Origin of the sequence: Cryobacterium sp. TMT1-66-1 (assembly GCF_004403435.1) — a bacterium.
Classification (GTDB): domain Bacteria; phylum Actinomycetota; class Actinomycetes; order Actinomycetales; family Microbacteriaceae; genus Cryobacterium; species Cryobacterium flavum.
Window position 1 is genome coordinate 396,514 of record NZ_SOGP01000023.1, and the last position, 57,671, is coordinate 454,184.

General features: G+C 63.9%; 49 protein-coding genes, 1 tRNA gene, 1 other RNA gene and 1 pseudogene (2 of these 52 only partly in view). 27 read left to right on the plus strand and 25 right to left on the minus strand.

Translation table 11 applies throughout. From position 1 onward, the window contains the following. The 3 genes from E3T29_RS18250 to aceE all read right to left on the minus strand — a co-directional run. Positions 1–564, minus strand: partial view of an ACP S-malonyltransferase gene (locus tag E3T29_RS18250; RefSeq protein WP_134346892.1) — the 5' portion only. It extends 357 nt beyond the left edge of the window; the window shows 564 of its 921 coding nt (coding positions 1–564); the start codon lies at positions 562–564; its stop codon lies beyond the left edge, outside the window. 106 nt (positions 565–670) lie between these two features. Continuing rightward, a complete protein-coding gene (locus E3T29_RS18255) occupies positions 671–1,873 on the minus strand; it encodes a CdaR family transcriptional regulator (protein WP_134346893.1) in 1,203 nt (400 codons plus the stop codon). Positions 1,874–1,879: 6 nt separating this feature from the next. Continuing rightward, positions 1,880–4,606 carry a pyruvate dehydrogenase (acetyl-transferring), homodimeric type gene (gene aceE / locus E3T29_RS18260; protein WP_134346894.1) on the minus strand — a complete coding sequence of 909 codons (2,727 nt, stop codon included), beginning with the start codon at positions 4,604–4,606 and terminating at the stop codon, positions 1,880–1,882. Between the two features lie 273 nt (positions 4,607–4,879). Between aceE and E3T29_RS18265 the strand changes: the two genes are divergently transcribed. The 8 genes from E3T29_RS18265 (at position 4,880) to rnpB (ending at position 9,618) form a co-directional block, all read left to right on the plus strand. Next, on the plus strand, positions 4,880–5,350 hold the full coding sequence (locus tag E3T29_RS18265) for a peroxiredoxin (protein ID WP_092342228.1): 471 nt from the start codon (positions 4,880–4,882) through the stop codon (positions 5,348–5,350). 71 nt (positions 5,351–5,421) lie between these two features. Next, positions 5,422–5,494: transfer RNA gene (locus tag E3T29_RS18270), tRNA-Val, on the plus strand. 81 nt (positions 5,495–5,575) lie between these two features. Then, on the plus strand, positions 5,576–6,277 hold the full coding sequence (locus E3T29_RS18275; RefSeq protein WP_134346895.1) for a GAF and ANTAR domain-containing protein: 702 nt from the start codon (positions 5,576–5,578) through the stop codon (positions 6,275–6,277). Between the two features lie 9 nt (positions 6,278–6,286). Then, positions 6,287–7,000, plus strand: coding sequence for a GAF and ANTAR domain-containing protein (locus E3T29_RS18280; protein ID WP_174774985.1), 714 nt, complete (start codon positions 6,287–6,289; stop codon positions 6,998–7,000). 132 nt (positions 7,001–7,132) lie between these two features. Further along, entirely contained in the window at positions 7,133–7,468 is a 336-nt protein-coding gene (locus tag E3T29_RS18285) for a hypothetical protein (RefSeq protein WP_092342224.1), read from the plus strand. A gap of 81 nt (positions 7,469–7,549) precedes the next feature. Then, entirely contained in the window at positions 7,550–8,368 is an 819-nt protein-coding gene (locus tag E3T29_RS18290; protein ID WP_134346896.1) for a Nif3-like dinuclear metal center hexameric protein, read from the plus strand. Positions 8,369–8,441: 73 nt separating this feature from the next. Next, on the plus strand, positions 8,442–9,179 hold the full coding sequence (locus tag E3T29_RS18295; RefSeq protein WP_134346897.1) for a zinc ribbon domain-containing protein: 738 nt from the start codon (positions 8,442–8,444) through the stop codon (positions 9,177–9,179). Between the two features lie 59 nt (positions 9,180–9,238). Further along, positions 9,239–9,618: RNase P RNA component class A (gene rnpB / locus E3T29_RS18300), an RNA gene on the plus strand. 24 nt (positions 9,619–9,642) lie between these two features. Here rnpB and E3T29_RS20410 read toward each other — a convergent pair. The 4 genes and pseudogenes from E3T29_RS20410 to map all read right to left on the minus strand — a co-directional run bounded on the left by E3T29_RS20410 (position 9,643) and on the right by map (position 12,323). After that, a complete protein-coding gene (locus E3T29_RS20410) occupies positions 9,643–10,230 on the minus strand; it encodes a response regulator (RefSeq protein WP_241987906.1) in 588 nt (195 codons plus the stop codon). Between the two features lie 140 nt (positions 10,231–10,370). Then, a pseudogene (locus tag E3T29_RS20415) lies at positions 10,371–10,442 on the minus strand (hypothetical protein); the annotation flags it as partial. A gap of 226 nt (positions 10,443–10,668) precedes the next feature. Continuing rightward, entirely contained in the window at positions 10,669–11,427 is a 759-nt protein-coding gene (gene ppgK / locus E3T29_RS18315; protein ID WP_134346900.1) for a polyphosphate--glucose phosphotransferase, read from the minus strand. A gap of 32 nt (positions 11,428–11,459) precedes the next feature. Beyond that, a complete protein-coding gene (gene map / locus E3T29_RS18320) occupies positions 11,460–12,323 on the minus strand; it encodes a type I methionyl aminopeptidase (protein WP_134346901.1) in 864 nt (287 codons plus the stop codon). 12 nt (positions 12,324–12,335) lie between these two features. Between map and E3T29_RS18325 the strand changes: the two genes are divergently transcribed. Further along, positions 12,336–12,524, plus strand: a complete 189-nt coding sequence (locus E3T29_RS18325) for an SPOR domain-containing protein (RefSeq protein WP_105036849.1) — start codon at positions 12,336–12,338, stop codon at positions 12,522–12,524. Positions 12,525–12,529: 5 nt separating this feature from the next. Here E3T29_RS18325 and panB read toward each other — a convergent pair whose 3' ends face one another. Further along, complete coding sequence (panB, locus tag E3T29_RS18330) at positions 12,530–13,414, minus strand: 3-methyl-2-oxobutanoate hydroxymethyltransferase (protein WP_134346902.1); 885 nt, start codon at positions 13,412–13,414, stop codon at positions 12,530–12,532. A gap of 115 nt (positions 13,415–13,529) precedes the next feature. Here panB and E3T29_RS18335 point away from each other — a divergent pair, with 115 nt between their 5' ends. Beyond that, positions 13,530–14,867: a glutamine synthetase family protein gene (locus tag E3T29_RS18335; protein WP_134346903.1), complete on the plus strand. Its 1,338-nt coding sequence runs from the start codon at positions 13,530–13,532 to the stop codon at positions 14,865–14,867. 36 nt (positions 14,868–14,903) lie between these two features. Then, complete coding sequence (locus tag E3T29_RS18340) at positions 14,904–17,987, plus strand: bifunctional [glutamine synthetase] adenylyltransferase/[glutamine synthetase]-adenylyl-L-tyrosine phosphorylase (protein WP_134346904.1); 3,084 nt, start codon at positions 14,904–14,906, stop codon at positions 17,985–17,987. Between the two features lie 146 nt (positions 17,988–18,133). Here the strand turns inward: E3T29_RS18340 and glnA are convergent, their stop codons facing one another. Then, positions 18,134–19,558, minus strand: coding sequence for a type I glutamate--ammonia ligase (gene glnA / locus E3T29_RS18345; protein WP_092342201.1), 1,425 nt, complete (start codon positions 19,556–19,558; stop codon positions 18,134–18,136). Between the two features lie 144 nt (positions 19,559–19,702). On the opposite strand from glnA, the gene E3T29_RS18350 reads away from it, so the two are divergent. Then, complete coding sequence (locus E3T29_RS18350) at positions 19,703–20,131, plus strand: RDD family protein (RefSeq protein WP_233197526.1); 429 nt, start codon at positions 19,703–19,705, stop codon at positions 20,129–20,131. Positions 20,132–20,195: 64 nt separating this feature from the next. Here the strand turns inward: E3T29_RS18350 and E3T29_RS18355 are convergent, their stop codons facing one another. From E3T29_RS18355 to lipB, 3 genes are read right to left on the minus strand one after another with little or no spacing between them, the layout of a single operon-like run. Beyond that, complete coding sequence (locus E3T29_RS18355; protein ID WP_092342197.1) at positions 20,196–20,903, minus strand: DUF4191 domain-containing protein; 708 nt, start codon at positions 20,901–20,903, stop codon at positions 20,196–20,198. A 60-nt stretch (positions 20,904–20,963) separates the two neighbouring features. Further along, positions 20,964–21,953 (minus strand): lipoyl synthase, encoded by a 990-nt coding sequence (lipA, locus tag E3T29_RS18360; protein WP_092342195.1) that lies wholly within the window; start codon positions 21,951–21,953, stop codon positions 20,964–20,966. Further along, positions 21,950–22,645 carry a lipoyl(octanoyl) transferase LipB gene (gene lipB / locus E3T29_RS18365; protein ID WP_134346905.1) on the minus strand — a complete coding sequence of 232 codons (696 nt, stop codon included), beginning with the start codon at positions 22,643–22,645 and terminating at the stop codon, positions 21,950–21,952. The genes lipA and lipB overlap by 4 nt, the downstream gene beginning before the upstream one ends. A gap of 185 nt (positions 22,646–22,830) precedes the next feature. On the opposite strand from lipB, the gene E3T29_RS18370 reads away from it, so the two are divergent. Further along, the gene (locus tag E3T29_RS18370; RefSeq protein ID WP_166792463.1) at positions 22,831–24,618 is read left to right on the plus strand and encodes a protein kinase; all 1,788 of its coding nucleotides are present in this window, start codon (positions 22,831–22,833) and stop codon (positions 24,616–24,618) included. 36 nt (positions 24,619–24,654) lie between these two features. Here the strand turns inward: E3T29_RS18370 and E3T29_RS18375 are convergent, their stop codons facing one another. The 3 genes from E3T29_RS18375 to E3T29_RS18385 form a co-directional block, all read right to left on the minus strand. After that, a complete protein-coding gene (locus E3T29_RS18375) occupies positions 24,655–26,187 on the minus strand; it encodes a 2-oxo acid dehydrogenase subunit E2 (RefSeq protein ID WP_134346907.1) in 1,533 nt (510 codons plus the stop codon). Positions 26,188–26,249: 62 nt separating this feature from the next. Beyond that, positions 26,250–27,623, minus strand: coding sequence for a dihydrolipoyl dehydrogenase (gene lpdA / locus E3T29_RS18380; protein ID WP_134346908.1), 1,374 nt, complete (start codon positions 27,621–27,623; stop codon positions 26,250–26,252). 100 nt (positions 27,624–27,723) lie between these two features. Then, complete coding sequence (locus tag E3T29_RS18385) at positions 27,724–29,217, minus strand: leucyl aminopeptidase (protein WP_134346909.1); 1,494 nt, start codon at positions 29,215–29,217, stop codon at positions 27,724–27,726. 103 nt (positions 29,218–29,320) lie between these two features. Here E3T29_RS18385 and E3T29_RS18390 point away from each other — a divergent pair, with 103 nt between their 5' ends. The 5 genes from E3T29_RS18390 (at position 29,321) to E3T29_RS18410 (ending at position 35,209) form a co-directional block, all read left to right on the plus strand. Beyond that, on the plus strand, positions 29,321–30,244 hold the full coding sequence (locus E3T29_RS18390) for a proteasome assembly chaperone family protein (RefSeq protein WP_134346910.1): 924 nt from the start codon (positions 29,321–29,323) through the stop codon (positions 30,242–30,244). 65 nt (positions 30,245–30,309) lie between these two features. Continuing rightward, the gene (locus E3T29_RS18395) at positions 30,310–31,644 is read left to right on the plus strand and encodes a nitrate/nitrite transporter (protein ID WP_134346911.1); all 1,335 of its coding nucleotides are present in this window, start codon (positions 30,310–30,312) and stop codon (positions 31,642–31,644) included. A 181-nt stretch (positions 31,645–31,825) separates the two neighbouring features. Continuing rightward, positions 31,826–33,130 (plus strand): RNA polymerase sigma factor, encoded by a 1,305-nt coding sequence (locus E3T29_RS18400; RefSeq protein WP_370449197.1) that lies wholly within the window; start codon positions 31,826–31,828, stop codon positions 33,128–33,130. A gap of 43 nt (positions 33,131–33,173) precedes the next feature. Continuing rightward, positions 33,174–34,451 carry a MurT ligase domain-containing protein gene (locus E3T29_RS18405; RefSeq protein ID WP_134346913.1) on the plus strand — a complete coding sequence of 426 codons (1,278 nt, stop codon included), beginning with the start codon at positions 33,174–33,176 and terminating at the stop codon, positions 34,449–34,451. After that, positions 34,448–35,209 carry a type 1 glutamine amidotransferase gene (locus E3T29_RS18410; RefSeq protein WP_134346914.1) on the plus strand — a complete coding sequence of 254 codons (762 nt, stop codon included), beginning with the start codon at positions 34,448–34,450 and terminating at the stop codon, positions 35,207–35,209. The genes E3T29_RS18405 and E3T29_RS18410 overlap by 4 nt, the downstream gene beginning before the upstream one ends. Positions 35,210–35,328: 119 nt before the next feature. On the opposite strand, the gene E3T29_RS18415 is transcribed toward E3T29_RS18410, so the two are convergent. Then, positions 35,329–35,565, minus strand: a complete 237-nt coding sequence (locus tag E3T29_RS18415) for a hypothetical protein (RefSeq protein ID WP_134346915.1) — start codon at positions 35,563–35,565, stop codon at positions 35,329–35,331. A gap of 184 nt (positions 35,566–35,749) precedes the next feature. Here E3T29_RS18415 and E3T29_RS18420 point away from each other — a divergent pair, with 184 nt between their 5' ends. Continuing rightward, a complete protein-coding gene (locus E3T29_RS18420) occupies positions 35,750–37,828 on the plus strand; it encodes a type IIA DNA topoisomerase subunit B (RefSeq protein ID WP_174776442.1) in 2,079 nt (692 codons plus the stop codon). 94 nt (positions 37,829–37,922) lie between these two features. Here E3T29_RS18420 and E3T29_RS18425 read toward each other — a convergent pair whose 3' ends face one another. Continuing rightward, a complete protein-coding gene (locus tag E3T29_RS18425) occupies positions 37,923–40,421 on the minus strand; it encodes a DNA topoisomerase (ATP-hydrolyzing) subunit A (RefSeq protein ID WP_134346916.1) in 2,499 nt (832 codons plus the stop codon). Positions 40,422–40,543: 122 nt separating this feature from the next. On the opposite strand from E3T29_RS18425, the gene E3T29_RS18430 reads away from it, so the two are divergent. Next, positions 40,544–41,704 (plus strand): alkaline phosphatase family protein, encoded by a 1,161-nt coding sequence (locus E3T29_RS18430; protein WP_134346917.1) that lies wholly within the window; start codon positions 40,544–40,546, stop codon positions 41,702–41,704. 31 nt (positions 41,705–41,735) lie between these two features. Here E3T29_RS18430 and E3T29_RS18435 read toward each other — a convergent pair whose 3' ends face one another. Then, the gene (locus tag E3T29_RS18435; RefSeq protein ID WP_092340179.1) at positions 41,736–42,329 is read right to left on the minus strand and encodes a DUF3043 domain-containing protein; all 594 of its coding nucleotides are present in this window, start codon (positions 42,327–42,329) and stop codon (positions 41,736–41,738) included. A 38-nt stretch (positions 42,330–42,367) separates the two neighbouring features. Here E3T29_RS18435 and E3T29_RS18440 point away from each other — a divergent pair, with 38 nt between their 5' ends. The 5 genes from E3T29_RS18440 to E3T29_RS18460 all read left to right on the plus strand — a co-directional run bounded on the left by E3T29_RS18440 (position 42,368) and on the right by E3T29_RS18460 (position 47,670). Further along, a complete protein-coding gene (locus E3T29_RS18440; RefSeq protein WP_134346918.1) occupies positions 42,368–43,855 on the plus strand; it encodes a dipeptidase in 1,488 nt (495 codons plus the stop codon). A 158-nt stretch (positions 43,856–44,013) separates the two neighbouring features. Beyond that, positions 44,014–44,394 carry an iron-sulfur cluster assembly accessory protein gene (locus E3T29_RS18445; RefSeq protein ID WP_134346964.1) on the plus strand — a complete coding sequence of 127 codons (381 nt, stop codon included), beginning with the start codon at positions 44,014–44,016 and terminating at the stop codon, positions 44,392–44,394. A 228-nt stretch (positions 44,395–44,622) separates the two neighbouring features. Then, positions 44,623–45,513: a cytochrome c oxidase subunit II gene (gene coxB, locus E3T29_RS18450; protein WP_134346919.1), complete on the plus strand. Its 891-nt coding sequence runs from the start codon at positions 44,623–44,625 to the stop codon at positions 45,511–45,513. A gap of 3 nt (positions 45,514–45,516) precedes the next feature. Continuing rightward, the gene (gene ctaD / locus E3T29_RS18455; protein ID WP_134346920.1) at positions 45,517–47,247 is read left to right on the plus strand and encodes a cytochrome c oxidase subunit I; all 1,731 of its coding nucleotides are present in this window, start codon (positions 45,517–45,519) and stop codon (positions 47,245–47,247) included. Then, complete coding sequence (locus E3T29_RS18460; protein WP_134346921.1) at positions 47,248–47,670, plus strand: cytochrome c oxidase subunit 4; 423 nt, start codon at positions 47,248–47,250, stop codon at positions 47,668–47,670. It abuts the gene before it with no gap. A gap of 89 nt (positions 47,671–47,759) precedes the next feature. On the opposite strand, the gene E3T29_RS18465 is transcribed toward E3T29_RS18460, so the two are convergent. The 5 genes from E3T29_RS18465 to E3T29_RS18485 form a co-directional block, all read right to left on the minus strand. Further along, positions 47,760–48,584 carry a putative RNA methyltransferase gene (locus tag E3T29_RS18465; RefSeq protein WP_134346922.1) on the minus strand — a complete coding sequence of 275 codons (825 nt, stop codon included), beginning with the start codon at positions 48,582–48,584 and terminating at the stop codon, positions 47,760–47,762. A gap of 26 nt (positions 48,585–48,610) precedes the next feature. Further along, positions 48,611–50,260, minus strand: a complete 1,650-nt coding sequence (locus E3T29_RS18470) for a ubiquinol-cytochrome c reductase cytochrome b subunit (protein WP_134346923.1) — start codon at positions 50,258–50,260, stop codon at positions 48,611–48,613. Next, a complete protein-coding gene (locus tag E3T29_RS18475; RefSeq protein WP_134346924.1) occupies positions 50,257–51,330 on the minus strand; it encodes a ubiquinol-cytochrome c reductase iron-sulfur subunit in 1,074 nt (357 codons plus the stop codon). The genes E3T29_RS18470 and E3T29_RS18475 overlap by 4 nt, the downstream gene beginning before the upstream one ends. Positions 51,331–51,422: 92 nt before the next feature. Continuing rightward, a complete protein-coding gene (locus E3T29_RS18480; protein WP_092340171.1) occupies positions 51,423–52,235 on the minus strand; it encodes a cytochrome c in 813 nt (270 codons plus the stop codon). Positions 52,236–52,272: 37 nt separating this feature from the next. Then, positions 52,273–52,902 (minus strand): heme-copper oxidase subunit III, encoded by a 630-nt coding sequence (locus tag E3T29_RS18485; protein ID WP_233197528.1) that lies wholly within the window; start codon positions 52,900–52,902, stop codon positions 52,273–52,275. A gap of 143 nt (positions 52,903–53,045) precedes the next feature. On the opposite strand from E3T29_RS18485, the gene trpD reads away from it, so the two are divergent. Then, positions 53,046–54,098: an anthranilate phosphoribosyltransferase gene (trpD, locus tag E3T29_RS18490; protein WP_092340222.1), complete on the plus strand. Its 1,053-nt coding sequence runs from the start codon at positions 53,046–53,048 to the stop codon at positions 54,096–54,098. 30 nt (positions 54,099–54,128) lie between these two features. Here trpD and glpK read toward each other — a convergent pair whose 3' ends face one another. Then, a complete protein-coding gene (glpK, locus tag E3T29_RS18495) occupies positions 54,129–55,643 on the minus strand; it encodes a glycerol kinase GlpK (RefSeq protein WP_134346925.1) in 1,515 nt (504 codons plus the stop codon). 101 nt (positions 55,644–55,744) lie between these two features. Continuing rightward, on the minus strand, positions 55,745–56,509 hold the full coding sequence (locus tag E3T29_RS18500) for an MIP/aquaporin family protein (RefSeq protein ID WP_092340169.1): 765 nt from the start codon (positions 56,507–56,509) through the stop codon (positions 55,745–55,747). Between the two features lie 243 nt (positions 56,510–56,752). Here E3T29_RS18500 and dhaK point away from each other — a divergent pair, with 243 nt between their 5' ends. Then, on the plus strand, positions 56,753–57,671 hold the 5' portion of the coding sequence (gene dhaK / locus E3T29_RS18505; RefSeq protein WP_134346926.1) for a dihydroxyacetone kinase subunit DhaK. It continues 83 nt past the right edge of the window; the window shows 919 of its 1,002 coding nt (coding positions 1–919); the start codon lies at positions 56,753–56,755; its stop codon lies off the right edge, out of view.

A 57,671-nucleotide genomic window follows, 5' to 3' on the forward strand; every position in this document is an offset into this window, starting at 1 on the left:
GACCTGCAGCGGGATGACTCGGGCCCGGTGTGGGGGAGTCGCGGCGAGGGCGGCGAGGGCGTTGAGGGCCCCGGCGACGACGATCTGCCCGCTCCCGTTGAAGTTGGCCGGTTCGAGACCCAGTTCGGCGACCCGCGCGAGCAGTTCGCTCTCATCGGCGCCGATCACGGCACTCATTCCGGTAGGTTCCAGCGCGGAAGCGGCCTGCATGGCGAGGCCCCGTTCTCGCACAAAGCGCACGGCTTCAGCGTTCGTCAGGATGCCGGCGCCAGCGGCCGCGGTCAGCTCGCCGACCGAGTGCCCAGCGATACCGGCGATGCGGTCGCGGCGTCCATCGGTCAGCAGGGCTTCGAGGGTGAGGATGCCGGCAGCGACGATCAGAGGCTGGGCGATCGCCGTGTCGCGAATGGTGTCGGCGTCACTGACCGTGCCGTGGGCGACGAGGTCGAGCCCGACCTCGTCGGAAATTTGGCGGAGGCCCGCGTCGAAGGCGGGCAGAGCCAGCCAGGGTTCAAGGAATCCGGGAGTTTGGGAGCCCTGACCCGGGCAGACGACAACGATCACTTAGTTAGTCTTCCAATCTGGTGACGTAAATGAATGTGCAGATCGCACTAAGTATCCAGGAAAGCTTTGTCGACAGTAGTACATTCGCCGGTTTCCCCGGGCTGGATCAGCGGCGGCGGGTGGATCCGTCGTGGTCGCTGATCGAGCCGATGATCAGCGCGGACTGCAGAATGAGTGCCTCGCGGGCTCCCGTGGCGTCGTAGCCGATGACCTCGGACACGCGTTTCAGGCGATACCGAACGGTGTTCGGGTGCACGAAGAGTTCGCGAGCGGTCGCCTCCAGCGAGCGGCCATTGTCGAGATAGCACCAGAGCGTGGTGAGCAGCTCGGTGGAGTGGGCTTGCAGTGGCCGATAGATGCGATGGATGAGCGTGGCCCGGGCGAGCGGATCGCCAGCGAGGGCACGTTCGGGGAGCAGATCGTCGGCCTGCACCGGGCGAGGCGCATTGCGCCAAGAGCGAGCGACCGCGAAACCGGCCAGCGCGGCCTTCGCGCTTTTCGACGCGTCCACGAGGTTGGGTACCTCGTGGCCGAGCACCAGGTGGCCGGGGCCGAAGATCGGCTCGAGCTGCATGGCGATTTCCATGAAGGTGAGGGCAGCGGCCGTACCGACGTCCTCGCTGTCGACCGGCGCCGGACGGGCCCGACCGATCACGAGCACGAGGCGGTTGCCCTGAACTCCGATCAAAACGTCAGCAGCCATGTGCCGGGCGGCCCGTCGCAGCTGGTCGACGTCGAGCATTTGCGGCGTCGTGCCGACCAAAACGCAGACCTCGCCGTGGCCGTGCCAGCCGAGGGCCGCGATGCGACTGGGGAGTTCGTCGTCATATTCCCCGCTGAGAATAGAGTCGACGACGAGCGCTTCGAGTCGTGCGTCCCAGAGCCCGCGCGCCTCGGCGGCGCGAGCGTAGACATCCGCCGCCCCAAAAGCGATCTCCCGGGAGTAGAGCAGAATGGCCTCGCGCAGGGCCTCCCCGCCGTCCTTGACCCGTTCCTCGACGACTTCAACCGTCACGCGAATGAGCTGCAGCGTCTGCTGCAGGCTCACCGAGCGCAGCAGTTCGCGGGGGGCGGCGCCGAAGACGTCAGCGGCGATCCACGGCGTTGACCGGGGGTCGTCGAACCACGAGATGAAACTCGTGATTCCGGCCTGGGCCACCAGTCCAACGGCGGATCGCCGTCCTGGTGGCATATCGCCATACCAGGACAGCGTGTCCTCGAGCCGCTTGAGCGTCTGGGTCGACAGCTCACCGGAGATGGTGCGCAGCCAGTTGAGGGTCTGCTCTTTCGTCTTGGGCGCCGGTGCCACGGTTTTTTAGCTCTCGCCCCCGGCGGAGCCGGTGGTGCCCGCGCTCACATCGTGCAGGCGATACTTGGCAATCGCCTGGCCGGCGAGGCTCCGGTCAACTTCACCGCGACGGGCGAGCAGCTCCAAGGTGCGCACGACCATGGACGGACCGTCGATCTTGAAGAATCGACGTGCCGCCGGACGGGTGTCCGAGAAGCCGAAGCTGTCGGCGCCGAGCGTTGCAAAGTCGCTCGGAACGAACTGCCGAATCTGATCCGGAACGGCGTGCATGAAGTCGGACACGGCCACGAACGGACCGGCTGCTCCCTCGAGCTTCGCCGTGACATACGGAACGCGGGGCTCGTCGTCGGGGTTGAGGAAGTTGTGTTCCTCGGCGGCAAGACCATCGCGGCGAAGCTCGGTCCAGGACGTGACCGACCAAACATCGGCCGACACACCCCAGTCGTCGGCGAGCAGCTTTTGCGCCTCAAGCGCCCACGGCACGGCGACGCCGGAGGCCAGCAGCTGAGCCTTCGGACCACTCACAGCGGATGCGCTCACCCGGTGGATACCGTGCAGGATTCCGTCCACGTCGACATCGTCGGGCTCGGCCGGCTGAACGGCCGGCTCGTTGTAGACCGTGATGTAGTACATGACGTTCGGGTCGGTGTGGGTTCCGCCGTACATGCGATCGAGTCCGGCGCGCACGATGTGGCCAATCTCGTAACCGTACGCGGGGTCGTAGGAGACCACGGCCGGGTTGGTCGACGCCAGCAGCGGCGAGTGACCATCGGCGTGCTGCAGCCCCTCACCGGTCAGCGTGGTGCGACCGGCCGTGGCTCCAATGATGAACCCGCGGGTCATCATGTCGCCGGCCGCCCAGAGGGCGTCGCCGGTGCGCTGGAATCCGAACATGGAGTAGAAGACGTAGACCGGAATGAGCGGTTCACCCTGGGTGGCATACGAGGTACCCACGTTGGTGAACGCCGCGGCAGCCCCGGCTTCATTGATGCCCACGTGCAGAATCTGGCCCTGCGGACTCTCCTTATAGGAGAGCAGCTGGGCGTGGTCAACGGACGTGTAGTGCTGGCCGTTGGGGTTGTAGATCTTGGCGGTGGGGAAGAACGCGTCGATGCCGAAGGTGCGGGCCTCGTCGGGGATGATCGGAACGATACGGTTGCCGAAGTCCTTGGCCCGCACGAGCTCCTTGAGCAGCCGTACAAAGGACATCGTCGTGGCGATTTCCTGGGTTCCGGAACCCTTTTTGGCGACCTTGTACGTCTCGTCGCCAGGCAGATTGAGCGCGGTGTGCCGGGTGCGACGCTCCGGCAGGTAGCCGCCGAGCGCACGACGACGCTCGTGCATGTACTCGATCGCTTCGTCCTTGTCGCCGGGGGAGTAGTACGGCGGCAGGTACGGGTTTTCCTCGAGCTGAGCATCCGTGATCGGCACGTGCATGCTGTCACGGAAGGACTTGAGGTTGTCGAGGGTCATTTTCTTCATCTGGTGGGTCGCGTTGCGGCCCTCGAAGCTCGGGCCGAGGCCGTAGCCCTTGATCGTCTTTGCCAGAATGACGGTGGGCTGTCCCTTGTGCTCCGATGCGGCCTTGAACGCGGCGTAGACCTTGCGGTAGTCGTGGCCGCCGCGCTTGAGGTTCCAGACCTCGTCGTCGCTCAGGTGTTCGACCAGCTTGAGGGCGCGCGGGTCGCGGCCAAAGAAGTTCTCACGTACGTAGGCGCCGCTCTCGGCCTTGTAGGTCTGATAGTCGCCGTCGGGCGTGACGTTCATGAGGTTGATCAGGGCGCCGTCGACGTCGTTCTTGAGCAGGTTGTCCCACTCGCGGCCCCAGACCACCTTGATGACGTTCCAGCCGGCACCGCGGAAGAAGCTCTCCAGCTCCTGGATGATCTTGCCGTTACCGCGCACCGGGCCGTCGAGACGCTGCAGGTTGCAGTTGATCACGAAGTTGAGGTTGTCGAGGCCTTCGTTGGCTGCGACCTGCAGCTGGCCGCGGCTTTCCACCTCGTCCATTTCGCCGTCGCCGAGGAACGCCCAGACCTGCTGGTCGCTGGCGTCCTTGATGCCACGGTTGGTCACGTAGCGGTTGAGCTGCGCCTGGTAGATGGCGTTGATGGGGCCGAGCCCCATCGACACGGTCGGGAACTGCCAGAATTCCGGCATGAGGCGAGGGTGCGGGTAGGAGGAGATGCCGTCGGGAGCGTGCGACTTCTCCTGGCGAAACCCGTCGAGCTGGTTCTCGGTCAGGCGGCCCTCGAGGAAGGCACGAGCATAGGTGCCGGGGGAGGCGTGTCCCTGGATGAAGATCTGGTCGCCACCGCCCGGGTGATCCTGGCCGCGGAAGAAGTGGTTGAACCCGACTTCATAGAGGGCAGCGGATGACGCATAGGTCGCGATGTGCCCGCCGACAGCGATGCCGGGGCGCTGAGCGCGGTGCACCAGAACGGCAGCGTTCCAGCGAATCCAGGCGCGGTAGCGGCGCTCGATGTCTTCGTCACCGGGAAAGTCGGGTTCGTTCTCCGTGGCGATGGTGTTGATGTAGTCCGTCGTCGGCACCATGGGAACGCCGAGGTGCAGCTCTTTCGAACGCTTCAACAGGCTGAGCATGATCTCGCGTCCGCGTTCGTGACCGTGTTCGGCAACGAGCGAATCGAGGGATTGCGACCACTCGGCCGTCTCCTCCGGATCGGAGTCGGCGTTGTTCGTCGAGTACGGGTCCTGGTCGTTGACCGTCACAGTCGACCTCTCCTTGGGATTTATGCAGCGATGGTGCTTCGTGGGGGCATTCTTTCGCCACTACGAAGGCACGTGCCGTAAATGAGCAGGTTGGATTGCAACCAGCGGCACCACATAAGCCTACAGATTTTTACGCGTCGTCCGCAGACGGGGGTTCACCAGCCAAATTTTACGAGGACGGATCCACGCGGTCTGTGAATCCGCGCACATTGCGGGGCTAGAGTGTGTCACCGACCAATCCGTGCGCGCAGGCGCACCAGGAAAGGAGCATTTATGGCTCTCGAAAACGACACCCAGGCACCCGACTTCAAACTGATCAACCAGTTCGGCGAAAGCGTTCAGCTCAGCCAGTACCGGGGAACGAAGTCGGTCGCGCTCGTCTTCTTTCCGCTGGCCTTCTCCGGAATCTGCAGCGGTGAGCTGTGTGAGTTGCGCGACAACCTCGCTCTGTTCGACGATGGCGGCGTTGAACTGATTGGCATTTCGGTCGACTCCCGACACGCCCTGCGGGCCTTTGGTGAGCAGGAGAAATACACCTTTGACCTGGTTGCGGATTTCTGGCCGCACGGCGCCGTCGCGAAGGAATATGGCGTCTTTCTCGAGGAGAAGGGCTTCGCCAATCGCGCGACTTTTCTGATCGACCCGAGCGGCATCATCCGTTCCAGTTTCATCACCGCACCGGGCGAGGCGCGGTCGATCGAGTCGTATCGGGCCGCGCTCGAGCAGTTGGCACCGGTTCTCTGAACCCGTCGGGTCGCCAATCGCGCAGCGACTCTGACCTATACTGAGAACGCCCGCGACAAACGTCGTCGCCGGGGCCTTTAGCTCAGTTGGTAGAGCGCCACGTTTACACCGTGGATGTCATCGGTTCGAGCCCGGTAGGGCCCACAGAGATTTCTCCCACAGCTTGTGATCGTGAGGTCGAATGACACGCACGATGCACGTGCGTCCGGATTGGGTGCGTGCTCAGTGACTGATCGGCTGGCCTTCGGTGCCGCGGTGGAACAGCTGTCGCTCGCTCACGAGAGTCGCGCGAGCATCTGTGACCCTTTTCTTCAGGTGCTGCCGGTCAACGCCGCAGCCGTCTGCACGCTCGTGAATCCATTTGGACGCGAAACAGTCTGCGCGAGCAATTCGATGGCCGCGCTCTTTGATGAGCTGCAATCGGACCTGGGTGAAGGGCCATCCTGGGACGCGCTGCACACTCGGCGCCCCTTGCTCGTTAATAATTTTCAGACGTCCACGGGCGCGACCTGGCCGACACTAATGAAGGCCTCCAGGCACACCGGTGTGCATGCCGTCTACGCCTTTCCGCTGAGCTTGGGGTCGCTCGATATCGGTGCCGTTTCCCTGTTTTCGAACCATTCCGACGGGCTATCTCCCGCACAGATTCTCGATGCGCAAGTGCTCGTGCACATTGCTTCCGTGCAGGTTTTACGTGGTTCCCTCGCGTCGCAAACACTTAAAACGAATCTGGAAGATAATGAAGGATATTCGAGGCGTGTCGTTCATCAAGCGACCGGAATGGTTCTGGCCCAGCTCAATCTTTCCGCCGCTGACGCGCTTCTGATAATTCATGGACATGCTTTTGCTCATGGACGAACTGTTCGGGAAGTCGCCGCTGATGTAGTGACACGACAGCTGGATTTTTCGTCGATTCCCGAGTCTTAGAATGGAAATATGGTGACAAAAACCCGGGAAGGTCAACTCCTTGAGACCTTCGTTACCCTGGCCGACACACTCGTCGCCGATTACGACGTTGTCGACCTCTTGCACACGCTGGTGGAGAAATGTGTCGCACTATTAGAAGCCTCGGCGGCGGGCATCATCCTCTCAGCTGGCGACGGTGAACTCGAAGTCATGGCGTCGACCAACGAACGCAGCCGCTTGGTGGAAATTTTGCAGTTGCGTGCCGGAAGCGGCCCCTGCGTCGAAAGCTTCACGACCGGGCTGGCTGTGGCTATTCCGGACATCGACAACACCGGTGACAAATGGCCCAAGTTTCGGCAGGGAGCTCTAGCTCAGGGATTCGCGTCGATGCATGCCGTACCGCTGCGCCTGCGCGCGACGACGATCGGTTCGCTCAACCTCTTCTGGGATCGCACCGGCGGGCTGAGCACTGCAGACACCAACACGGTGCAGGCCCTCGCTGACGTCGCGACCATCGGCATCCTGCAGGAACGGGCTATTCGGGAGAGCGATATTGTTCGCCAGCAACTCCAGCATGCTCTCAGCAGTCGGGTGCTGATCGAGCAGGCCAAGGGTGTGGTGGCCTATACCCACGGGGTGCACATGGGCGATGCGTTTGACAAGATTCGCGGATATGCCCGCAACAACGGCCTTCCCCTCGCGGACGTCGCCGAGCGGATCGTGAATCGCGCACTCACGCTGTAACACTGCGGTCCAGTGCGTTTATGCGAGATAGCCGAGTTTCCATCGTCGTGGGGGTAGACCGGGCATATACTGCTAGAGCGACCCCGGACCCTGGAAGCACCTGAATTTTCCGTGGGCTTTCGAGGGGCGATCATGAAACGCATATTTCACCCGGGCGGTTCCGTAATAACCGGCAGCGATCTGGCTGATGCCGTACTCCTTTACGCCGAAGCACTGTGTAACCGCCGGCAGGTCGACGTCGTCGACATCCCGGTGATGGGAGATGACGGACACCTGTTGCGTGCCCAGTTCCTGATCGGTTCGGCCAGCCAGCTGGTCAGCGTGACGGCCGACAGTCCGTCGCCGGAGTTGGTTGAACCAGAGACCACCGATTTTCTGCACCGCAAAGCCCAAACCGGGGCCATGATTCCCGCTGCCTGGACCCGTGAGGAATCGGCCGTCGCCCAGTTCGACGACTTCGACTACTGACTTATCTTTCGCCGGACCGGAGCATTGGGTTGCACCGTGTCCGGCGAAGCCCCAGCGCCGGGCGCCCGGTAGGCTGAACGAGTGTCATTCTCGCTAGCCGACGTTATCCGCGTCGCCCATACCCTGTGGCCCCTGGGCGGTGCCGAGGCCTGGGACGCACCTGGCCTGGTCAGCGGAGATCCGAACCGGCCGATTCGCCGCATCCACTTGGCTGTCGATGCCGTCTCCGACACCGTCGATGAGGCCGTCGAGGCCGGCGCCGACCTGCTGCTGACGCATCATCCGTTGCTGCTGCGCGGTGTCACGAGCATTGCCGAAGACGGCTACAAGGGCGCCCTGCTCAGTCGCCTGATTCGCGCAGACTGCGCACTGCTCGCCGCGCACACCAACGCCGACGTCGTCGCTGACGGCGTGTCCGACGTGATCGCCACCCGGCTGGGACTGATCGACGCCCTACCCATCACCGACAGTGCCGCGCCCGGAACCGGCATCGGTCGCGTTGGACGCCTGGCCGAGCCGACAACCGTGGGGCACCTCGCGCACACCGTGCTGGCCCTGCTGCCGGCGACTGCGTCGGGCGTGCGCGTCGCGGGCGACTATTTGACACCGGTCACCACCGTCGCGTTGTGCGGCGGTGCAGGCGATTCATTGCTGCGCCATCCCAGAGTGCTGACAGCGGATGTCTACATCACCTCCGATCTGCGTCACCACCCCTCCTCCGAAGCGCGAGAGCAAGCGCTCTGCACGGGCGGCCCCGCGCTCATGGACGTGTCGCACTGGGCCAGTGAGTGGCTCTGGCTGGAACCGGCGGCCGAGCAGTTGCGAACAGCTCTTCCTGGGGTCGTAGTCACCGTCAGCGAACTGAACACCGATCCGTGGTCCTTCGCCGTCGTGCACTAACTAGTGCACTAATCTCCGAGTCATCCCCATTTTTTCGTACCACATCTCATCAAAAGCGTTAGGTCAGGACATCGTGAAGGCATCACCACTCCAGCAGAAGGAACTTCTGCGGCTTCAGGCCCTGGACATCAAGGTTCTTCAGCTCAGTCACCAGTCAAAATCGCTCGCGGCGCACGCCGAGCTGGCCGACCTCAATCGTGAAGCCGAGGCCAGCCGCATGAAACTGCTCGGTCGGTCGGGCGAGCTTGACGACGTGCGCACCGAACTGGGACGCATCGAGAGCGACGTCGAGGTCGTGGAGAAGCGAATCGCGCGCGACACCGACCGCCTGCAGCACACCTCGTCGATCAAGGACATCCAGGCTCTGGACTCCGAAGTCGCCTCGCTCAAGAAACGCCTGTTCGACCTCGAAGAGATCGAGATCGCTGTGCTGGAGCGCCAGGAAGAGCACGAGGCTGCCGTCGCCGTGGTGGAAAAGGAGCGTGACGCCATCGCCGAACGTGTGAGCGCGACCGAATCCGCGCGCGACGAGGTGTTGGTCGACCTCACCCGCCAACTCGCCGAACTCACGCGCGACCGGGCCACCGTAGCGGCCACCATCCCCGACGACCTCGCGGCGCTGTACGAGCGTCTGCGCATCACGGGCCACGGCAACGCCGCGGCCCTGCTGCGCGCCCGAACCTGCAGTGGCTGCACCATGACCCTCACCGGCAGCGACCTCGCCGATGCCCGCCAGGCACCGGCCGACGAGGTCATTTTTTGCCCCGATTGTGGCGCAGTGCTGGTGCGCACCGAAGAGTCCGGAATCTAGTACCGATGGGGCGTGCGTTCGGCGGCAGCCCGCGCGCCCGGTAGACTCAATTTACGGAATGGGTCGGCAAGACGGTCGCGTCATTCGTTAGATCTTCGGATCGAGCGGATGCCGAGGAACGTCCGGGCTCCATAGAGCAGGATGGTGGGTAACGCCCACCCGGGGCAACCCGCGAGACAGTGCCACAGAAAGTAGACCGCCACCAGCGCGAGCTGGTGGTAAGGGTGAAACGGTGGTGTAAGAGACCACCAGAGGCCAGGGTGACCTGGTCGGCTCGGTAAACCTCGTCCGGAGCAAGGTCAGACAGAAAGCGTTGAGGCGGCTCGCCGAGCTTTCGGGTAGACCGCTAGAGGGCTGCGGCAACGTAGTCACGAGATAGATGGCCGTCGACGGTGTGCGAACACCTGAACAGAACCCGGCGTACTAGCCGGCCCATTCCACTTCTTTGCTGGACCGCGGCCGATCAACCGGCCGCGGTCCAGTGGTAGAGCTTTTCCGGCCGCCCGGCCCGGCCATACTTCTGGGTGATGTCGGCGCGTTCGGCGGCGAGCAGATATTCGAGATACCGGCGGGCGCTGAGCGGGGCCAGGCCCAGATGCTGGGCCACATCGCTCGCCGAGATGCCCACCACGACGCGCTTGAGTGTTGCCACAACGGCATCGAGGGTCACCTCGGACAGCCCCTTGGAGAGCGACAACCCGGTGGAGCCAGCGGGAACGGTCGGTGCAGCTGCACCGGCGGCAAGGGCGGCGGGCGCGAACGCGCCGGGTTGCAGCATCCGGTCGATGCGGGCCTGATCGAGCATCGATGGTGCGATCGCGGCGTGATCTCGGAGTTCCTGCCGGTGCTGAACGCACTGGTCGAGTCGCTCAAGCAGAACGGTCGAGGTGAATAGCTTGACCAGGTAATGCATGACGCCGCCGGCCATCGCGTTGTCGATGAGGTTGCCGAGCACAGTGACCGGATCGGTCGTGCCGTCGGGCGCGAGGATTGACCCTTCATCGATGACCAAACGGATGCCCTTCTCGGCCGCGATAGTGCTCTTGGCCATGAGCAGGCTCGCAACATCCGGGTGGGTGATGCCGGGGGAGAGCGCCGGGACAGCACGGAACCGCCATGGCCGAACCGAGTGACGAAATCGACGATCTGCTCCGTGCGCCCGAGTTCAATCAACCCCGAAATCATGTGCATCGTGTTCGCGAATTCGTGGGCCTGCGCCCGCAACGCCTTCGTCACATCCCTGGCGCCGTCCAGATCCTGCATGAGCTGGTGCAGCTCGGTGCGGTCCCGCAGAATCAGCACTCGGCCGACCAGACGACCGTCGACGACGGCATCATTGGACCGCCAGCACGGTCTCGTCGTTCTCGCCGGTGTCCGCCATCATCCTGGCCAGCGCCGCACCGAGCACCTCCGTCGCCGCGCTCGGTGCATTCTCGCTCAACTTCACGCAGGTCGATGTGGGAATCCTGCTGTCGCTAAGCTTCGAAAATCAGCCCGGGAAGCGCGCGGCGAGGGCGGCCGCGCCGAGGATACCGGCGTTGTTCCGATGCACAGCAGGGATGATGCGGGTCTTCAGGTTGAGCAGAGGCAGAAAGTTCTCGTGGTGTTTCGAGACTCCTCCGCCGACGATGAACAGGTCGGGGGAGAAGAGCAGTTCGAGGGTCGAGTAATACTTCTGCAAGCGTGCGGCCCATTTGTCCCAGCTGAGGTCGTCACGTTCCTTGGCGGAGTATGCCGCACGGGTTTCATAGTCGTAGCCGTCGATCTGCAGGTGGCCCAGCTCAGTGTTGGGCACGAGCACGCCGTCGTTCAGCAGCGCCGAACCGATCCCGGTACCGAGCGTGGTCAGCAGCACGACGCCGCCGACGTCTTTGGCCGCACCGAACTGTGATTCGGCGTAGCCTGCAGCATCCGCATCGTTAACGAAGTGAATCGGCAGGCCGAGACCCTTTTCGAACAGGGCTTCCGCGGCGAGGCCGATCCACTTCGACGACACGTTCGCGGCCGACATGGTGTGACCGTTCTTCACGACCGCGGGAAAGCACACGCCCACCGGGAGGTCTCCGACGTCCTTCGAGACGGTGGCGAGCAGGGTTCGGGTGGTCTCGACAATGTCCTGCGGCCGACCACCCTTGGGAGTGGGCAACTTCACCCGGTCAGAGAGGAGCGCGCCGGTGGCCAGGTCGACTACCGCACCCTTGATTCCCGTGCCACCGATGTCGATGCCGATTGCGGTCTGTGCCGTCATGTGTTGATCCTCTATCCGTTCGAAAAGGTCGGTCAGACCAGGGTCAAAATCTCGGCACCGCGTTCGGTCACCACGAGGGTGTGTTCGAACTGCGCGGTCATGCTGCGGTCACGGGTCAGCACGGTCCAGTCATCGCTCCAGATGTCCCAGTCGCTCGTGCCGAGGGTCAGCATCGGCTCGATGGTGAAGACCATCCCGACCTCCATCACCGTGTCGTACTGCGGTGCGTCATAGTGCGGAATGATCAGACCGGAGTGGAAGGCTTCGCCCACGCCGTGGCCGGTGTAGTCGCGCACAACGCCGTAGTTGAAGCGCTTGGCGTAGGACTCGATGGTTCGTCCGATCACGTTGACCTGACGCCCAGGGGCCACGGCCTTGATACCCCGGGCGAGCGCTTCCCTGGTGCGTTCGACCAGCAGCGTCACCTCATCGATGGCTTCGCCCACGATGAAGGTGACGTTGGTATCACCGTGAACGCCATTCTTGTACGCGGTGATGTCGATGTTGACGATGTCGCCGTTTTCGAGCACCGTGTTATCGGGGATTCCGTGGCAGATGACCTCGTTCACCGAGCTGCACAACGATTTGGGGTATCCGCGGTACCCGAGGGTCGAGGGGTAGGCATCGTTGGCCACCAGGTAGTCGTGACCGATCTGGTCCAGTTGCTCGGTGGTGACGCCGGGAACGATGGCTCGGCCGACAACGGCGATCGCCTCGGCGGCGATGCGGCCGGACTCGCGAATGAGCTCGATTTTCTCGGTCGAATATACGTCAGAGCCGGTGAAGGGGCTCGGCCCCTTCTTGCCCACGTACTCCGGGCGAACGATGTGAGATGGAACGGAACGGGTCGGTGACACCGTTCCCGGGATGAGGTGACCGATTGAATCCTTAGGCATAGGATCAAGCTTATGGCCGACGACAAAGAACACGCATTCTGGTACAACATGCGCACGGGCGAAGTGGAGCACGGCCTCCAGTCGACATCGCTGGATCGGGTCGGGCCGTTCGCCACCCGTGACGAGGCAGCCCACGCTCTGGAGAAGCTGCGCGCGAACAGCGCCAAGTGGTCGGAAGACGACGCTCGGGACGCTCGCTAGCCGTTCTACTCGTAGCTGTGCTCTGGCGCGGGGTACGCGCCAGAGGCGACGTCCGCGGTGAACCGCTGAACAGCATCCGTCAGTACCGCTCGAACGTCGGCGTACTGCCGCACAAACTTGGGCACCCGGCCGCTGGTCATGCCGGCGAAGTCGGTCCATACCAGGAGTTGGCCGTCAACGGATGGTCCCGCCCCGACCCCGATCGTCGGGATCGACAGTCGTTTGGTCACGCGAGCTGCGACGGAAGCCGGCACCATCTCCAGGACGACGGCGAAAGCGCCGGCGTCCTGCACGGCGAGAGCGTCAGCGATGAGCTCGTCGGCGGCATCCCCTCGGCCCTGAATGATGTGGCCGCCCAAACCGTGTTCACTCTGCGGGGTGAAACCGACGTGTCCCATCACGGGGATTCCGGCCGAGACAATACGCCTGATCTGCTTGTGGCTGCGCTGGCCGCCCTCGAGCTTCACCGCGTGGGCCTGGGCTTCCTTCATGAACCGTACGGCGGTCGCCAGGGCCTGGTCCGGCCCGTTCTCGTACGACCCGAACGGCATATCGGCCACGACCAGGGCGCGAGTCACCGCCCGGGCAACGGCACGGGTCAGCGGGATGAGCTCGTCCACCGTGACCGGCAGGGTGGTCTCATACCCGAAGACGTTGTTGCCGGCTGAGTCGCCCACGAGCAGAAAATCGATTCCGGCCTCGTCGAAAATCTGGGCGGTCAACATGTCGTAGCTGGTCAGGCCGGTGATGGGGATGCCCTGCGCCTTGGCGTTCTGAAAGTGGCGGGTGCGCACTCGCTTCGGCCCGGAAGCCGCGTTGTAGGGATGCTGCACTGCGGCATCGGCGGAAGAAACCGTGGAATCGGGCTCGGGTGCTGTCAACTCTGGCATGCGACAAGTGTAGTCAGGCAAGCAATCGTGCCTGGAGCCAGTAGCCTAGACAGTAGTTATTGGGGTCGGTAGTTGTTTTGCTGGCTACCTGTTTGAGCAATCAGAGAGAGCGTGAATGGACAAGCAGCGCGACTTCGTTCTTCGGACCATCGAGGAGCGAGGAATCAAGTTCGTTCGACTCTGGTTCACTGATGTCGTCGGCACCCTCAAATCCGTGGCGATCGCGCCAGCCGAAGTTGAAGGTGCCTTCAACGAGGGCCTCGGCTTCGACGGTTCAGCCATCGAAGGCCTCACCCGCTCGTTTGAAGCGGATGTCCTGGCGCACCCGGATCCCACGACCTTCCAGATCCTGCCCTGGCGCGGCGAGGTCGACCCCACCGCCCGCATGTTCTGCGACATCACCACCCCCGACGGTCAGCCAGCCGTGGCCGATCCGCGCAACGTGCTTAAGCGCACCCTCGCCAAGGCAGCCGACCGCGGGTTCACGTTCTACACTCACCCCGAGGTGGAGTTCTACCTGCTCAAGTCGTCGAAATACGGCAAGAACGGGCCGGTTCCGGTCGACTCGGCCGGCTACTTCGACAACGTTCCCGGCGGCACCGCCCACGACTTCCGCCGCCGGTCGGTGCGCATGCTCGAAGACCTCGGTATTTCTGTCGAGTTCAGTCACCACGAAGCCGGTCCGGGCCAGAACGAAATCGACCTGCGCTATGCCGACGCGCTCACCACCGCAGACAACATCATGACCTTCCGTACCGTGGTGAAGGAAGTCGCGATCGAGCAGGGCGTGTACGCGACGTTCATGCCCAAGCCCATGTCGGAACACCCCGGATCGGGCATGCACACGCACATGTCGCTGTTCGAGGGGGACGCGAACGCGTTCTACGAGGCCGGTGCCCAGTACCAGCTTTCCAAGATTGGCCGTCAGTTCATCGCCGGGCTGCTCAAGCACGCCCCGGAGATCACTGCGGTGACCAACCAGTTCGTCAACTCGTACAAGCGGCTGTGGGGCGGTGACGAGGCCCCGAGCTTTGTCTGCTGGGGCCACAACAACCGCTCCGCGCTGGTTCGCGTACCGCTCTACAAGCCCAACAAAGGCCAGAGCGCCCGCGTCGAGTACCGCGCCATTGACTCCGCGGCCAACCCATACCTCGCGTATTCGCTTATGCTGGCCGCCGGCCTCAAGGGCATCGAGGAAGGCTACGAGCTGCCGCCGGAGGCCGAAGACAACGTGTGGAGCCTCAGCGACACCGAACGTCGTGCGCTTGGGTACACGCAACTGCCGGCCAGCCTCGATCACGCCATCCAGTTCATGGAGGAGTCAGAGCTTGTCGCCGAGACCCTCGGCGAACAGGTCTTTAATTATGTTCTGCTGAACAAACGGCAGGAGTGGCGCGACTACCGGTCGCAGGTTACCCCGTTCGAACTGAAAAAAAACCTGGAGATGCTCTAACTCGCCAGTGGTCGATGACCGAAGGAATCACCCGCGATGGAGCGTTTGCAGTTGACCCTGACCGAACTCGTTCGGGCGGGTTTCGTCGACCTTGCCGAGGTGCGTGCTCGTCTCGATGAGGTCGCCGAGCTCGGTGCGGTCAGCCCGCACACTGACCCGGATTCGGCGGGGAGGCTGACCGAGACGCGGGCGCTTCTGCCGCTCCTCGCGGTGACGGCCAGCCCGGATGCCGCGCTGGTAGCGCTGGTCGCCCTGCTGCGACCGGGGTCGCCCGAACTGTTTGAGCTCTTGCAGTCAGCCACGGCGACCGGGCGGCTTCTGAAGATTCTTGGAGCCTCCAGCGGACTCACCGAATTCTTCCTCAGGCATCCGGCGGAACTCTCGGTTCTGGCAACGCCTGTAGCGGTGCTACCCAGCCTCGGCGACCTGGTCAGCGACCTGTTGGACTCGGTCGGTGCGACCGAGGGATTCTCGGAGCTGGTCGACGACGCGGCCTGGTTTGCCCTGCGGGTGCGCTACCGTCGCCGACTTGCGCAGCTGGCGGCCTTCGACCTCGAACAGGCCGACCCCGTGGCGGGGCTCGACGGCGTTGCCCGCACCCTGTCCGACCTCGCCACCGCAGCGCTCGAAGCCGCCCTCGCGGTCGCCCGCACCATGTCGAGCGGTGACACGGCCGGGCGCGGTGTTTTTCCAACCGAACAGGTGCGTGCCACCCGCCTGGCCATTATCGGAATGGGCAAGGCCGGCGCGAGCGAACTCAACTATGTGAGCGACGTCGACGTCATCTTCGTCGCCGATGGGGACGAAGCGGCCGGGCTGGAAAGCTCCCGAGCCGTTGAGATCGCCACCCGACTGGCCGTGCTCATCATGCGCGGCCTGGGCGAATCCGGCATCGAACCTGAGCTGTGGGAGGTCGACCCCAACCTGCGCCCTGAGGGCAAGAGCGGTGCACTCGTACGCTCGATCGAATCACACCTGGCCTACTACGACCGCTGGGCCAAAAGTTGGGAGTTCCAGGCACTGCTCAAGGCCCGCACACTGGCCGGTGACCGCGCGCTGGGGGCGCGTTATCTCGATGCGGTCACGCCCAAGGTCTGGAGCAGCGCCAGCCGGGAGAATTTCGTCGAATCGGTGCAGCGGATGCGCGAGCGCGTCACCGACAACATTCCCGACGACGAGGTCGACGTTCAGCTCAAGCTGGGCCCTGGCGGGCTGCGCGATATCGAGTTCACGGTGCAACTGCTCCAGCTCGTGCATGGCCAGACCGACCCCGACGTTCGACAGGCCGGTACCCTGCCGGCGCTGACCGCCCTGGCCACCGCCGGGTATGTGGGCCGGGCCGAAGCCACCGAATTTGCCCAGGACTACCGCATGCTGCGCCTGATGGAGCATCGGCTGCAGCTGCAAAAGCTTCGCCGTACCCACCTGGTGCCGCGGGACGAAGCGAACCTGCGCGTATTGGCTCGCTCGACCGGTCTGGCCACGAGCGCTGACGGGCTGACCATCCGCTGGTCGGAGACCAAACAAAGGGTGCGCGGCCTGCATGAGCGGCTGTTCTACCGGCCCCTGCTGTCGGCGGTGGCGTCGCTGCCGGCCGACGGCCTCAACCTGACGAGCGCACAGGCCGAGGCCCGTCTCGCCGCAATCGGCTTCCTCAATACCAAGGGTGCACTGGCCCACATCGCCGCTCTCTCCGGCGGGGTGTCCCGGCGTGCGGCGATCCAGCGGCACCTGCTTCCCGTGCTGTTGCAGTGGCTGTCCCAGGGAGCTGACCCCGACTACGGCTTTCTGGCCTTTCGTCGCCTGAGCGACAACCTCGGCTCGACCTACTGGTTTTTGCGCATGCTGCGGGATTCCTCGGGCGCCGCCGAGCGACTCACCCGAGTCTTGTCCGGAAGCCGGTACATCGGCGAGCTCCTGGAAAAGATCCCGGAGGCGGTGGCCTGGCTAGAGGACGAGGCCGACCTGCAGCCACGGCCGCGCAAATCCCTGCAGGATGAGACCCGAGCCGTGCTGGGCCGGCATGAAAGCCCAGATGCTGCCGCCACCATCCTGCGCGCCGCCCGTCGCCGTGAGATGCTGCGTCTGGCATTCGCCTCGCTACTCGGCCAGATCGATCTCGACCAGCTTGGCCAGGGCCTGACCGACGTCAACGCGACCTATATTCAGGGCGTGATCGCCGCCATCCGTGGGGGAGACCTGAACGATCAGGGCGGCGCCGACGGGTCGTCCGGCGGCGACGGTATTGAGTTCGGTGTGATCGGCATGGGCCGGTTCGGCGGCGCCGAGCTGGGTTTCGGCTCCGACGCCGACGTCATGTACGTCTTCCGTGCCGGCACCCTCGACGGCGAAGCTGCCAATGATCGGGCCCGCTACATTGTGCGCGAGCTCAACCGGCTCACCGAGGACTCGCGTCTGCCACTGGACCTGGACATTGGGCTGCGGCCTGAGGGCAGCAACGGCCCTGTCGTCCGGTCACTGGAGTCCTACCAGGCCTACTACCGGCGCTGGTCGCTCACCTGGGAGGCGCAGGCGCTTCTTCGCGGCCGTGGGGTCGCCGGCGACGCTGCTCTATTGCGCGACTTCACGGCCGTCGCCGACGAAGTGCGGTATCCCACCGCGATCAGCGAACAGGCCGTGCGCGAGGTGCGCCGCATCAAGGCGCGGGTGGAGAACGAGCGGCTGCCGCAGGCCGCCGACCCCAACCGGCACCTGAAGCTCGGGCGCGGCTCGCTCAGCGACGTGGAGTGGCTGGTGCAGCTTTTGCAGTTGCAGCACGCGGCAACGATTCCGGCGCTCCGCACGACGTCGACGCTGTCAGCTTTGGCCGAGGCGGTCAGTGCCGGCCTGATTCCGGCAGCGGATGCCGCGGTGCTGCGCAGCGCGTGGATCTTCGCGTCCCGTGCGCGGTCGGCCATCACCCTGTGGACCAATCAAACCTCGAACGTCTTGCCGACCGATCGTGCGGCCCTCGAAGGAATCGCCCGGGTCATGGAATACCCGCCCGGCTCGGGCAATCAGCTCGAGGACGACTATCTTGCTGTGACCCGCCGGGCACGCGCCGTGTTCGAGCGACTGTTCTACGGCCCCGTGGAGCGTCCGGGGCCCACTGTCGGCTGATCCGGCACGAGGCGCGTGACAGGAGTGCACTCGGCAACACAGCACGCGGCAACGCGGCACCTTGCAACACAGAAGGGACCGCATCCGAAGATGCAGTCCCTTCCCAGTCACGCGGGCCCGATGAACGAACCGCGCGCATCTACTGCTCAGACGCCGTAGTAGAGCTCGAACTCGAACGGGTGCGGACGCTGGGCGAGCGGCTTGATCTCGTTTTCGCGCTTGTACTCGATCCAGGTCTCGATCAATTCGGGTGTGAAGACGTTTCCGGCCATCAGGAAGTCGTGGTCGGCTTCGAGGGCCTGCAGGGCCTCCTCGAGTGACGCGGGCACCTGGGGGATGTTCTTGGCTTCTTCGGGCGGCAGCTCGTAGAGGTCCTTGTCGACCGGCTCGTGCGGCTCAATGCGGTTCTTGATACCGTCGAGGCCGGCCATGAGCTGAGCGGCGAAGGCGAGGTACGGGTTACCAGACGCGTCGGGGGCGCGGAACTCGAGACGCTTGGCCTTGGGGTTGGTGCCGGTGATCGGGATACGGATCGACGCCGAACGGTTACCGGCCGAGTAGACCAAGTTGACCGGGGCTTCGAAGCCGGGGACGAGACGGTGGTACGAGTTGACCGTGGGGTTGGTGAAGGCGAGCACGGCGGGGGCGTGCTTGAGCAGACCTCCGATGTACCAGCGCGCCACGTCGGACAGTCCGCCGTAGCCGGCCTCATCGTAGAACAGCGGCTTGCCGTCGGCCCACAGGGACTGGTGGGTGTGCATACCGGAGCCGTTGTCGCCGAAGAGCGGCTTAGGCATGAAGGTCGCGGTCTTGTTCCAGTCATGCGCCGTGTTCTTGACGATGTACTTGAATTTGAGCAGGTCGTCGGCCGCGTGCACCATGGTGTCGAACTTGTAGTTGATTTCGCCCTGGCCGCCGGTGCCGACCTCGTGGTGGCTGCGCTCGAGCACGAGGCCCGATTCGATCAGCTTGAGGCAGATGTCATCGCGCATGTCGACGTGCTGGTCGACCGGGCTGACCGGAAAGTAGCCGCCCTTGAACGGGGTCTTGTTGGCGAGGTTTCCGCCGTCTTCCTTACGACCCGAGTTCCAGGCACCCTCGCTGGAGTCGACCTTGTAGTAGCTGGTGTGCTGGTTAACTTCGTAGCGCACGTCGTCGAAAATGTAGAACTCGGCTTCGGAGCCGAAGAAGGCGGTGTCGCCGATGCCGGTGGAGGCGAGGTATTTCTCGGCCTTCTTGGCTACCTGGCGCGGGTCCTTGGAGTAGATCTCACCGTTGCGCGGGTTGTAGATGTCGAAGAGCATGATGAGCGTCTTCTCGGTGCGGAACGGGTCCAGGTATGCGGTCGACACGTCGGGGATGAGCTGCATGTCGGATTCGTGGATCGACGCGAAACCGCGGATCGAGGAACCATCGAACATTTGGCCAACGGTGAAGAACTCTTCATCGACGGTGGATGCCGGAATGTTGAAGTGCTGCTGCACACCGGGGAGATCGGTGAAACGGATGTCAAGAAACTTGACGTCATTGTCTTTGATGAATTTAAGCACTTCGGACGAATCGCGGAACATGCGGAATAACTCCAGACGACGAGGGCGTGGAAACGGCCGAATCGGACACATCGGCTTCCTTGAGATTAGTAGCGCTGCGTTACTTGTCCGTGACGCTTATGTTTCGCCCATGTTACAGGCAGGCCCCATCGGTAGACTCATCGGGTGCCAGCCTCCGACTCCCGCCCGAACACTTTTGGTCAGCTTCCACCCAGTAGATGGCCGGGGGAGCGGCTCGGATTGCCCCAGATCGGGCCGAGTTCCATCGGCCGCCCCGGTCGACGGATGCTCGGCTTCGCCATCGACTGGGCCATCGCCATCGGCGTCTCAGCGATCTTCTTCAACTATGACCCGGCGGCGAACCTGATCATCTTCGTCATCCTGCAGATCGTCTTCATCCCGACCATCGGGGCCAGCATCGGTCACCGCTTGGTGGGCCTCCGACTCATCTCTATCCACGGGGGCTGGATTGGTCTCTGGCGACCCGTGGTGCGGTCGCTGTTGCTCGGAATTGCCCTCCCGGCGTTGGTCTGGGATTCCGACCAGCGTGGCTTCCACGACAAAATTGCCGGAACGGCGCTCATCCGGCAGTAATAGCACTGCGATGACGAAGAACGGCCGGGCGATGGACGCCCGGCCGTTCTGTTGTCTGTTGAGGTCAGCCGCGCTGGGGGCGCGCCTTCATGGGGTCGACGCCCTTGGGAATGGGAAGTTTCGTGCCCATAGAGTTAAGGCGGTTGTTCACAGCGAGCACCTCGGCCTTGGTCAGCGTGGGCTTGATCCTGGTCAGGCGGCGAGCCAGCTTGTGCAGTGGCACGGCGTCCTCGTCGGGTCCGACGGAAATAACCGTGATGCCGACGTTGCCGCCGATGCGCACAATCTTGCGTTTTTCTTCGTCGAGCATACGGGCAGTGCGCGTCTTAGGTCCCTCGCTGATCAGCACGACGCCGCCGCGACCGACCGCACGATAGACCGCATCCTGCGTCTTGCCGTTGACCGCTACCGGCATTTCACTGCCGACCCAGCCACGCTTCAGTGAACTGCGCAATACCGCCCCCACGGCACCGGGCTGACCCTCGATCTGGGAATACGCGGCCTTCTCGGCCCGACGACCCAGGATGATAAGCATCGCCAGAATACCGGCGAGCACGCCGGCGACGATCCAGAGCACCATCGTGAAGACGTTGCTCCCCGGGATCAGCAGGGCGAGGGCCAGGCTGATCAGAACGGGGACGACGAAGGCCAAAACCAGAATCCAGACGATGTTCGAGTCGTAGCGTCTCGTCATCTGGAATACCTGCCACATTTGCTTCAAGCGGCCGGGCTGTTTTGGTTTTTTGGGGGACTTTTCCTTGCTGCGTGCCATGGGTATAAGACTACCCAGTCACTCGAATGCCCCGTGACCGAATTCGCCTGTGTGCTCGCATCAGGAGACGGCTTGGGCGAACCCAAGTTGGGCATCCGCCAGCTGGCGCAATTCGGCCGGGATCTGGCGACCGGTTGCGACCATGGACTGGGCCCACAGCCGACCGGCGCGGTAGGACGAACGCACCAGCGGACCGGACAGGACGCCGAGAAAGCCGATCTCCTTGGCTTCCTCGTTGAGCTCGACGAATTCCTCCGGGCGCACCCAGCGGGCCACCGGAAGATGCCGGGCGCTCGGGCGAAGGTACTGGGTGATGGTGATGATGTCGGTACCGGCCTCATACAGGTCGTGCAGTGCCTGGGTGATTTCTGCGCGTTCTTCACCCATGCCGAGGATGAGGTTGGACTTGGTGATCAGCCCGGCGTTGCGGCCCTGGGTGAGCACGTCGAGCGAGCGGTCATAGCGAAAGGCCGGGCGGATGCGCTTGAAAATGCGTGGCACGGTCTCCACGTTGTGGGCGAAGACCTCGGGTTTGGCGTCGAAGACTTGGGCGAGGTGTTCCGGATTGCCGGAGAAGTCTGGGACCAGAATCTCGACACCGGTGCCGGGGCTCTGCTGGTGGATCTGACGAATCGTCTCGGCGTAGAGCCAAGCGCCTTCATCGGGGAGGTCGTCACGGGCGACGCCGGTCACGGTGGCGTAGCGCAGGTTCATCGACACGACGGACTCGCCGACGCGACGCGGCTCGTCCGTGTCATAGTCTGCGGGCTTGCCGGTGTCGATCTGGCAGAAGTCGCAACGGCGGGTGCACTGTGAACCCCCGATGAGGAAGGTCGCTTCGCGATCTTCCCAACATTCAAAGATATTCGGGCAGCCGGCCTCCTGACACACCGTGTGCAGGTTTTCGCTCTTCACCAGCGCCTGTAGCTTCTGGTATTCCGGCCCCATCTTGGCGACGGTCTTGATCCAGGCGGGCTTCCGCTCGATCGGCGTTTCCGCGTTGCGAATTTCCAGCCGCAGCAGTTTGCGGCCTTCGGGTACTGCGCTCATGCGTTCGTCCTGACGGTATTTAGGCTGGCTGGGGTCATGCTTACAGGGGCCACCGGGGCGGCATTCAGGCCCATCGTGCGACGGAAAGCGGCCGTGATCGGATCGATCAATTCGCTCGGGTCGACGGTGCGGCCGAGCACACGGGTCATCGTGGTCACCCCGGCATCGCGAATTCCGCAGGCGATGATGCGCGAATAGGCGTCCAGCGAGTTGCTGCAGTTGAGCGCGAAACCGTGCATGGTCACTCCCTGGGCAACTCGGATTCCGATCGCGGCTATTTTATCTTCGTGGCCGTCGGGTCCCACCCACACCCCTGAGCGTCCCGCAACGCGTACGGCATCGATCCCGAAGTCGATCAGGACCTCGATCAGGATTGCCTCAAGGGACCGAACGTAGCCGACGACGTCGACGGGTTCTGCGAGGTGCAGAATGGGATACCCGACGAGCTGGCCCGGGCCGTGCCAGGTGATCTTGCCGCCCCGGTCGACGTCGATAACCGGCGTGTCGTCGACGGGGCGTTCCTCCGGCAGAGTGCGTTTTCCGGCGGTATACACGGCCGGATGCTCCAGGAGGAGGACGGTGTCCGGTCGCTCGTGGGCGACGACGGAACGATGGACTGCGCGTTGGAGCTCTAGGCCCTCAACATACGGCACGGAGTTGGCGCTTAGCCCCGCGACGACAAAGTCGAGCATCTGCCCAGTCTAGGGGCGTCGCTGGCATTTTGGGCGCAGCGAGCACCCGGGCGCAGCGAGCACCCGGGCGCAGCCGGCGCCGGTGCCACCCGGACCGGCTCCTCCACAGCGGCACAGATCGCCCGTTCTGCACGAGAGCGGGGGACCTGAGCGCTCTGGCCGGCCCAGCGGCCGATCATGGGCAGGTGAGACGACGCTCTGAACAACCTCCGACTTCGGCCGATGACACAGCTGGCCGCGACTCCCGTCCCGGCCAGCGCGCGGCATACTCTAAGGCCGACGGCGCTTCCGCCACGACAGAACCGGTGCACCCGGAGGGGATTGTCGCCGGACACCGCGTGATCCGTTTGCTGGGCGCCGGGGATCGAGCCGTGGTGTACCTGGGTCATTCCGGTGCGGCAAGCGCGGTGGCCCTCAAGGTCTTCCGCGCCGACACTGAGTCGACGAGCATCGAACTCGACATTGCCGTGCTGACCTCGGGGGCAGCGCCGGGACTCGTGCGCCTGCTCGACGTTGCGCAGCTCGGGGATGGTCGCATTTGTCTAGTCCTGGAACGACTCACCGGAGGATCCCTGGCCAGGTACTTGGTCGAACACCCTCGACTGTCTCCCGGCGAAGCGGTGACCCTGTTGGCACCGATCATCGTCGCCCTGCGCGCCATGCACACGGCCGGGTTCGCGCACGGGGCCATCAGCCAGGCGACAATTCTGCTGGATGCCAGCGGCCGGGCGGTGGTGAACGGTTTCGGTGCGGTTGCGCGGCTCACTGACATACCCAGGGAGCGGATGCGGCGGCTCCGCGCCGACTACGAACGCCTGGCTATCGTGATGGAAGCCCTCGTCGAGGCCGTCGATGTAACGGACACGCACCGCGCGAGCGGCGCGGCGCTCCTCCGGCGCTTTCGGGGCGCCATCGACCCGGCCGTTTCTCCGAAATCTTCAGACGGGGCAGCTGGCGCGGCAGGGGTCGGTTCGGTCCTCGGCACACTGGAGCATGACCTTTTCGATTGGGCCGACGCCGAACCGCTTGACGCCTTTCGCCTCACCCACCGATTGGAGGCCCAAGCACAGAACGTGAACGCTGACGCGTTCGAGGCGGGGACTGGTCAGGTGAACGTGGTGCAACTCCGCCGCCACGAATTCGACGACGGATCCGATCACGGGTTCGACGACACGTCCAACGATGAGTTCACCGACACGATCGACGAGCTGTTCGACGACAGGTCGTTACCGGCGCGATTCGGCGTCGGTGGCGATGCCTTCAGCAGTCTCATGGCTTGGGGCGCAGCCAGCCTGCGCCGGCTCCAGCCGCAGTCGCGTCCTGGTCGGTCGTTGGCGAACGTCGTTGATTCTGTGATCGACTCGCATCCGCTCAAGGCTGTGGCGCACGCCCTGCGCAAACGACTGTATGGGCACCACCGGCCGCTTTTGGTGGCAGCACTGGGCGGCGCCAGCATTCTCGTGCTCGCCCTGACCCTGTTCCCGGTATCGGGCCGTGCCGGTGACAGCGCGTTACCCGGCGCTTCGGGTGCCGACGGCACGTCGAGGAACAGTGCAGGGGCCACCGGCACTCCGGTCCCCGTACCAACGGTCGCGGACTCCGCGGATGCCGCTCGTGCGGCAGGCTTGGCGGCGATAGCGGGGGACGACCCGGTATCGGCCGTGCCGGTGCTCCCCGTGCGCCGGGCGGCGTGCCTGGTCGCTGCTTCCCTGGTCTGCCTGGTCGACGTGGATCAGACCGGCTCGGCCATTCTGGCCGCGGACAGCTATGATGCCCGCGAACGGCAGCAGGGCGGATCCGGCCGGGAGGTCGCCGACTACGCGCCCTACCTGCCGTCCCTGGCAGAACGGAGCGGTAACCTGGCCGTGGTCGTGTTGACTCCGGCGTCCGGGCAGCAAAAAAGCCAGCCGGCCTCGGTCCTGGTGGTCAAGGGCGAGGGCGGCTGGCGTCTTCGTGAGATCTTCGACTACTGAGGTGTCCCAGGCCGAAACTTCCGACAGCTCGTGCTGTTAGATTCCGAGGTTGCCCTCGAACGCACCGGCTTCGAGCCGCGCCTTCATCGTGGTGAGGAAGCGGGCTGCATCCGCTCCGTCGATGATGCGGTGGTCGTAGGACAGCGCGAGGTACACGCTGGAACGGATCGCGATCGAGTCGAGACCGTCGTTGGTGACAACGAGCGGTTTCTTGTACACGATGCCTGTGCCCAGAATGGCGCTCTGCGGCAGGAACACGACGGGCGTGTCGAACAGCGCGCCGCGCGAACCGGTGTTGGTCAGCGTGAACGTTCCGCCACTCAGTTCATCGGGCTTCAGCTTGTTGTCGCGGGTGCGAGCGGCGAGGTCGGCGATCTGGGCGGCGAAACCGGCCAAGTCGAGATCCCCGGCGTTACGCACAACGGGGGTCAGCAGGCCACGCTCGGTGTCAACGGCAATGCTGATGTTCTCCTGCGCCGGGTAGACAATCGTGTCGCCCTCGATCGTGGCGTTCACAATCGGGATGGCACGGAGGGCCTCAGCGGCAGCGAGGGCGAAGAACGGCAGGAAGGAGAGCTTGTTGCCGGTCTTCTCGGCGAAAGCGCCCTTGACCCGGTCGCGGAGCAGAGCGACGCGGGTGACGTCGACCTCGACCACGGTCGTGAGCTGAGCGGATGACTGCATCGAGATGACAGCACGCTCGGCGACGACCTTGCGCAGGCGCGACATCGGCTGGGTGGTGCCACGCAGCGGTGAGACCTCGACGACCGGTGCGGCAGCGCTCGTGCCGACGGCCGAGGCCGCCTGCACGATGTCTTCCTTGCGGATACGTCCGCCCACTCCGGTGCCGCTGATCGTCGCCAGGTCAACGCCGGCTTCGTTGGCGAGCTTGCGCACGATCGGCGTGACGTAGCCGCTGGTGCCGGCGTGTGAACCGCGTGCCGCGGGGGCGGCTGCGACGGGTGCGGGTGCTGCTGCCGGGGCTGCAGCGACCGGTTCTGGTTCTGCTGCAACGGGCGCTGGTGCCGCGACTGGTGCCGCGACGGGTGCGGGTGCTGCAACTGGTGCCGCGACGGGTGCGGGTGCTGCAACCGGTGCCGCGACGGGTGCGGGTGCGGGTGCTGCAACTGGTGCCGCGACGGGTGCGGGTGCTGCAACCGGTGCCGCAACGGGTGCGGGTGCTGCAACTGGTGCCGCAACGGGTGCGGGTGCTGCAACCGGCGCGGGTGCCTCGGCAACGGGCGCCTCAGCAACCGGCGCTTCTGCAGCCGGTGCCTCAGCGACCGGCGCTTCTGCAGCCGGTGCCTCAGCGACCGGTGCGGCCGCGCCGGATCCGTCGCCGATGGTGACCAGGGGGGTGCCGACCTCGACGGTCTCATCTTCCTGCACCAGGATGGCTTCAATAATGCCGGCGACCGGGGACGGGATTTCCGTGTCCACCTTGTCGGTCGATACCTCGAGCAACGGCTCGTCGACCTCCACGCGGTCGCCCACGTTCTTGAGCCAGCGGGTGACCGTGCCCTCTGTGACACTCTCTCCGAGTGCCGGGAGGCTGACGGATTCGCTCATGCGTATGTCTCCTTCAAAACCGTTTACTTATTTGAAAAATCAATGAAAATTGTGGAATCCGACTACATCGCGTGAAGCGGTTTGCCGGCAAGAGCCAGGAAGGCCTCACCCATCGCTTCGCTCTGCGTCGGGTGCGCGTGCAGGAACGGAGCGATGTCCTCCGGGTACGCTTCCCAGTTCACCACGAGCTGGCCTTCGCCGATGAGCTCGCCGACGCGAGCGCCGATCATGTGGATGCCCACGATGGGGCCATCCTTGACGCGCACCAACTTAACCGAACCGGCAGTTCCCAGAATCGAGCTCTTGCCGTTTCCGCCGAGGTTGTACTCGTAGGTGGAAATCTGGTCGGCACCGAACTTGTCGGCCGCCTTGGCTTCGCTGTAGCCGACGGAGGCAACCTCGGGGTCACAGTAGGTGACCTTGGGGATGTTCACGTCTTCGACGATGATCGGGTTCAGTCCGGCGATTTCTTCGGCGACGAAGATGCCCTGCTGGAAGCCACGGTGGGCGAGCTGCAGGCCGGGAACGATGTCGCCAACGGCGTACACGCCGGGGATGTTCGTGGCGAGGCGCTCGTCGGTGATGACGAACCCGCGGTCCATGGTGACGCCGACTTCGTCGAAGCCGAGGCCTGCGGTGACCGGTCCGCGGCCGACGGCCACGAGCAAGAGGTCGGCCTCGACGGTCGCACCGTTCTCGAGAGTGACCACGATGCCCGAATCGGACTGCGTGACACTCTGGAAGCGGATGCCGAGGGAATACTCGATACCGCGCTTGCGGAACGCACGCTCGAGTTGCTTAGAGATCGACTCTTCCTCGTTGGGCACGAGGTGCGGTAGAGCCTCGATGATTGTGACGTCGGCGCCGAAAGACTTCCAGACGCTCGCGAACTCGACGCCGATGACGCCGCCGCCGAGCACGGCGACCTTCTTGGGAACGTAGTCCAGGGCGAGAGCGGTTTCGCTCGTGATGACGCGGCCGCCGATCTCGAGCCCGGGCAGCGAGCGAGAGTAGGAGCCGGTAGCCAGAATGACGTTCTTGCCGACGATCATGTCTTCGCCGACCTGAACGGTCGTGGGGGAGACCAGGTGGCCTTCGCCCTCAATCACGGTAATTCCGCGAGCCTTTATCAGGCCCTGCAATCCCTTGTACTTGCTGGCCACGATGCCCTCGCGGAACGCGGTGACGGCAGCGATGTCAATGCCCTCGAACGCGGTCTTGACGCCGTATTTGGCGGCTTCACGGCTGAAATCGGCAACTTCAGCCGAGTGCAGGAGGGCCTTGGTCGGAATGCAACCGACGTGCAGGCAGGTGCCGCCGAGTTTGCCCTTCTCGATCAGACCAACGGTGAATCCCAGCTGCACGGCACGCAGCGCTGCTGCGTATCCACCGCTTCCGCCACCGAGAACGACAATGTCAAAATTCTGTTCCGACACTCAGCTACTCCCTCGCGCATTACGCTTTGTCACGACAGCCGACAGATTATGCTGCTCGGCCGCGTGGTTTGACAAGCTTTTTCTTGCCCCTACGACTGTACTACGGGCGTGAAAAGTCCTCGGCCAGTCGAATCAGCGCCCGAACGGACACCCCGGTCGGGCCGGCAGCGGTGAATCCCCAGCCCGTGCCGGAGTTCTCGGCCGGTCCGGCAATGTCGAGGTGAGCCCACGGAATGGTCTGGCCGGCCGCATCCGTTCCGATGAATTCTTTCAAAAAGACCCCGGCGAGCAGCATTCCGCCGGCCGAGCTGCCGATCTTCGCGTTGGCGATGTCAGCGACGTCCGAGTTGAGGGTGGCGCGCAATTCTTCCGGGAACGGCATCGGCCAGGCGTTCTCGCCGGCCGCAGCGCTGGCCGCGAGCACGTGTTGAACGAGAGCGTCATCGCCCATGGCGCCGAAATACCGGCTGCCCAGCGCGACGACCTGGGCCCCGGTCAGGGTCGCGACGTCGATGATGGCGTCCGGGTGTTCTTCGCCGGCTGCGACGAGGCCGTCGGCGAGTACCAGACGGCCCTCGGCATCCGTGTTGAGCACCTCGACGGTGCGGCCACCGCGCATGCGCAGCACGTCGTTGGGGCGGATAGCCGAGCCCGACGGCATGTTTTCGGCTATGCACATCCACGCGGTGATTCGCACCGGCAGCTGCAGCCGGGCCGCGGCGACGACCACGGCCAGAACGGTGGCGGCACCTGTCATGTCGTACTTCATGCCCACCATGGATGCCGGCGGCTTGAGCGAGAGTCCGCCGGTATCGAATGTGATGCCCTTGCCGACCAGGGCGAGGTGCTTGCCGGCTCCGCTCGGGGTGTAACTGAGTTTGACCAGGCGCGGCGGGCGGGTCGAGCCGGCTCCGACCCCGGCGATGCCGCCGAACCCGTCGGCAGCGAGCTGCTGCTCGTCCCAGACCGTCACCTCGAGCTGCAGTCCGCTGGCGGCCTCGATCGCCAGCTCGGCCAGCGCTGCCGGGTACAGGTCGAGCGGCGGCATATTCACCAGGTCCTTGACCAGGGCCATGGCCTCGGCGCTGACCTGGGCGCGGTCCACAGCGGATGCCGCCGGTGTCGTCGTGTGCACCACGACGTTTCGGGCCGGCAGTTTGGTGGCGGCCAGTGAGCTGTGGCGGTAGGCAGTGTAGGAGTAGCCACCGAGCGCGGCGCCCTCGAGCACGGCCTCGACCTGATCGGCGTCGCCAAGGGTAATGGCGAAGGCGACCGAGGTCGCGCCGGTCAGCTGCCGAACGGCAGACCCGGCCGCGTGGCGAAGGGCTGCGGTGCTGAGCACACGCCCCAGTCCGACGACGGCGATGCTGCGCGGACTGCCGACACTCGACACCAGACGCACGATCTCATCGCGTGCTCCGGTGGCGTTCAGGAGCGGCAGCTGAGCCGTCACCGACGCGATCAGGGCGTCACCGAGGGTGACGTCCGCGACTAGCTGCACCCCATCATCCGTTTGCAGCGCAGCGAGGATGAGAATGTCGGCGGGGGAGCCCAGCGCGGACTCGGTGGACAGGGACAGGGTGGGAACAGTCATAACTCGATGCTATCCGGGGCCGTCACCAGGCTGTTCGCTCTGGGCACGATGGTGAAAGCCCCAAAACACAGCACAAAGGTGCCCCTCGGATTAGAGTTAAGGAATGTCAGACCCCGAGGAGCTCTACGAACTCACCGCCGACGCCGCTGGCGTCCCGCAGGGGTTGCACCTGATTATGGGCCTGACCGGCTTCGCGGATGCCGGTGGTGCGGTAGCCCAGTTCACCGACTATCTGCTGACCACCCTGGATCACACCGTCGTCGCGTCGTTCGACACCGACACTCTGCTCGACTATCGGGCGCGGCGCCCGATCATCTACTTCGACCAGGATCATCTCACCAATTATCAGCCGCCGACGTTGCAGCTGTACCTGGCCCGCGATGAGATCGGGCAGCCGTTCCTGTTCTTGACCGGTTTCGAACCCGACTTCCGCTGGGAGCAGTTCACTGCCGCCGTGCTGCAGCTCGTCGACCGATTCACGGTCGCCGGGGCGACCTGGGTGCACGCCATCCCCATGCCCGTTCCGCACACCCGACCGATCGGTGTCACCGTCAGCGGCAACCGTTCCGATCTCATCGAGAACCGATCGGTCTGGCGGCCGCACACGCAGGTCGCGGCCAACGTTCTGCACCTCCTGGAGTTCCGCCTGCAGGAACGTGGCGCCTCCACGGTCGGCTACGTGCTGCTCATTCCGCACTACCTGGGTGACACCGAATTTCCGGCCGCAGCCCTCACCGCGCTAGAGAGCACGAGCGCGTCGACCGGATTGATCTTTCCGACCGATCGCCTGCGGGAAGCCAATCGAGAATTCGTGGCACGCATCGATGACCAGGTGCGGAACAACCCGGAGCTGGCCAAGCTGGTGGGCACACTGGAGCAGCGCTACGACGCCTACATGGAGGGAAGCCCGCTGCGGTCGCCGTTCACCGACGAAGATGGCGAGCTGCCGTCGGCCGATGAAATCGCCGCCGAACTCGAGAACTTCCTCGCCCTGCGGCGCAGCCGCGATGACGGTGCCGCCAGCTAACGCAGCTGGAAGTATCTGGTCGCCACGCCTGACCGGCTGGTCAGGAACGCGATAGGTTAGAGCGAGTGAACTCGCGTCGATCCACCCTGATCTTTATCATCGGGTCGTTCGCGTACCTGTCGGCCGTACTCCAGCGCACCTCGATGGGAATCGCCGGGGTAGCCGCCACGGAGAAATTCGGCGGCTCGGCCGCCATCCTCTCGAGCCTGGCCGTCGTGCAGCTCGTTGTCTACGCCGCCGCGCAAATTCCGGTCGGGGTGTTGATCGATCGGTACGGGCCGCGAGTGCTCATGATCACCGGAACGGCGCTCATGGTCATCGGCCAGGTGACATTGGCGCTGGCACCGGATATCTCGGTCGCCGTCATCGGCCGCATCCTGGTCGGCGCCGGAGACGCGACCATCTTCATCTCGATGATCCGCCTGATCAGCTCCTGGTTCAGCGGTCGCATCGTCCCCCTGCTGTCCCAGTGGATGGGCAACATCGGTCAACTCGGCCAGGTACTCTCCGCGGTGCCCCTGGCTTGGCTTCTCCACACCAGCGGCTGGAAACCCGCCTTCCTCTCGGCGGCATCCGTGGCCGTAATCGCCCTGATCGTGGTCATCATTTTCGTGCAGGACCGCCCCAGAGACGTCACCGAGCACGTGCGTGCCAACAGCCTTGGCATCGCGCTGACCCAGCTGCGACACAGTTTTCGGCGCCCGGGCACCCAGCTCGGATTCTGGTCGCACTACGTGACGCAGTCATCCGGCACCGTCTTCAGTCTGCTTTGGGGCTATCCCTTCATGGTCTTCGGCCTCGGCTACGAACCGGCGTTCGCCGCCGGAATGCTGACCGTGTTGGTCGGCGCCGGCCTCGTGTTCGGGCCGATCCTCGGCCTGCTGACCGCACGCTACCCACTGCGCCGCAGCAATATCGTGCTTGGTATCGTGACCGGCATCGGAATCGCGTGGGCGATCGTGCTGCTCTGGCCCGGCGTTCCACCGCTGTGGAGCATTGTGCTGCTGCTGGTCGTGCTCGGCATCGGCGGGCCGGGCTCGCTGATCGGCTTCGACTTCGCGCGCACCTTTAATCCGCAGCGCAGCCTGGGCTCGGCCAACGGCGTCGTCAACGTCGGTGGCTTCACCGCGAGCTTCGTCATGATGTATCTGATCGGGCTGCTGCTCGACCTGCAGAACGGATGGCGCGTGGCCGGGGGAGCAGCGAGCGACCTGTACGCGCTCGACGCATTTCGGGTGGCATTCACGGTGCAATACCTCGTCGTCGGAATCGGCATCGGTTTTCTCGTGCACGCCCGGCGGCGCACCAGACGCCAGCTCTCTCGCGACGAGGGAATAGAAGTCGCACCGATCTGGGTTGCACTATCACGCGCCTGGAAACGGCGTAACGAACGATCGTAGTACGTGTCGTGGCTTGTCGTCCAGACAAACCGTGCAATAATAATTTCTAGGACCCGTTCTGGTCCGGGGCACGCCGAAATCATTTCGGCGTGAGCATCCCGGGACTTGACATGGGTCCAAGTTCTGCCCAAAAACGCATCTGGCACCGTCACCGGTCGCACAGAAGCAGGTACGACTCCGCATGAGAGGTGTTCGAATGGCAACCACCGTCAAGACCGAGGTAACCGACGAGTCCGTCACGACTCCGGTAGTACCGCCGGTCAAGAAGACCGTCACCAAGGCTGCAGCCGCAAAGGCAGCAGCAGCCGAGGCCGCAGCGACGAAGAAGTCCGCGGCCGCCGGTTTGGCCGCCGAGAAGCCGGCCCCGAAGAAGCGCGCGACCAAGGCGAAGGTCGTCAAGAAAGACGACGAAGCCGACGTCGACGGTGGAGCGGACGCCGATGACGACGAGTCAGACGAGGACAGCACCAAGCGCACGGCATCGACCGAGCCGCTCCCCAGCGGCGCCCTCGTACTCTCCCTGGTCGACGATGACGACGAGGTCCCGGTCTATTCCAGCGCCATCACCGGCGCCACGGCCGACCCGGTCAAGGACTATCTCAAGCAGATCGGTAAGGTCGCCCTGCTGAACGCGGCCGAAGAGGTCGAACTCGCGATGCGCATCGAAGCCGGCCTGTTCGCCGAAGACAAGCTGTCGGAGATGACGGATGTCGAGAAGAAGAACGCGCTCGGCCGTGAGCTGCAGTGGGTTGCCAAGGACGGCGCCCGGGCCAAGAGCCACCTCCTCGGTGCCAACCTGCGGCTCGTCGTGTCGCTCGCCAAGCGCTACACCGGTCGTGGAATGCAGTTCCTCGACCTGATCCAGGAGGGCAACCTGGGCCTCATTCGTGCGGTCGAGAAATTCGACTACACCAAGGGCTTCAAATTCAGCACCTACGCCACCTGGTGGATTCGCCAGGCCATCACCCGGGCCATGGCCGACCAGGCTCGCACCATCCGTATTCCGGTGCACATGGTCGAGGTCATCAACAAGCTCGCCCGTGTGCAGCGCCAGATGCTGCAGGACCTCGGTCGCGAGCCCACCCCTGAAGAGCTCAGCCGCGAACTCGACATGACGCCCGAAAAAGTCGTCGAGGTTCAGAAGTACGGTCGCGAACCCATCTCGCTGCACACCCCGCTCGGTGAAGACGGCGACAGCGAATTCGGTGACCTCATCGAAGACACCGAAGCCGTCGTGCCCGCCGATGCCGTGGGTTTCACCATGCTGCAGAAGCAGCTGGAGAGCCTGCTCGACTCGCTGTCCGAACGTGAAGCCGGTGTGATTCGCATGCGCTTCGGCCTCGGCGACGGCATGCCGAAAACGCTCGACCAGATCGGCGACACCTTCGGGGTCACGCGCGAGCGCATCCGCCAGATCGAGTCCAAGACGATGGCCAAGCTTCGTCACCCGTCCCGGTCGCAGTCCCTGCGCGACTATCTCGAGTAAACGTGACAGTGACAGGTCCCACCCGGATTGCGTTGTGCGATTCGTGAGTTCCCTTCGGTACGCCCCCGCGATTCTCATCGGTCGGGCCGTTCGTGTGCTCGCGCGCTGGCGCAAACCGGGCGGTGGCTCGGCCATTCCCGGCGTCGTCGTCAACCGCATCGCCCCAAGCTTTTTGGCCGCGGCGCTGAACGGGTTTCCGCTCGGCCTGGTAATCGTGACCGGGTCCAGTGGCAAATCAACCACGACCAAGATGCTCGTCGCCGTTCTACGCGCGCACGGCCTGTCCGTGTTCACCAACCAGTCGACGGCCAACATCAGCCAGGGGCTGACCAGCGCCCTTCTGGAACAGGTCAGCCTGTCCGGCACGATTGCCGGCGACGTTGCCGTGCTTGAAATGGATGAGGGACACGGCGCGTTCATCGCCGGTTCGCTGACTCCGCGGGTCGTCGCCCTGACCAACGTCATGGTTGACCAGATCGACCGGTTCCACGACTCCGAAATGGTCGCCGCCCTGCTGGCGAAAATCGCTGCACGGGCTACGGAGTCGGTCGTACTCAACGCTGACGACAGCTACCTGGCCGATCTCGGTCACGATCTCGAACCCGGCGTTTCGGTAGCCCGCTACGGTGTAACCGCCGAGGTTCTCGCTCAGTATCCACGCGGACTCGGTTACGCCGACACCGCACCGATTCGCCTGCCGAACGGAACCGGGCTCCAGCTCACCCGGGTGGCCGGCCTGGACGCCGACGTGCAGTTTGCCACGGGCGTTCACAGCATCCGCTTGCCGGCTCGCGGCATCCACTACGCCGTCGACGCGCTGACCGCGCTGAGCACGGCCCAGTCGACTCTGGGCGTACGTTTTGATCCGGCCATCGCCTGCACGGCGCTGTCGGCCATGCCGGCCGTTTTCGGACGCGGCGAGGTCGTCACCGTTGGCGGCAAGACCGTTGAGTTTGTGCTCGTGCAAAACCCGTCGAGTTTTCAGCTCAACGTGGACAGTCTTGAACCGGGAACCGAGCAGATTCTGGTGATCATCGGCTCCGACGTGCGTGACCCGTCGTACTTCTGGCCGGTGGACACCTCCGGGCTCGGCCACGTACTCATCGCCTCCGGGCTCAAGGCGCACGACATCGCCCTGCAGCTGGCCTACGACGACGTCACCGTCGATCGCATCGAGCCCGATGTCCCGACCGCTCTCGACGCGTTCCTGGCCCTGCCCGATCCCGTCTCCGGGGTGAAAACCATCATCTTCTCCGCCGACGGAATGCGGCGCACCCGCGCGCACCTCGGCCTCGTCTCCAACTCTGAGGAGCCGGTATGACTGCCACTTCGCTGGACCGGCCGTTCACGGTCGTCTCGCTGCTGCCGCGCCTGCTGAACACGAACGGTGATGCCGGCAATGCGCGTGTGCTCGCGCAGCGCGTTCGGTGGAGCGGCCACGACGCGCGGGTGGTCGATGTGCATTCCCGGGCCGACCTGCCCGAGCACGTGGATGCCGTGTCGATCGGTTCGGGAACGGATGCTGCACTTCTGCCGGCCAGGGACGCCCTTCGTACCCTCGTGGAAGAACTGCGCCTCTGGTCCAATTCCGGCGTGCCCATCCTGGCCGTCGGCACCGGGTGGGAACTGCTGAGCTGGGGGAGCGAGCTCCCCGACGGCAGCGTGCTGGAAGGACTCGGCCTCGTAGCCGGCCACGCCGTGCCACGCGCCGCACGCGCTACCGACGACATCATCGTCGCCTCAAAATACGGGCGGCTAATCGGGTTCGAAAACCATGCCCGCGACTACGTCGGTGCTGAAGCCAGCCCGCTCGGCCGGGTGCTGTACGGCACCGGCAACGCGGATGCTCCGGCGAGCGGACCTCAGATTGAGGGACTGACCATGGGTGAGGTGTTCTGCACCCACCTGCACGGGCCCGTTCTTGCTCGCAATCCCGCACTCGCCGACCACCTGCTGCAGGCAGCCTTTAGCCGCCACGATCTCGAATATGCGCGCGGCGCGACGGCCGAGTCCGTCGATGACACCGCGCGGACGGCCCGCAACCAAGTTGCCGTGCGGCTGGGCCAGAACGCCGAATAGGGGCTGCGGACTGAGCGCGGTTCCGCAGACCGAAAAGTCGCAGGGACGAAAAAACCGCGCCAGCGGCTGGCCTTAGCCAGCCGCCGGCGCGGCATCCGTTTTGAATGCTTACCAGCCCGCTAGGAGCGCTGGTCTTCGAGCAGACGGCTCGATTCGTCATGCCAGCTTTCGGCAATGGTTGCCAGCTTCTCCTGGTGCTTGCGGCCGTGGTGCGCGCAGAACAGCAGCTCACTGTTTTTCACGACGACACGGATGTAAGCCTGGGCACCGCACGCGTCGCAGCGGTCGGCTGCGGTGAGCTGGTGGGGGGTGCCCTGGTTGTCTACAGCACCATTTTCGGTGGCTATCTGGGACATATTCTCCTCCTCCAGACTGAATTACATGAACCCTCTTATCTAATGTAAACACGCCGCAGGGCCAATGACGAGATGATTGGCCGGTATTTCGCTCACCGCGTAGACGTGTCGTGGGGGGTTGCCTGCCGCGCCGTGCCTCCATAGCGCGAAAGATTCCCGGTCGGGGCCGGTATTCTTGGTCGTTGTGAGCTCTGACTATTCCGCGCGCCACCTGTCAGTCCTTGAGGGACTCGAGGCAGTGCGCAAACGCCCCGGCATGTACATCGGTTCCACCGACTCGCGTGGACTGATGCACTGCCTGTGGGAGATCATCGACAACTCCGTCGATGAGGCCCTGGGCGGGCACGGTGCCAGCATCAATATCGAGCTGCATCCCGACCAGAGCGTCGAGGTGCGCGACACCGCCCGCGGAATCCCGGTCGATATCGAACCCAAGACCGGCCTGACCGGTGTCGAGGTCGTCTTCACCAAACTGCACGCCGGCGGAAAGTTCGGCAGCGGGTCGTATGCGGCGTCGGGTGGTCTGCACGGGGTGGGGGCCTCCGTTGTCAACGCGCTGTCAGAACGTCTCGATGTCGAGGTTGACCGCGACGGCAAGACCTGGGCCATGTCGTTCCACCGCGGTGAACCTGGCCTGTTCGCGGATTCGGGGGAGAAGAGCCCCGACGCACCGTTCACTCCATTCGAGAACCAGAGCGAGCTGCGCGTGATCGGCAAGGTCAAGCGCGGCGTCACGGGCACTCGCATCCGCTACTGGGCTGACCGGCAGATTTTTACCAAGGGTGCAGCGTTCCAGACCGACGAGGTGTTGAACCGAGCCCGCCAGACCGCGTTCCTCGTTCCCGGCCTCGCGATCGAGGTCGCCGACCGTCGCACCGAGGAGCCCGTCACTAGCCTGTTCCAGTTCGACGGTGGCATCAGCGAATTCGTCGAACACCTCGCGACGGATGCCCCGATCACCGATACCTGGCGGCTCACCGGCAACGGCACCTTCACTGAGACCGTGCCGGTGCTCACCGACAAGGGTGCCATGGTGCCGACCGAGCTCACGCGCGACTGCCAGGTGGACATCGCCCTGCGCTGGGGCACCGGCTACGACACGATCGTGCAGAGCTTCGTCAATATCATCGCTACTCCCAAGGGCGGCACCCACCAGGCCGGTTTCGACGCCGGACTGCTGAAGTTCCTGCGCGGCCAGGTCGAACTGAACGCCCGCCGGCTCAAGGTCGGCAGCGACAAGGTCGACAAAGACGACGTGATGGCCGGACTTACCGCCGTGCTCACGGTGCGCCTGCCGGAGCCGCAGTTCGAGGGCCAGACCAAGGAGGTGCTCGGCACACCGGCGGTACGGGCGATCGTCGCCAACGTCGTCGCGAAGGCCATGGCGGAGCGGTATGCGTCGCCGAAACGCGATGACAAGACCCAGTCAGCGCTGCTGCTCGACAAGATCGTCGCCGAGATGAAGTCACGCATCTCAGCCCGCGCCCATAAAGAAACCCAGCGACGCAAGAACGCCCTGGAAAGTTCGTCGCTGCCGGCCAAGCTGGTCGACTGCCGCAGTAACGACGTGTCCACGAGCGAGCTGTTCATCGTGGAGGGGGACTCGGCCCTCGGAACGGCGAAGCTCGCCCGCGACAGCGAGCACCAGGCGCTATTGCCGATCCGCGGCAAGATTCTGAACGTGCAGAAGGCATCCGTCGCCGACATGCTCTCCAACGCCGAGTGTGCGTCGATCATCCAGGTGATCGGGGCCGGCTCCGGTCGCAGCTTCGACCTGTCAGCGGCGCGCTACGGCAAAGTCATCATCATGAGCGATGCCGACGTCGACGGTGCCCACATTCGTACCCTGCTGCTCACCCTGTTCTTCCGCTACATGCGCCCCATGATCACCGAGGGCCGCGTCTTCGCCGCCGTGCCGCCGCTGCACCGGGTCGTCGTGATGAACCCGGGCTCGAAGCCCAACGAGACCATCTACACCTACTCCGAAACCGAGCTGCACGGGGTGCTGAGCGCCCTCGAGAAGAAGAATCGTCGGTATCAGGACCCGATCCAACGCTACAAGGGCCTCGGCGAAATGGATGCCGACCAGCTCGCGACCACCACGATGGAACGTGCCCACCGCACCCTGCGGCGCGTGCGTGTCGACGACGCCGAAGCCGCCGGGAAGGTTTTCGAGCTGCTTATGGGCAATGACGTCGCCCCGCGCAAGGAGTTCATCATCGACAGCTCCGACAAGCTGTCCCGCGATCGCATCGACGTCTGAGGCATCCCAGCGCCCTCGTGGCACGTATTTGAGAAGCCGGCACGTGTTCAAACCAGTGCCGCGTTCTCCAACGCGTGCCACGAGGTGCGCGGGCTTAGATTTCGGTGCCGATTGCTCCGATTGACGCGTCGAGCATGACTCCGGAGGCGTCCCGGCGGGAGCCGGAGTCCGGCAGGGTGCGGGGAGTGCCGTCCGGACCGACGGCCCGGGCCGGAGCTCGCCCGACCCAGGCCACGGCGAGGGTGTCCTCACCCTTGAGGAAGCGCTGGGCGCGAACACCGCCGGTGGCGCGACCCTTGGCGGGATACTCCGAGAAATCGCTCTGCTTCGCGCTCCCCGGGTCGGTGCCCGGGAGGGTCTGACTGCTTGACGCCACGGTGGCCACAACGGCCGCCGCCACGTCCTCGGCTGACAGGCTGGTGAAGAACACGACGGTTTCCCCCGTCGTCAGCTTGATGCCGGCCATGCCGCCGGCTGCTCGGCCCTGCGGCCGTACACCGGCGGCGGTGAAGCGCAACAGTTGCGCATCCGTCGTGATGAAGACGAGGTCGTCGTCCTCTGCACCCTGCACCGCGCCGATCACCTCGTCCTTCGGCTTGAGCGCGATGATCTCCCAGGAGGGTTTGTTGGCCCAGTCGCCGGGAGTGACCCGCTTCACGACGCCCTGACGCGTGCCGAGCGCGATCGCCCGGTCGGAGTCCAGCGAGACGATCGCGAGCACTCGCTCCTTTTGGTCGGTGAGTAACAGATATTCGCTGACGCGCACCCCGGCGGCGAGCTGAATGGACGTCGGCGGCATCACAGGCAGGTCGACGGGGGAGAAGCGGATGAGCCGCCCCCGGTTGGTCACCGCGCCCACCTCGGTGCGGCTGGTTGTGTCGAGCGTCGAGAGCACGGCATCGTGTTTGCTGCGGCGCTGTGGTGGCTGGATCCGCGGCGGCAGCGAATCGTCGACAGCGACCAGATCGACCCGGGCGATGCGCCCGGTGACGCTCAGAAACACGCGGGTGGGGATGTCCTGCACCTCGAGCACGGCCGCCTGGCGTTTGGCGGCAGCCACCGACAGGCCGGCAATGCTCGGCTTGGCCTCGGTCAGGACTGTGCGACGTGGCGTGCCGAACTTCTCGGCGACCGCGCCCAGTTCCTCTGACACCAGGGTGCGGATCGTGGCTTTCGAGGACAGTAGTTTCTCGAGTTTCGCGATTTCAGCGAGCAACTGGTCACGTTCGGATTCGAGCTCGATGCGGGAGAATTTGGTGAGGCGCCGCAGCCGCAGTTCGAGAATGTATTCGGCCTGAATCTGGCTGAGGTCGAACACGTCGATCAGTTTGGCGCGGGCCTGCTCGGTGTCGTCGCTCGCGCGAATCACCTGGATCACCTCGTCGATGTCAAGGATCGCCACCAACAGGCCAAGCACGAGGTGCAGGCGTTCCTTGCGCCGGGCCAGTCGATAGGCCGAGCGACGGGTGACGACCTCGATGCGGTGGTTGACGTAGACGTGCAGCAGTTCGAGCAGCCCAAGAGTCTGCGGGGCTCCATTGACGAGGGCGACAGCGTTGATGTTGAACGAGTCTTCCAGTGGGGTGTACCGGTAGAGCTGCTCGAGCACGGCATCGGGACTGAAACCGGTCTTGATACCGATGACCAGACGCAGTCCCTTGGTGCGGTCGGTGAGATCGGTGACGTCCGAGATGCCGCTCAGCTTCTTGGAGTTGACACCATCCTTGATCTTCTCGATCACCTTTTCCGGGCCGACCAGGTAGGGGAGTTCGGTCACGACGAGCCCGGTTTTTCGGGCGCTGATCGCCTCGACCGAGACGCGGGCGCGGGTCTTGAAGCTGCCGCGGCCGGTACTGTATGCGTCCTTGATGCCGGCCAATCCCACGATGGTGCCGCCGGTCGGCAGGTCCGGCCCAGGCACGAATTCCATGACGTCGTCGAGTGTCGCGTTCGGGTGGGCGAGCAGGTGCCGGGCGGCCCCGACGACCTCGATCAGGTTGTGCGGCGCCATGTTGGTGGCCATCCCGACGGCGATGCCGCTCGTGCCGTTGACGAGCAGGTTGGGGTAGGCGGCCGGCAGCACGTCGGGCTGGGTGAGCTGGTTGTCGTAGTTCGGCACGAAGTCGACGACGTCTTCGTCGAGGTTCTCGGTCATTGCGAGAGCGGGCGCGGCCAGGCGGGCTTCGGTGTAGCGGGGCGCGGCCGGCCCATCGTCGAGCGAGCCGAAGTTGCCGTGCCCGTCGATGAGCGGAACCCGCAGGGAGAACGACTGGGCCATGCGCACCAGGGCGTCGTAGATCGCGGTATCGCCGTGCGGATGCAGCTTCCCCATCACCTCGCCCACAACCCGGGCGCTCTTCACGTGGCCCTTGTCGGGGCGCAATCCCATTTCGCTCATCTGATACAGGATGCGACGCTGCACCGGTTTGAGACCGTCGCGGGCGTCGGGCAGAGCCCGGGAGTAGATCACCGAGTAGGCGTACTCGAGGAACGACCCCTGCATCTCCACCGATACATCGACGTCTTCGATGCGCTCGGTGCTGGCTGTGCTGGCTGTGCTGGCGGCTGGTGCGGTGCTGTCTGAGCGGCTCATTGAAAAATTCTGCTTCAAGCGTGCCACGGCAACCGATCGAACGGTCACCGCTGCACTGCGTAGGGAGCGCTCTCGGGAGCGCTGGAGGGCTCGGGTTCGTCCCTGTGAAAGAATGAGACCCGATGCCCCCCATGCTACCGGCCCGCCAATTCAGTGCTCTGCGCCTTGCCGATGTTCTCACCAGTTCCCTCGACGCCGTCTGCGCCCGGCCGAACCCGCTGGGCCTGCCCGCAGTGCGCAAGGCGGTCGTGATTCTGGCCGATGGGCTCGGCGTCAGCTCGATCCGGGCACGCGCCGGGCACGCACGATTCCTGTCGTCCCGGCTCAACAAATCGAGCATCATCGACGGAGTCTTCCCGGCCACGACGGCCGCGGGAATCGCGACGCTCACCACCGGCGTGGAACCTGGCCAGCACGGACTGGTCGGCTACCAGGTGCTCGACGGGGCCAACGACCGCGTCGTGAATCAGCTCACCGGCTGGGATGACGGCATGCAGCCGGCCACTTGGCAGCGGGCCCGTACCGTCTTCGACCTGGCCGCCGATGACAACGTGCCGAGCTTCGCCATTGGTCCCAAACGATTCGTGGCCTCCGGCTTCACCCAGGCGGTACTGCGCGGCGCCCAGTACGTGCCGGCCGAGAAGGTGGCCGATCGTTTTGCCGCCACTCGGAGCATCCTGAATGAAAATCCAACCGCCCTGATCTACCTCTACGTGGCCGAGCTCGACGTGGCAGCGCACGCGCACGGGTGGGAGTCTGATCGGTGGCTGGCCCAGCTGGAGAATCTTGACTCCGAGGTGACCCGGTTCGCTGCCACTCTGCGCTCCGACGAGGGCCTGCTGCTCACCGCCGACCACGGTGTGATCGACGTGCCGAGTACCAAACACGTGCTCTTTGACACCGAGCCAGCGCTCGTGGCCGGCGTGCGCCACATTGCGGGGGACCCGCGCTGCGTGCAGCTCTACCTCGAGCCGCAGTGGTCAGCGGCCGGGTCCGACTCGAACGCCGCCGACACGCTGGCGGATGCCTGGCGGGCGTCTCAGGGGGACCGCGCCTGGGTCTACACCCGCGATGAAGCCGTGGCGGCCGGCCTGTACGGCCGGGTAGCCGACGAGGTGTTGCCGCGCATCGGCGACGTGCTGGTCGCCGCGCGCAAGTCCATCGCGTATTACGACTCCCGCCCGGCGAACCAGAAGGCACGCGGCATGATCGGACAGCACGGTTCCCTCACCGATGAGGAAGTGCGTGTGCCGCTGATCCGAGCGGGCGCCTTCGCGCGGTAACCCGCCGAAGCCGCCCGCGGAGTACCCGGTGCTAAACCGGGTACTGGCGGCGCTTCACCTGCGGCTTGGGCAGCCGCATCGGCCGCAGCTGGAGCGCGCGCATGGCCGCGTACCAACGCACGCGTTCAGCCTTGTCAGAACCGAACTTGGCCTCGATCTTCTTAGTGAGTACGAAGCCGAGTACGACGCAGTCGACGACAGCGAAGATGAAGAACGCCCACAGGGCGATGATCGAGTAGCTCGAGATGCTCGGGATCGTGGTGAGGAGGATGACCAGGAACATGATCGGGATCATCAGCTCCCCGACGTTGAACCGGGCATCAACGTAGTCGCGGGCGTAGCGTTTCTGCAAGCCGCGTTCCCGCAGCGGCAGGTACTTGTCCACACCGGCAGCCATTCCGGCACGCGCGACGTCGCGCGCGGCGGTCGACTTGGCGCGCGCCTGCTTGGCTGCGAGTTTGCGGTCATCCGGAACCAGCGGGCGCTTGTTGGCCGCTTCCTGCTTTTTGCGGGTCGGGGTTGCCTGACCCTTGCCTGCTGTGTGCGAGAGACCGAGGCGCGCTGCGGTCTCGTCGGAACTTTCAATCGACGGCTGGGCGTCGGGGTTTACGGGAGGCTTGGCCACATCAAATCCTTGCAATTGGGTGCCTTAAGATTACCGGTATGACTGGTAACCCACAGACGAATTCCCATTCCACTTCCCGAACGCCCGACGCTGCCGCCAATTCCGGCGACAATTCAGCCGCCGATTCGGTCACCCAGGCCGGCCTCCGGGGCGCGGTCGAACGGGGTCTCCCCAGCACGATCGCCGACCTGTGCGCGCTGGTGCGCATCCCGTCGGTGTCCTGGGCGGCCTTCGATCGTTCGCACGTCGCCGCGAGTGCAGACGCCGTCGCCGCGCTGGTACGCGGGCTTGACGTGTTCGAGTCGGTCGACATCGTGCAGGCCGCCATTGCTCCCAGCAACTCGGGCGGCGCTGCCGAACTCGGGCAGCCAGCGATTCTGGCGTCGCGCGCGGCGCGCAACGGACGACCGACCGTCCTGCTCTATGCGCACCACGACGTGCAGCCTCCCGGCCAGGACGAGGATTGGGAGTCCGATCCGTTCACGCCCACCGTGCGCGGCGACCGACTCTATGGGCGGGGAGCTGCCGACGATAAGGCTGGCGTCATGGCGCACGTCGCGTCCATCCGCGCTCTCGTTGCGACCGTCGGCACCGATTTCGATCTGGGAATCGCGCTGTTCATCGAGGGCGAGGAAGAATTCGGCAGCCGCTCCTTCGCCACGTTCCTCGACGAGAACCGCGAGGCTCTGCGCGGAGATGTCATCGTGGTAGCCGACTCCAACAACTGGGACATCAACACGCCGGCAATAACCACGGCCCTGCGCGGAAACGTGACGCTTCGGTTGACCGTGCGCACGCTCGCCCACGCTTCACACTCGGGTATGTTCGGTGGAGCCGTCCCCGATGCGATGCTCGCCACCATCAAATTGCTGTCAACGTTGTACAACGAAGACGGGTCGGTGGCCGTCGACGGCCTCACCGCCATTGACGTTCCCACACCGGACTATTCAGAGGAACAGCTACGCGCAGAAACCGGCCTGCTGCCCGGCGTCAGCCCGATCGGCCACGGATCGATCCTGAGCCGGATCTGGTCGCAACCAGCCCTCACCGTGACCGGAATTGACGCACCCACCGTCGACAACGCTTCCAACACTCTTACCCCCGCGGTGACGGTTCGGCTCAGCACTCGCATCGCTCCCGGCCAGTCCGCGGTGGAAGCCGCCGCAGCCATCGAGGCGCACCTGCACGAGCACGCGCCGTTCGGCGCGGTTCTCGAGATCGACGATGTGGATACCGGCGAGCCCTTCCTCGTCGATACCAGCGGCTGGGCAGTGACCGAAGCTCGTTCCGCCATGACGGCTGCCTGGGGCGTTCCCCCCGTCGACATCGGCGTCGGGGGGTCGATCCCGTTCATTGCCGAGCTGGTGCGGGTCTTTCCGACAGCTCAGATCCTGGTGACCGGAGTGGAAGACCCTGACTCTCGGGCCCACAGCCCAAATGAGTCTTTGCACCTCGGCGTGTTTAAACGCGCCGTACTCAGCGAGGCATTCCTGCTCGGAAGCCTGAACGAACGCAACGGACACTGAACAAACACCGGGTCAACTGCCGACGGCCAAAGAAATGTGAGAGCGTGGGAATGCCCGCGTCGACTTTCTGGTTGTCGAAGGTAGACTTTATGACATCGTCATCTATGAGACCGCACTGAGCGTGACTGCGTGAACCGAGGAGAAGCATGACCGACACCATGACAGAAACCGTCAGCGTTGCTGACACCGCGCCTACTGACACCGCACACGCTGCACACGGCGTCGGACTCACCGACGCAGCCGCGCTCAAGGTCCGCAGCCTGTTGACTCAGGAAGGTCGCGAAGACCTGCGTCTGCGCGTTGCCGTGCAGCCCGGCGGCTGCTCCGGCCTCGTCTACCAGCTCTACTTCGACGAACGCGTACTCGACGGGGATGCGCTCGTCGATTTCGACGGTGTCGAGGTCGTTATCGACAAGATGAGCGTTCCCTATCTCGACGGCGCCTCGATCAACTTCGAAGACACGATTGAGAAGCAGGGTTTTACCATCGACAACCCGAACGCCGGCGGCAGCTGCGCCTGCGGGGATTCCTTCCACTAAAAAAAAGTTCCACCAGCGGGGACATCATCATTTTGATGGTGTCCCCGTTTTTTTTCTGCCCAATCTGCACCGGATTCGCCCGGAAATGCTCCATCAACAGGGTTCCACGCGCATAAATCGTGTGCGACCCGACCCGGAGTGCACTTCGTGTGCACTCTCGCGGAGTAGGCTAGGAATCGAACAAAACGCTTCCTGAGAAGCGTCCTCGAATCTCCCGAAAGGTCCCCGGTGCGCAATAATCACCGCCTTCGTTGGGCTGCCATTCCGCTCGCAGCGACGTTAGCCGTTGTACTGGCCGGATGCACGCAAGCCCAGCTTCATGGTTTCCTGCCCGGCTTTGAAGAAGAGGGCGAGACGGCGGTGACCAATCAGACCGATCGCATTGCGGGTCTCTGGACCACCTCGTGGATCGTGCTCCTGGTCGTGGGCCTCATCACCTGGGGCCTCATCATCTGGACGATCGTCGTTTATCGTCGACGAAAGGGCCAGACCGGGCTTCCGGTTCAGCTTCGGTACAACATGCCGATCGAGATCTTCTACACCATCGTGCCGCTCATTCTCGTCGTCGGCTTCTTCGCCTTCACCGTGCGCGACCAGATCGCCATCGAGACACGCTACGACAATCCCGATGTGACGATTGAAGTTCAGGCCAAGCAGTGGGCCTGGGACTTCAACTACGTCGACGAAGACGTGTACTCGCCCGGAATCCAGGGCCAGCTTGATCCCAACGGTGAAACCGGCGCGATCAACCAGTCCGAGCTTCCCGTGCTGGTACTCCCGGTCGACAAGACCATTGAGATAGCACTGGAATCTCGGGACGTCATCCACTCGTTCTGGGTTATCGACTTCCTGTACAAGAAAGACGTCATTCCCGGCAAGACCAACTACATGTCGGTCACCCCCCAGCGCATCGGAACCTATGCGGGCAAGTGTGCTGAACTCTGCGGCGAATACCACTCCCTCATGCTCTTCAACGTCAAGGTCGTCTCCCAGGCTGACTACGACACGTACATCGGGTCCCTGCGCACCGCGGGTAACGTCGGTCAGCTCGACAATCAGTTCGATCGCAATCAGAATCAGCCGGGCACCAGTGCCCCGACGGCTCCGGAGGGCAACTAAGCCATGACTACGACCATCGCACCAGTGGAGTCTCGCCCGACCGCGCCGGTCTCCACGTCGGCGGAGCGCAAGGGCAACGTCCTTGTTCGGTGGATCACCTCCACCGACCACAAGGTGATCGGGTATATGTACCTGATCACCTCGTTCATCTACTTTTGCCTCGGCGGCGTCATGGCGCTGATCATTCGCGCACAGCTGTTCGCCCCCGGCCTTGACGTCGTGCAAACGAAGGAACAGTACAACCAACTGTTCACGATGCACGGCACGATCATGCTTTTGATGTTCGCGACGCCGCTCTTCTTCGGCTTCGCGAACTTTCTGGTTCCGCTGCAGATCGGCGCCCCTGACGTCGCGTTCCCGCGCCTGAACGCACTCGCGTACTGGTTCTTCAACTTCGGCAGCCTCATCGCCGTCGCCGGGTTCCTCACCCCGCAGGGGGCGGCATCCTTCGGCTGGTTCGCCTATCAGCCCCTGGCCAGCACGACGTTCTCGCCGGGTGTCGGCGGCAACCTGTGGATGGTTGGTTTGGGTCTCTCCGGTTTCGGGACAATTCTCGGCTCCGTGAACTTCATCACCACCATCATCACGATGCGTGCCCCGGGTATGACGATGTGGCGCATGCCGGTCTTCACCTGGAACTCTCTCATCACGTCGCTCCTCGCGCTCATGGTCTTCCCGGTGCTCGCTGCAGCGATGCTCGCCGCAGCCTCCGACCGCATATTCGGTTCGCACATCTATGATCCGGCCAACGGTGGTGCCATCCTGTGGCAACACTTGTTCTGGTTCTTCGGCCATCCCGAGGTGTATATCATCGCGTTGCCGTTCTTTGGCATCGTCTCTGAAGTGTTCCCGGTCTTCAGCCGCAAACCAATGTTCGGGTACAAGACGCTGATCTACGCGACCATCTCGATCGCCGCGCTGTCCGTCTCCGTCTGGGCGCACCACATGTACGTCACAGGCTCGGTTCTGCTCCCGTTCTTCTCGCTCATGACGATGCTCATCGCGGTACCCACCGGGGTGAAGATCTTCAACTGGATCGGCACCATGTGGCGAGGGTCGATCACCTTCGAGACCCCCATGATCTGGGCCATCGGCTTTCTCGTCACGTTTACTTTCGGCGGCTTGACCGGCGTCATCTTGGCTTCGCCGCCGCTCGACTTCCACGTGTCTGATACCTACTTTGTTGTCGCCCACTTCCACTACGTGGTCTTCGGTACGGTGGTGTTCGCAATGTTCAGCGGGTTCTACTTCTGGTGGCCGAAGTGGACCGGCAAGATGCTCAACGAGAGCCTTGGGAAATGGCACTTCTGGTTGCTTTTCATCGGCTTCCACACCACCTTCCTGATCCAGCACTGGCTCGGTGTCATGGGCATGCCTCGCCGGTACGCGACCTACGCACCTGAAGACGGGTTCACCTGGATGAACCAGGTATCGACGATTGGCGCCATGATCCTGGCCGTGTCGATGATTCCGTTCTTCCTCAACGTTTACATCACGGCCCGCAAGGCTCCGCTGGTGACCGTGAACGACCCGTGGGGTTACGGTTCGTCGCTGGAGTGGGCCACCTCGTGCCCGCCGCCGCGCCACAACTTCACTTCTATTCCCCGTATCCGTTCCGAGCGTCCGGCCTTCGACCTGAACCACCCCGAGGCCGGCCTGCCCGTCGGCATCGGCCCTGGCAAGGATGCGCCCGACGCCGCGGTCTACGACATCGATTCGAATCAGGTCAAATAAATGAAGACCAACGTCAACATCCTTTGGGTCCTCACCGCCTTCTTCGGAATCGTCACGGTCGTCTACGTGGCGTGGAGCCTGCTCGACCCAGCCCACGGAAGAGTGGAATGGGCGGGAACGTTCACGCTGGGGTTGTCAACCTTGCTGGTAGCGTTCATCGCCTTCTACCTGGACAAGGTCCATGCCGCCCAGGGCGGGGAACTGCCCGAAGACCGTCTGGATGGCAACATCGATGACGGTGACCCGGAGATGGGCTTTTTCAGCCCGTGGAGCTGGTGGCCGATCTTCCTGGCCGCATCCACAGCGCTGCTCTTTCTCGGGCTCGCAGTCGGAATCTGGATCTGCTTCATCGGACTGGGGCTCGGCCTGGTGGCCCTGACCGGATGGGTCTACGAGTACTACCGGGGCTTGTTCGCCCGCTAAGCACACTACGCGGACGATACCGATCTCCCTCATGGGTGGTCGGTATTGTCGTTTAACGTGCCCGTTTCGCCGGGGCATCCAGCGGCCTGCTATCGACGCCGAAAGCCGAAGATATCGAAGGCAACCGTCACGAGTTGGTCGAGACCCGTGCTGTCCTCGTCGGCGGAAGAGCGGGAATGGTGCGAGGACGGTCCCATTCCGATGAGCGATGCCACCTCGAATGGTGACAGGTGCACGGTGCGGTCGAGTTGGTCGTGACGCTCGAGGCGGAACCAGGCGGCCAGGCGCGTCGTCAAATGAGCGGCTTTGCCGGCTTGCATCTCTACGGCCAGCCCCGACTCCCGAAGCTGACGCAGGTGCGTCGGCTGCGGCACTACGACGAGCAGTAGACCGTCGGGCCGCAGAATGCGTTGGAATTCCGCACCGTTGCGCGGTGCGAACACGTTCAGAATCACGTCGGCGGCGCCGGCGCGAATGGGAAGGGGCGACCAGACATCCGCCACCAGCCCGTCAACGCGATCGTGCGAGCGGATGCTGCGACTCACGGCAGTGGGGGAGAGGTCCATTCCCAGCGCTCGCACGTCGGCTCCCGCGGGCAGCGCTGCGCCCAGGTAGTAGCCGGTCCCGCAACCAACGTCGAGAAGCCGCCGGGGGGACTCACCGGCGACGACAGTGTGGATGGCGTCTCGCAGTGGTTCGTACCACCCGGCGCGAAGGAATCGGTCCCTGGCCTCCAGCATGGCCGCGCTATCGCCGATGAATTTGCGTGGGCCGGTGAGCAGGTTGACGAACCCCCTTTTATTCACGTCGAAGGAATGACCCCGTTCACAGGCCAGCATGAGTTCGCCGCGGGGATGCAGGGGGAGAAAACAGTTCGGGCACCGAAGCCACTCCGATAACGTCTGGAGTGACATCGATGCCCGTTCTGTTTGATTTCTGTCTACTTGTCGGTGATCTCCGCGGGGTGATCGCCATGAGCCTGGTTCAGCTCAGCCTGCGTGACCGGAGTAATCCGGTCCTCGAAGAACCAGCGGGATAGTCCGGCACGTACCTTCTCGGCCGGGCCGATCTTGCCCTGAGCGTTCGGGCGCAGCATGAGCGGCTTGAAGTCGCTGTAGCTGACCAGCTTCCAGCGTTCGTACTCGTCAACCGGCTGGTGTACCTCGACGAATTCGCCACCGGGCAGCCGAACGATGCGGCCGGATTCGTAGCCGTGCAGGACAATCTCGCGATCCTTCTTCTGCAGAGCGAGGCAGACCCGCTTGGCGATGAAGAACGCAAGGAACGGTCCAAGCAACGTGGTGGCCTGGAGCGTGTGAATGACGCCCTCCATGGTCAGGTGGAAATGCGTGGCCATGATATCCGACGACGCTGCCGCCCACAAGGACGCGTAGAACGTCACGCCGGCCGCGCCGATTGCGGTGCGGGTCGGAGCGTTGCGCGGGCGATCGAGCACGTGGTGCTCACGCTTGTCGCCGGTGATCCACGCCTCGATGAACGGGTAGACCATGACTGTCACAATGAACAGTCCGACCACGATGAGCACCACAAGGATGTTAAGCGAGTAGGTGTGGTTGAGCCAGACGAACTCCCACCCGGTCGGGATCAGCCGCATTGCACCGTCGGCGAAGCCAATATACCAGTCGGGCTGGGTACCGGCTGATACCGGTGACGGGTCGTATGGGCCATAGTTCCAGATCGGGTTGATCGTGAAGAGCGAGGCGATGAGCATGACCACGCCGAACACGATGAAGAAGAATCCACCGGCCTTGGCGGCGTATACCGGCAGAACCGGGTAGCCGACCACGTTCTGGTTGGTGTGTCCGGCAGCCGGGTACTGGGTGTGCTTGTGCACGACGACGAACAGAAGGTGCATGGCGATCAACGCGACGATGATGGCCGGCAGCAGCAGAATATGCAACGAATACAGCCGTCCAACGATGTCGGTACCGGGAAATTCGCCACCGAAAAGCAGGAAGGAGACCCAGGTACCAACGACCGGGATGCCCTTGATCAGGCCGTCGATGATGCGCAGTCCGTTACCGGAGAGCAGGTCATCGGGGAGGGAATAGCCGGTGAAGCCTTCGGCCATGGCCAGGATGAAGAGGATGAAACCGATGACCCAGTTAAGCTCACGCGGCTTGCGGAACGCGCCCGTGAAGTAGATGCGCAGCATGTGCAGGCCGATGGCGGCCACGAACAGCAGGGCCGCCCAGTGGTGTACCTGACGCATCAGGAGGCCACCACGAACGTCAAACGAGATGTCCATCGTGGAGGACATTGCCGCCGACATGGGGATGCCCTTGAGCGGGGCATAGGAGCCGTTATAGACGACTTCTGCCATGGAGGCCTGGAAGAAGAAGGTCAGGAATGACCCCGAGAGCAGAATGATGACGAAGCTGTACAGCGCCACCTCACCGAGAAGGAACGACCAGTGGTCGGGGAAGATCTTGCGGCCCAACTCCTTGACTGCGCCCGAGATACTCGTACGTTCGTCAATGTAGTTGGCGGCGGAGGCGGTGAAGCCACCGGTTTTCTTCACCCCGACGCCTTGGTCCTCAGCGGATTCGCGGGTGGTTATCGTGGTCATGCTCGCTCCCAGAAGCTCGGGCCGACTGGTTCAGTGAAATCGCTTTGCGCGATCAGGTATCCCTCAGCGTCCACGGCGATCGGGAGCTGGGGTAGTGCCCGTTTGGCCGGACCGAAGATGACCTTGCAGTGGTTCTCAACGTCGAACTGCGACTGGTGGCACGGGCAGAGCAGGTGGTGCGTGTGCTGTTCATAAAGGGCAACCGGGCATCCAACGTGGGTGCATATCTTAGAATATGCCACGATGCCGTCATAGGACCAGGACTTGCGGTCTTCCGTTTCGATCAGGTCTTCCGGATCCATTCGGATGAGCAGAACGGCTGCTTTCGCCTTCTCTTCCAAACGGCCGTGGCCCATTTCGGACAGGCCTTCGGGAATGACGTGGAACGACGAGCCAAGCGTGACATCCGCTGCCTTGATCGGGGTTCCGCTCGGGTCCATGGTGAGGCGAACGCCCTTTTTCCACATGGTCTCGTTGAGCAGGGCCACCGGATCCTGGTCCATCGGGCCGAGGCCACGAAACAGAACGACCGCCGGGAGCGGGAAGACGACGAGCGCGCCGATGAGGCTATTGCGAATGAGTGTGCGGCGGCCGAAGCCCGATTCCTCATTGGCCTGCTGGAAGATTTCTACGGCACGGGCCCGAACTGGCTCGGTTCCACGCACGGGGTGGCGTTCGTCAACACCCTCATGATCGCTCATGAGCGCCTTGCCCCAGTGAACAGCGCCGATACCGATGGCGAGCAACGCGAGGCTGAGGCCGAGACCGATGAAGAGGTTGTTCAGTCGAACCGACCCCGGATCCTCGGCCACGATCGGAAAGGCCATGTACGCGGCAATTGCGAAGACACTACCCACGATGGATACATAGAACAGCGTATAAACGGTGCGCTCAGCCTTGCGCTCTTCCTTGTGTTCAAGGTCGGTGATGCGCGGACGGTGCGGCGGGAATCCTGGGTTAGCCAGGGCATCCCGTGTAACGACGGCTGTGCTTGCGGCGGATGTCGCGAGCTGCGCGCCAGGCGAGTCGGCGCCGGTTACGTCCTCCGCGCCGTTATCGTCCTTGGCCATGGGTCTCCTTTGTGGGTGTAAATACTGTGCACTGTGGTGCTACGCGACGTTCAATCGGTATCGAATGAAGTGTCAAGACCGGATACCGACTCTTAGTTTGATTTTGCAGTGATCCACACGGTGAGGGCCACGATTGCGCCCAGTCCGAAGATCCAGATGAAGAGTCCTTCAGCTACCGGCCCCAGAGAACCGAGAGCTAGCCCGCCCGGTGACGGGTTGTCCTCGACGTACTTGAGGTACGTGATGATGTCGCGCTTGTCTTCAGGCGAGATGTTCATGTCGTTGAAGACGGGCATGTTCTGCGGGCCGGTGATCATGGCCTCGTAAATGTGCTGGGCAGAAACGTTTTCGATGGCAGGAGCAAACTTGCCCTCGGTCAGTGCGCCACCGGCACCGGCAACGTTGTGGCACATAGCGCAGTTGATGCGGAACAGCTCAGCTCCGGTTGCGGCATCGCCAGCAGCGTCCAGCAGCTCGGCGGCGGGAATACCCGGACCGGGAGCCAGCGAGGCCACGTAGGCCGCCAGCGCTGCAGTCTGCTCGGCCGTGAACTGCACCGGCTTCTTCTGCGCTTGCGGACCCTGCATCTGCATCGGCATGCGGCCGGTGCCGACCTGGAAGTCGACCGAGGCAGCGCCGACTCCGATCAGGCTGGGACCTTCTGACGAGCCCTGAGCGCTGAGGCCGTGGCAGGTGGCGCAGTTTGCCGCAAAGAGTTTTTCACCCTGGGCGATGGTCTGCTGGGAGGAAGCATCCGTTGTCGCAACGGCAGTGCTGCTGCTGAAGGCGACATAGGCGCCTCCCGTAAAGAGCAGTCCGATGGCAATGAGCGCAACGCTGGCGAGTGGATGGCGACGCCCGGTCTTGCGTGGCCGGCGTGCCCGAGGGGTTTTGATCGTGGTCATGCTGAAGTAGTCCGCTCCCGTTTCTAGGTATGTACTTCTATTTGAGAACGTAGATGACCAGGAAGAGCCCGATCCAGACGACGTCGACGAAGTGCCAATAATAGGAAACCACGATCGCGCTGGTGGCTTCTTTATGGCCGAAGTTCTTGACCGCGAAGCCGCGCCCAATCACAAGAAGGAAGGCCAGCAAGCCAGCGGTCACGTGAATGCCGTGGAAGCCGGTCGTGATGTAGAACGCTGAGCCGTAGGCGTTGGAGGAGAGTGAAATACCCTCGGACACCAAGGTGGCGTATTCAAACACCTGGCCGGTGACGAAGATTGCGCCGAGAGCGTAGGTCAGGAAGAACCACTCAACCATGCCCCACTCACTCGGCTTCCAGCCGGTTGAACGAGCCTGCAGCCGTTCGGCGGCGAATACTCCAAACTGGCAGGTCACCGACGACGACACCAGCACCAGAGTATTGATCAATGCGAAGGTGAAGTTGTGCTTGTCGGCCTCAAAGAGCCACAGCTCGGGGGAGGTTGAACGGAGCGTGAAGTAGATTGCGAAGAGCCCCGCGAAAAACATCACCTCGCTGCCCAACCACACAATGGTGCCTACAGCCACGCTGTTGGGCCGGTTCACGACGGGCGCACTCGCCGTCTGAGTAATTGAGGTGCTGGTCACCCTTCTATTATGGCCGATATTCCCACAGTTTTTTCTCAAACAGGCGTGCAAGTGAGAGTTTCTACCCCGTCGGGGTGGGCAAATTCAGCACTCACAGGCCGTGAATTCGGGGGAGTTGGGCCCGTTCTCCTATGATCGGAATCATGCTTGAATCGCAGTCTTGGCCCAACATATTAAATTCTCTTCTTTCCGGCAGGGACCTGAGTGTGGCAGACGCCGCCTGGAGCATGGAACGCATCATGCTCGGCGAGGCCTCTCCTTCCCAACTGGGCGCTTTTCTCGTTGCCCTTCGCGCCAAAGGGGAAACCGTCGATGAGATTGTCGGATTCCGGGATGCGATTCTTGAACAGGCCATTGTGCTGCCGGTCAATCCGATGGCACTCGACATTGTCGGGACCGGTGGTGACCAGTTCGGCACCGTGAACATCTCGACGATGGCGTCTATAGTTTGCGCAGCGGCCGGTGTTCCGGTCGTCAAACACGGCAACCGGGCTGCCAGTTCCGCATCCGGGTCATCCGATGTACTCGGCGAATTGGGCATCGATTTGTCCCGAGACGCGACCCGGGTCGCCCAGGTCTTCAAAGAAACCGGGATCACTTTCGCCTTCGCGGCTGCTTTTCATCCCGGATTCCGCCACGCGGCCCTCACCCGCAAGGAGTTGGGGATCCCCACCGTGTTCAACTATCTCGGCCCGCTGTGCAACCCGGCGCGGCCGGAGGCATCCGCTGTGGGGGTCGCCGACCTCGATCGAGTGCCGCTCTTCGTCGGCGTCTTTCAGACCCGAGGCGCGACGGCACTGGTCTTTCGCGGGGATGATGGGCTCGACGAAATGACGACCACCGGGCACAGTCACGTCTGGGAGGTCTCGCGCGGCCTCGTGACCGAACACGACATCGACCCGCGGGATCTCGGCCTGAAGCGAGCGCACATCAGCGAGCTGGTGGGCGGTTCGCCCCAGCACAACGCGGATATCGTGCACGCCGTGCTCGCCGGCGAGCCGGGCCCAATTCGTGACATCGTGCTGCTGAACGCCGCGGCCGGACTGGTTGCGTTCGACCTGGCCAATGATGCGTCGCAGGTGCAGATCGCCATCCTGGACCGTTTTCGCAGCAAATTGGCGGTGGCTGCCGAGGCGATTGATTCCGGGGCGGCCACGGCCAAGCTGGCGTCGTGGATTGCGGCGACCCAGGTCTGAGACCGGGCCGCCGCAGTTTTGGGCTGTTCGTTAGAGGACGTCCTCGTCGACCCACCCGAAGGTCTTCGTGACCGCCTTCTTCCAGTTGCGCAGCTGGCGGCTGCGTTCGGCTTCGTCCATCTGCGGCGTCCACCGGCTGTCTTCCTGCCAGTTGGTGCGCAGCTCGTCCAGGCCGCTCCAGAAACCGACGGCGAGGCCGGCAGCGTAGGCTGCGCCCAGCGCCGTCGTTTCGGCGACGACCGGTCGGACCACTGGAACACCGAGGATGTCGGCCTGGAATTGCATGAGCAGATTGTTCGCGATCATGCCTCCGTCGACCTTGATCTCGGTGAGGGGGACACCCGAGTCGGCGTTGACCGCATCGATGACCTCCCGCGTTTGAAAAGCCGTCGCCTCGAGTGCCGCTCGCGCGATGTGCCCCTTGTTCACAAACCGGGTGAGCCCGACCAGGGCCCCGCGGGCGTCTGAACGCCAGTACGGCGCGAACAGTCCCGAGAATGCGGGAACGAAATACGCTCCGCCGTTGTCGTCGACTGTTTTCGCGAGGGCCTCAATTTCTGAGGCTGAGCTGATCATGCCGAGGTTGTCGCGCATCCACTGCACCAGCGCACCGGTTACCGCGATGGAACCCTCCAGGGCGTAGTGCGGGGCGTCATCGCCGAGCTTGTACCCAAGGGTGGTCAACAGGCCGTTCTTGGAGTGCACAATTTCGGTGCCGGTGTTGAAAATCAGGAAGTTTCCGGTGCCGTAGGTGTTCTTGGCCTCGCCCTGATCGAACGCTGCCTGACCGAAGGTCGCGGCCTGCTGGTCGCCGAGGATACCGGCGACGGGGACCTCGCGCAGCAGGCTCGAGGTGTGCGCAGTGCCATAGATCTCCGACGAGGAACGGATCGACGGCAGCATTGACTTCGGAACGTCAAAGATGGCTACGATCTCATCGTCCCATTGCAGGGTTTCAAGGTCCATGAAGAGCGTGCGACTGGCGTTGGTGACGTCGGTGGCGTGCACTCCGCCGTCAACGCCGCCGGTGAGGTTCCACAGGACCCAGGAATCGGTGGTGCCGAACAAAAGGTCGCCGGCATCCGCTTTGGCGCGAGCGCCCGCGACGTTTTCGAGGATCCAGACGATCTTGGTGCCGGAGAAGTAAGTCGCCAGCGGCAGCCCGACCTTCTTCTTGAACCGTTCGACCCCACCGTCAGCGGCGAGGCGGTCGACGATGGGCTGGGTGCGGGTGTCCTGCCAGACGATGGCGTTGTAGACGGGGACTCCGGTTGTCTTGTCCCAGACCACCGCGGTTTCACGCTGGTTGGTTATTCCGATGGCTTTGATATCGTGCCGGGTGAGGTTGGCCTTGGAGAGCGCCTGCCCGATCACTTCGCGGGTGTTGTCCCAGATTTCCTTCGGGTCGTGCTCGACCCAGCCGGCTTGCGGGAAAATCTGCTCGTGTTCGAGCTGCCCGGTCGACACGATCGATCCGGCCTTATCGAAGATGATGGCCCGGGAACTGGTAGTTCCCTGGTCGATGGCGAGAATGTAGTCAGTCATTGGTGCGTGTCCTCCTAGTGAGTGTGCTTGGCGTTTGCGCGTGTGCAGATCTGGTCGCACGACAACGGACCGGTCCGCGGGGACCGGCCCGTTTGTTCAGGTCAGGTGAGCAGGGGAAGGAGCGGGATAGCCACCCAGCCGGCGAGCAGACCGCCGATGACGGGCCCGACTACGGGTACCCAGGAGTAGGCCCAGTCGGAGCTGCCCTTGCCCTTGATCGGCAGGATGAAGTGCGCGATGCGCGGACCAAGGTCACGGGCCGGGTTGATGGCGTACCCGGTGGGCCCACCGAGCGAGGTACCGATGACGATGACCAACAGGGCCACGGGAAGCGCTCCAAGAGAAGCCAGACCGCCGTTGGCGCCCTGCCGGTCTCCACCGAAGGCGATGACGACGAAGACCAGCACGAACGTGCCGATGATTTCCGTGACGAGGTTCCAGCCGTAGGAGCGGATGGCTGGCCCGGTGGAGAATACCCCGAGCTTGTTGGCCGGGTCGGGTTCGGCGTCGAAGTGCTGCTTGTAGGCGAGCCAGCAGGCGACAGCGCCCAGGATGGCTCCAATCAGCTGCGCCCCGATATACGCGAGCACAGACACCACGTTGACGGGGACTCCCATCCCGAATTCCTTGGCTCCGTTGGCGACGAGCCCCAGGGTGACGGCGGGGTTGAGGTGTGCCCCCGAACGGTAGGCGACCACGACTCCGGCAAACACTGCGAAGCCCCAGCCGATGGTCACCATAAGGAACCCACCGCCAAGGCCCTTATTCTTGGCCAGGGCGACGTTGGCGACGACGCCGGTTCCGAGGAGAACCAGCATTGCAGTGCCCACGACCTCCGAGACGAATACAGCTCCGATATTTTCCACGAGAACCTTTCTGATCAGGTCGGGGACGCCGAAGCTGCCCCTCTGCGGCGAGCGGTTGGCAATAACATAGCGCGCGGTGTCGTCGAGGGGAATGGGCTGGCGAGGTTCATTGGCCCCCTTTCCGGGCGTGGTTTCAGCGCGTATGGTAATTTTGGGAAAATGGCTGTCCCGGGCGGTGCTGCCCGGGCCTTGCCGTGGTCCTCTCTCTGTCGAACCGTGGCATCACCGAGTGAATGGATGGTCATGAAGAAGCTCATCAACGATCCCAAGAACGTGGTCAACGAGGCCGTCGCCGGATTCGAGGCGGCGCACGGTGACATTGTGCGTATCTCGCACGATCCGGTCTATATTGTGCGTAACGATGCCCCGGTGCAGGGAAAGGTGGGAATCGTCAGCGGTGGTGGAAGCGGGCACGAACCGCTGCACGGCGGTTTCGTCGGCTACGGCATGCTGGATGCCGCGGTGCCCGGAGCTGTTTTCACCTCACCGACTCCCGACCCGATCCTCGCGGCAACCCAGGCCGTCGATGGCGGCGCCGGCGTGCTGCACATCGTGAAAAACTACACCGGGGACGTGTTGAACTTTGAGACGGCGGCCGATCTGGCATCCGCTGAGGGTATCGACGTGCGCGCGGTCATCATTAACGACGATGTCGCCGTCAAGGACTCGCTCTACACGGCAGGTCGCCGGGGCGTGGCGGGCACGGTTCTGGTCGAGAAGATCACCGGGGCCGCCGCCGAACGCGGCGATGGCCTCGATGCCGTGGTCGCCGTCGCCGAAAAGGTAAATTCCCGCGTGCGCACAATGGGAGTCGCGCTCTCTCCCTGTGTGGTGCCGCACGCCGGGGAGCCGAGTTTCGTGCTCGCCGACGATGAGATCGAGATCGGCATTGGAATTCACGGCGAGCCGGGGCGGGAGCGGATCAAGCTCGAGCCCGCCGACGCGATCGTGGACCGGCTGCTCGGCCCGATCCTTGAAGACCTGCCCTTTGTAAGCGGCGACGAAGTACTCCTGTTCGTCAACGGCATGGGCGGTACACCGCAGATCGAGCTCTACATCGTCTTCCGCCGGGCCGCCGAAGTGCTCAAAGAGAAGGGAATCACTGTCACCCGGAGCCTCGTCGGCAACTACACGACCAGCCTCGAGATGGCGGGAACGTCCA

Bases quoted from the DNA above. Each gene is read 5' to 3' on its own strand.
- E3T29_RS18480 (WP_092340171.1), bottom strand. From the start codon at position 52,235: ATGACCACGATCAAAACCCCTCGGGCACGCCGGCCACGCAAGACCGGG.
- E3T29_RS18335 (WP_134346903.1), top strand. From the start codon at position 13,530: ATGGACAAGCAGCGCGACTTCGTTCTTCGGACCATCGAGGAGCGAGGA.
- ctaD (WP_134346920.1), top strand. From the start codon at position 45,517: ATGACTACGACCATCGCACCAGTGGAGTCTCGCCCGACCGCGCCGGTC.
- E3T29_RS18280 (WP_174774985.1), top strand. From the start codon at position 6,287: ATGGTGACAAAAACCCGGGAAGGTCAACTCCTTGAGACCTTCGTTACC.
- E3T29_RS18410 (WP_134346914.1), top strand. From the start codon at position 34,448: ATGACTGCCACTTCGCTGGACCGGCCGTTCACGGTCGTCTCGCTGCTG.
- E3T29_RS18475 (WP_134346924.1), bottom strand. From the start codon at position 51,330: ATGGCCAAGGACGATAACGGCGCGGAGGACGTAACCGGCGCCGACTCG.
- E3T29_RS18400 (WP_370449197.1), top strand. From the start codon at position 31,826: ATGAGAGGTGTTCGAATGGCAACCACCGTCAAGACCGAGGTAACCGAC.
- E3T29_RS18460 (WP_134346921.1), top strand. From the start codon at position 47,248: ATGAAGACCAACGTCAACATCCTTTGGGTCCTCACCGCCTTCTTCGGA.
- E3T29_RS18445 (WP_134346964.1), top strand. From the start codon at position 44,014: ATGACAGAAACCGTCAGCGTTGCTGACACCGCGCCTACTGACACCGCA.
- E3T29_RS18440 (WP_134346918.1), top strand. From the start codon at position 42,368: ATGACTGGTAACCCACAGACGAATTCCCATTCCACTTCCCGAACGCCC.
- glnA (WP_092342201.1), bottom strand. From the start codon at position 19,558: ATGTTCCGCGATTCGTCCGAAGTGCTTAAATTCATCAAAGACAATGAC.
- E3T29_RS20410 (WP_241987906.1), bottom strand. From the start codon at position 10,230: ATGGCCAAGAGCACTATCGCGGCCGAGAAGGGCATCCGTTTGGTCATC.
- E3T29_RS18470 (WP_134346923.1), bottom strand. From the start codon at position 50,260: ATGACCACGATAACCACCCGCGAATCCGCTGAGGACCAAGGCGTCGGG.
- map (WP_134346901.1), bottom strand. From the start codon at position 12,323: ATGCCTAAGGATTCAATCGGTCACCTCATCCCGGGAACGGTGTCACCG.
- E3T29_RS18375 (WP_134346907.1), bottom strand. From the start codon at position 26,187: ATGAGCGAATCCGTCAGCCTCCCGGCACTCGGAGAGAGTGTCACAGAG.
- E3T29_RS18465 (WP_134346922.1), bottom strand. From the start codon at position 48,584: ATGTCACTCCAGACGTTATCGGAGTGGCTTCGGTGCCCGAACTGTTTT.
- glpK (WP_134346925.1), bottom strand. From the start codon at position 55,643: ATGACTGACTACATTCTCGCCATCGACCAGGGAACTACCAGTTCCCGG.
- E3T29_RS18425 (WP_134346916.1), bottom strand. From the start codon at position 40,421: ATGAGCCGCTCAGACAGCACCGCACCAGCCGCCAGCACAGCCAGCACA.
- E3T29_RS18340 (WP_134346904.1), top strand. From the start codon at position 14,904: ATGGAGCGTTTGCAGTTGACCCTGACCGAACTCGTTCGGGCGGGTTTC.
- E3T29_RS18415 (WP_134346915.1), bottom strand. From the start codon at position 35,565: ATGTCCCAGATAGCCACCGAAAATGGTGCTGTAGACAACCAGGGCACC.
- E3T29_RS18325 (WP_105036849.1), top strand. From the start codon at position 12,336: ATGGCCGACGACAAAGAACACGCATTCTGGTACAACATGCGCACGGGC.
- E3T29_RS18385 (WP_134346909.1), bottom strand. From the start codon at position 29,217: ATGACTGTTCCCACCCTGTCCCTGTCCACCGAGTCCGCGCTGGGCTCC.
- panB (WP_134346902.1), bottom strand. From the start codon at position 13,414: ATGCCAGAGTTGACAGCACCCGAGCCCGATTCCACGGTTTCTTCCGCC.
- E3T29_RS18430 (WP_134346917.1), top strand. From the start codon at position 40,544: ATGCCCCCCATGCTACCGGCCCGCCAATTCAGTGCTCTGCGCCTTGCC.
- E3T29_RS18285 (WP_092342224.1), top strand. From the start codon at position 7,133: ATGAAACGCATATTTCACCCGGGCGGTTCCGTAATAACCGGCAGCGAT.
- lipB (WP_134346905.1), bottom strand. From the start codon at position 22,645: ATGCTCGACTTTGTCGTCGCGGGGCTAAGCGCCAACTCCGTGCCGTAT.
- lipA (WP_092342195.1), bottom strand. From the start codon at position 21,953: ATGAGCGCAGTACCCGAAGGCCGCAAACTGCTGCGGCTGGAAATTCGC.
- E3T29_RS18355 (WP_092342197.1), bottom strand. From the start codon at position 20,903: ATGGCACGCAGCAAGGAAAAGTCCCCCAAAAAACCAAAACAGCCCGGC.
- ppgK (WP_134346900.1), bottom strand. From the start codon at position 11,427: ATGACGGCACAGACCGCAATCGGCATCGACATCGGTGGCACGGGAATC.
- trpD (WP_092340222.1), top strand. From the start codon at position 53,046: ATGCTTGAATCGCAGTCTTGGCCCAACATATTAAATTCTCTTCTTTCC.
- E3T29_RS18390 (WP_134346910.1), top strand. From the start codon at position 29,321: ATGTCAGACCCCGAGGAGCTCTACGAACTCACCGCCGACGCCGCTGGC.
- E3T29_RS18265 (WP_092342228.1), top strand. From the start codon at position 4,880: ATGGCTCTCGAAAACGACACCCAGGCACCCGACTTCAAACTGATCAAC.